Raw genomic sequence first — 57,671 nt, 5'->3', positions numbered from 1 at the left:
GCTATTCTTGCTATCTTCCATTAGCTGTTTTGCGAGTAATGCATCTTCTTCCTGATTGAGTCCTCGTGTCGTCGTACCCGCCAATGCTTCCGTAAATAGCTCCCTCTGACGGCGGCGGAATAGTCGCTCCGGTGTACAGGAGATAAAGGTACGATCTGGGCTAAATTGAAAGCCAAATTGAAAGCTATTTGGGTTTCGACCTTGCCAGCAAGCAAGCAACATCCAAGGATTAATCTCTTCATTGACTTCCAGTTGAGTCAGACGAGATAACACGACCTTAGGGGTCTCCTTGATAAATTTCGGGTGAGTTACCCTATTGACTAATTCTGTCCAATGATAGTGATCCGGCCTATCATTACGACTTAGCAAGCTGACTTTGTTTGGCGGTGGTAGTGGTTTCGGGGCGGCTAAGCTAGCTAAGCTTTCGATTGCCTGTTGGCGCTCCGACTCGAGATCCTGATTTTCACAATTCAAATTTACCAGTAATTTATATTCAGTACCACTGCGTCTTAACTCTATTCTGGGTAAAACAAATCTGGCTCGGCCAAATTCTGGCCAAGGCTCAGTTGTTCTGTCGAAGGCGACACCGCCGTAATAGCGAATGTCTTGATTATTGGTTAGTGCGCGTTGTTTCTGATACGCCATGGCGAGCTGGTTATCGTCTACAGCCTCGTCATAGAAGAAGTCTTTGCAGCTGCCAATAGCGGAGACTTCTTCTTCGGTGTCTCTGCCTTTCCAATAGATCCTAGGATAAATTGGTTGAGCTGATAACCAGGCAATTACAGGTAAAGCTTTTATGTTGACTGACAGTTGAATGATGGGATCGCTAGGGGACTGGAAATTAAATTGCTTTAGCTTATCGGTAAGAGACGAGATAGCCTGTGACAGCATTAGATCAGCCAATAAACACTCCAAACGGATTAGAACAATGAACGGTCATGTAGCGACATGAACTTAGTGATTAAGATCCATAAAAACAATTGGTAATAAGAATCTTTACCACAAAGTAAAGGGCGAGCAGAAAACTGTCAAGTTGTAGACCTTTAAGCTGTGAACTTGGGCTTAAATTCGACAGTGTTTAGCCCTTATGATGAAGATGTTAACTCAATGATATTATATGAAACTAGCTAATGTACTGCCTAAGATGCATGTAGTTCTGGCTTGTTATTGATATTTAAAGTGGTGATTTAACCTTTCTAGGAATAGAATGCTCCTCCCTCATGTCAATAAAAAACAACATGTCGATAAGACAGCTGGCGTACGAGAATAATTATATGAAGATGTATCAAGCAAAGAGCCTAATTTTAATAACCAGGCTCTAGGCCCGTAGGTCATTTGGTGGGATGTGAGCACATGGTCGGTTCGACAGATTCTAAAGCATTAGTTAAATTACCTGTGTCTAAATTGGACATAGGTATGTTTGTGTCTGCCATAGATCAGCGAGGTCAAGTAGCCATAGTCAACGCAGGACAGATCCGTACTCAAAATTCGATGATCAAGCTGAAGAAAAATGGCATCGAATATGTGTGGATAGATATCGAACGTTCGGCGGATAGCTGTGGACTCAAGCGCGCCATCTCACCTAAACCCGTCGTCAAGAAAATCAAGCCAAGCAGAGACAAGTCTCAGCAACAAGCCAGGAAATTGATCGTCGAGGCGAAAGATCTGGTCAAGAAGGTATTGTCAGAAGTCTTCGAGGGCAAAGCCATCGAGGTTGCGCCATTTGAAGCGCTGGTTGACAAGATGATCGAATCTGCACTGCTCGACGATGACGCCCTCAAGTGTGTATTGGCCCTGAGGACTAAAGATGCCTATCTGTTAGAGCACTCGATCAACGTCGCATTTCTGCTGGTGACCTTCGGTAAATACCTCAAGCTGGATAAAGAGATCCTCAGACAGATGGCCGTGGGTGGGATCTTACATGATATCGGTAAGATTAAGGTCGATAATAAGGTGCTGCATAAGCCGGGGAAATTAACTCCTCAAGAGTTCGAACACATGAAGCTGCATCAGGTATTTGCCATAAAGATTATGGCCGAGACCAAAGGATTATCGAACCTGAGTAAAGATATTTGTCTGATGCATCATGAGAAGCTGGATGGTAATGGTTATCCTCGAGGTCTTAAGGGAGATGAAATCCCCCTCCATGGGCGCATGAGCTGTATCGTGGATATATTCGATGCCCTAACAGCAACTCGTTGTTATAAGGAGGCTATGAGCCCGGCAGCGGCCTTTAAAACCCTCCTCAGTTTGACCCCATTTCATCTGGATGAGACATTGGTTTACGAGTTTATCCGCTGTGTGGGAGTCTATCCTGTGGGGTCTTTGGTGGAACTATCGGATGGTCGAATAGGCATAGTCTGGGAGGCAAAAGACAGGGATGCGCTGCACCCCATACTCAAATGCTTCTATTCCATCAAACTTAAACGCTATACCAATGTGACCATGGTCGATCTACTTAAGTCTGATTTGCATATCGAGCGTGGTGTTTCCCCAAGTAGCTTGAATGTCGATCCAGCTCCATTTTACTAGTCTCTGCCTCTCTTTAAAATTAGGCTCTTTTTGATCTGCCTGTTACATCACAGGTATCATTCGGAGTTAACTATCTGCTGAGCACAACATGAAGCGTATATTACCTGCAATCGTTATTTATATTCAGCCTTAGCCGATCTAGTTATTTGTTAGTAAAAACGAGTATTTGGGATTAAATCGCAATTTGATAAATAATGATCACTCCAGATAGATCTGCTGCGCATTTCTATTTATGCCACTTTGTGGCGTTATTAGGGCTATATCCAGAGTCGTTGAGCTCCAGCCCATATTCAATGTCTGTCGGAGGCTAGAGAGTGAAACACTGGTTAATTATCTTATCTTGTGCCGTCTTCGTTATCGCCTCAATGCTCACCAGCGGCCTAATCAGAGCCCTAATCGATCTCGGCGCCTTCGCGTGCTTGTTATGGCTCGTACTCGGATATAAACCCGCTCCGGTGAAGCAGTCTAAGCTTGTCGGTGGGAAATAAAATTAGAGTTGAAAGAAACTAGGTCCTAGGCCCTTCTTTTAAACATACAAAATATACAGCAGCGAACCTGTGCCAACAGACAGCCAGAGTGTTACCCCAAGCATCAAAGGCTTCGCCCCGGCGGCGCGCATCTTACTCACAGTGATCCCCGCCCCTATCAAGAACAGACACAGAACCAATACTCGCTTGGATAGCTCGAAAATGGCCTGATAGGCGCTTTGACCCTGGGGAAACCAGTGAGCGATAGCGATGGCTAAGCAGTAGCAGCCGATAAAATAGGGGATAGCTATTTTTTTCTTGTCACCGCCAAACAGTAGGGCGCTGATAATTGCGATTGGAATGATCCACAATGCACGAGCGAGTTTGATGGTCGTTGCCGTGGTCAGGGCTTCTTCGCCATAGGCCGAGGCTGCTCCCACCACAGAGGATGTATCGTGTATTGCTATTGCACTCCATACACCAAAGTCATATTGGCTCATGGCAAACAGATGACCCAGTGCGGGAAACAGGAATAGGGCGACCGAGTTAAGAATAAACACCGTGGCTAAGGCAATCGCCGATTGCTCACTCTTGGCGTTGATGGCTGGGGCTACTGCTGCGATGGCACTGCCGCCACAGATAGCCGTGCCAGTCGATATCAAGAGTCCCGTCTTGGCATCGAATCCCAGTGCCTTAGTCAATAAGTAACCTAACACTAAAGTAAAAAATATCGAGCCTAATATCAGCGGCAGATTGTCTAAGGTGGCAGATATTGCGGTCTGCAGATGAATACCGAATCCCAAGCCTATGATCGAATATGACAGTAAGCGCTTAGTCAGTGAGGCTATATCTAGGTTGGCAGGCACTAAACCAAGACTCGCTAAGGTAAAACCGAGTATTAAGGCGATAGGCGAGGAGATAATGGGGAGCAGGCATAGGGATGCGATTAAGAAAAAAGGCAGATACTTTTTAATTAAGGGGTATTTTTGCTGCAAAGTTTGTTTGTCGGCTGCCATAGGATCGAGTTGAAGTAAAACGGATAATGATTATAGCCAGAGAGCTAGTGTCAATAAATTCAATTAATTTTAGTTATCGATTCAATAAAATTTAATCTTGGTGAGTGTGTTTGCAGCTCGTTCCTTCATGGTCTTAAGCGTTCCCGCATAGTGTTGGCCTAAAACATGAGTGTATATCTGGGTGGTATTCAGATCATTATGCCCCTTCACTGCCACCCTAATGAAATTGTGACGGTGATGCCGTTGCTGGCAGTAGCAAAGCAACATCTTGTTGGTGTTAATATCGACGAGAGGGATAGAGTGTTTTTAGAAGCCGGAGGTTGGCATGTATCGGCATAAAAGAGCTAGAAAGATGACAATGGCAACGAAATGGCTGTGATGAAGCTCAAGCAATATCAATTAATTAACTGCTAACGATATAAAAAACGACTACCCAGAAAAAGCAAATTCCTATAGCATAAAGCGTACCAAATAACTTAGATTGGGCTGCGGCCAAGTCCAACAAGCGATTTATGCCCTGCAGACAGCGCAACGCATAAATACTAAGACGTTATGTTTTTCTCAAGTGTTGTGGATTAAATGGATTTAGCTAAATATCAAAAAGTAGAAATTGCTGTGTTGGGTTTAATCGCACCATTATTACTACTCATTTACACTATTTTATTGCTGCTCTCCGGTGAGGCTGTTTTTTGGGGACGCAGTACTACCATTCTAACGATGCATATTTTGTTTTAGTCAGCACGCTGCCTTGATCTAATGACCAATCATTTAACTTCTTAATATCAGCCTGCGGTGTAAATCCCTCCTCTTTAGTTAATACATTATCCTTATACTTCCAGCTCATATGTTAGTCCTTAAGGAGCTGTAGCCCTTTAAATATGAGGGGTTATACATTCTCAGACATGAGTTTCTGTTAGTTGTACAAAAAGCGTCTGATTATCTCTTTTAGGATGAGCGCGGCAAGCATACTCACTGAAGTAACGGCACCATTTCCTTAGTGTCTTTTTGATCCTGTATTCACGTCCAGATAACAGTGCTTTTAAAATGTCAGGCAGCCAATCGTTTGCACACCGTGCGACTTTTTGCGTAGATATAGTCACTTGGTGTATTAGGCCGCTCGCCCTCGCGATAAAGCGCTTTAATAGTAAGGTAAGCATGCTCGCCCACACGAGACTTTCGGCAATACTTTTATCTCGAGTATTGAAGGTTTTTAAACCGCTGTATGACTTTAACTCATTGAAGAATAATTCTATTTGCCAGCGCAACCCATATAATTTACTTACTTTATCAGCGCTGAATTGTGCTCGCTTTAGGTTGGTGATGAGGTAACCAATCGCCGATTTATTTCTATCCCAGAAGGCGATTAACCGATGAGTTCCTGGCTTGCTTTTCCACTGAACATCGAGGTCGATTATTTGCTCTCGATGCCATTTAAGTTGCTTTATTTTTTTACCGATTAACCCTTCTATCGCAAGTCCTTGGCTATCAAAAGCCGCTTTTATATCGGGATTAATTTTACCATTGGTTCGCATAATTACATGACCACCGTGTTTGTCTGCTTGATAGCAGTAATCAATATTAAAGTAACCCGCGTCCATGAGCAGCAAGGTGTCCTGTATTTCATAAGCAAAGGGATTATAGTGCCGCTCACTTTCTGAATCGGGAGAAATACCCAGATAATTGTAATGACCAGACATCAAATCCATGGTCACGTGTCACTCCATGGCTGCCGGGTGAGTCTTGGTGAATCGGCCGGGAAACTCTTTAGTTAAACCAATGTGCAATTTGAGGGAGCTAGCATCATGAGCCTCTATCGACTTAAAGGGGTATTCACTCGGTAATACTCTATGCACTAACTCGAGTAGCCACTCGTTAGCGGCTTGTTCGGCAAGAGTTCTAAGTAGTTGAGTTAACTCTGGTTTTTTAGTTTATTATGAAAGGGCTTATAGTTGATCCCGATGTCATGTTGGCTGCATAAATTCTTATGAATATCAGCAAGGTTAATATTGGTTCTGGTTCCCAAAGTATTGAGGATTGCCAGCACCAACTGCATGGGTGAAATGTTGCGCATCCGCTGCATGAAATGACGCTGTTTGGCTAATTGAGTGATGTTGCATGAGTTAAGAACATTTGTCAGTTGCCTAGGAATCGCGTTAAAATTCATCTTGTGCTCTCTCATTTTTGATTAGTGGTTCGCACTTACTATTTGATCATGAGATGAGTACAACTTCCAATTTTTATTAAATAACATTGGTTAATCATGTAGATATTGAGTTTTTGCTTAAGATCCTACGTATGTGGCTAAAGTAAAACCATTTTTATATGAGATGATAAGGAATTCTAATGAATAAGGATAGGCCGCGCGCAGCCGCGTCCTTATCCCAAGTGCTGAACAAGCCCTAACTTGCTCAAGGTGCTACCTTTAATAGACTCTTTATTATGTGAATAGCAGATCGAGAGTTCGATCTATTTGAGGTGAGGATTAGAGTGTAACTTTATTTTAGCCAGCACTATCTATTAGCATCAAAAATACTAAAGTGATTAACGGTGCCAGCCATAGTAAGGATGAAAAATATGGCGCTGAGTCATTCAGCGCCATAAAAGCAGATGATAACTATTTCAGCGTAACGAATTCTTCCGCGCCAGTTGGGTGGATAGCCACAACGGCATCGAAGTCTTTCTTGGTCGCGCCCATCTTCATGGCGACACCGAAGCCCTGCAGGATTTCATCCATGCCGTAGCCTAGGCCATGTATACCAACAACTTTCTCATCCGGTCCGGCACAGACCAGCTTCATCTTACAGGCTTGACGATGAGCTGTGATTGCCGTGTACATGGAGGTGAAGCCTGAGACATAGACGGTGACATTGTCTTCGCCATACTCGGCAATGGCTTCAGGCTCGCTGAGCCCCATGGTACCAATCGCCGGATGACTGAATACGACAGTCGGGATCAGCTTATAATCCATCTTGGCATCGGTCATGCCATTGAACAGACGCTCAGATAATAAACGACCAGCCTTAACGGCAACCGGAGTCAGTTCGACGCCACCTTGGATGATATCACCGACACAGTAAATCCCCGGGTTGGTAGTATTTTGCTGCTCGTCGACGATGACATAGCCTTTATCGTTAAGCTTAACTTGAGTGTTTTCAAGACCTATATTAGCGGTAGAAGGCTTGCGACCAATAGCCCAGATTAGAGTATCAATTTCATAGCTCTCACCATTTTCAAGCTTAAGGGTCAGGCTGCCATCGGTATTTTTCTCTACCGCTTGCGGTGTGCTATTGATGTGCAGGCTAGGGCCATTTGTAGCCATAGACTCCATCAAAGCTTCGCTTAGCATAGGGTCGAAGCTACGCAGTGGCGCGTGTTTACGCACGAATAGATGAGTCTCGCTGCCTAAAGAATGCAGTACACCGGCTAGTTCGACGGCGATATAACCGGCGCCGATAACGGCGACACGCTTAGGTTGCTCTCTGAGCGCGAAGAAACCATCGGAATCGATACCGTGTTCAGCGCCGGGAATATTGGGGATTGTTGGTGAGCCACCCGTGGCGATAAGAATATTATCGGCAGTGTAATGCTCGCCATCGACTTCGATGGTGTGCTGATCGACGAAGCGACCATAGCCACGGACTAAGGTGACCTTGTTGCTTGCCAGGCCGCGGTCATAGGCGCCGTGGATGCGATCGATATAGGCCTCACGGCTGTCGACTAAGGTGCTCCAGTCAAACTTATTTACCGTGACATCGAAGCCATAATCTTTGGCGTACAGATGCAGTGCTTCGGCGACTTGTGCGCCATACCACATCACTTTCTTCGGTACACAGCCCACATTGACACAGGTTCCGCCGAGGGCTTTAGCCTCGATAAGAAGTACTTTAGCGCCGCGCATAGCCGCACGATTCGCCGATGCTATACCACCACTACCTGCGCCAAGGCAGATATAGTCAAAATGTTGGGCCATCTTTATCTCCAAAAAGTCTTTAAAGGTTGCTCGAAAAAAGCATGCCTCATTGTAGAGGGAATTTATGTCTTGAACCAGTGCTGTCTGCAGACCCGAAATACAGAGAAAAAATTGCAATATTATAAGATAGGCAGTTGCAGTTAACGCCGATACTGGCAAGAGTCATGCTCTCTCTGGTTTGGCCCCTCTGCACCACACTTCATGCACAGCCACTCCCTATGTCTTATTTTTAATTCGTCTCGATGAAAACCATAGTTTGTTTGATTGCCTGCGTAAGACAGGCTTCGCTCTAATTTATCCATGCGCTTGTCGAGCCAGCGACAACCTGGAACGTTGGCGACATGGGCTCTACTGGCCAACTTCTGCTTTCTTGACCGGGTGTTGGCACTTTTTTTATGGCCACGTTTAGTGGGTTTGCTTTTTTTTCTCTTGCTTTTTTTAGAGGTGTGGAGCTGTGGCGGCTGATACTCGAGGGCACTTCCCGTGGTGGGCATGGCAATCGGTTTACCTTCACTGTCTAAGGCAACACCTATGCCCAGAGGAGGTGCATCGGCATTGGTGAGTAAGGTGCTGTCGTTAGCTTGGCAAGGAGAGTTAACTAACAAGATCAGCAGTAACCCTATAGGCTTGACTAACCAATGCTGACGCGCAACGTGTTTGTGGATATTGAAGAGTGACATTCCCTGTTCCTCTGTATTACTCACTTCGAGTCTATATTCTGCAAATATAGATTAGGCGAACGGCGTTCCCTGCCATCAGTGCAGATTGGCTGAGATGATGGCTCACCATTCGCTTTTAACCATAAGTTAAGGCTAAATTTAGACGATAAAGAGAGGTTTAACCAAGTTTATCTCTACTCAGTTTTGCTTCACCGTATTCAGCTTAGAAATTCCAAGTCAGATGAATGCCTGCATAGGTCTGATCTAGGCTGGCCTCATTACCTTCGGCTCTGGCCTCTAGTTTGATATCTTGCTGGGCTAAGGTGTGGCTGAAATGGCCCGATAGGGCGAGTCGTTCACTAATGAGAAATTCGGCCTCTACACCGAATTGAAAATGGTTAACCCCCTGATGTTCTTCGGTGACATATTGGAAGTCGAATGCCTGAGTAATGTAGGGAGTAACGGTAAGACCTTGGCTCAATTGCCAAGGGCTATGTATGCTTGCCTCGATGAAATAGCCGCCAGCCTCGGTAGAGTAAGTATAGCTTAGGCTGGGGATTAACCAGGTTTGCGCCTGGTAAGCTAAGCTGGCGAACAACTCATTATCACTGCAGCGCTCATCACCATAAAATTCGAGTCTTTGGTAACCTAAGCTGACCTCGACGGTGTCTGCAAGTGACATGGTGTACTCTAGGCCAAAGTTCCACTCGCTGTAGTCTTGGCTATCGGCGCGTCCGCCGGTTGCATAGATGTTTAGATTACCATGCTGAACGGCAATAGTGCCCCAAGTTATACCACCGCCGTCGAGATTATCACGGCCTTCAGATACGTATTTAGAGTCCCAGCCTAAGTCTACAACTAACTGAGTTTCAGCCTGTTTGTTTGCTGGTAGTCTATTGATGTGATGCGAGTCATCTAAGCTGGAAATATTATCTGCATGGGCGGACAAAGTTGCCATGACCAGAATGGCAACGAGCGGTAACGTAATAATCTTGTGCATAATTCAACTGATTTAGGCGAAGTGTGTTTATGGGAGGATGATATTCCTTACCTTTTAAATGTAAATGAGAACGTGTTTCATTTGTGGGCGGGTTATCAATAGCCAAAGTGTAAGTGATGAGTAAATCAATATTTTGAACCTGATCAATGTTTCCTCGGGTTGCGTCTGCTAGGTAAGCACTTTATACCGGAATTTAGCGATCCTGCTTGAATATGACTCTCTTCGCCCATATCTCTTAGACATACTCGTTAATTTGCTGAGGAATAAATATGAGCAACCCTTTGCTTACCAGCACCAAGTTACCCCTATTTTCGAAGATTAAACCTGAACATATTCAGGTGGCTGTAGAGCAAGGTATCGCCAACTGCCGCAGTGAAATAGATCTAGTGCTAGCCCAGTCGGCTCCCTTTAGCTGGGATAATTTAGTGGCCCCTCTAGAAGAGGTGGACGATGAGCTAGGCAAGATCTGGTCACCAGTGTCTCACATGAATTCTGTTGTCAGTAGTGAAGAGTGGCGCGAGGCCCATGATGCCTGTCTGCCTCTGCTGTCTGAATACGGCACCTTTGTCGGTCAGCATCAGCCACTCTATGAAGCCTACAAGTCATTGAGAGCTTCGAGTGAATTCGAACAGATGAGCCAGGCCAAGAAACAAGTTATCGAACACAGTTTGCGTGACTTCGAGCTGTCAGGTATCGGCCTCAGCGATGAAGACAAACTCAGATATGGTGAGCTGGTCAAGCGTATGTCTGAGCTGACTAGTCGCTTTTCGAATCAGCTGCTCGATGCCACCCAGGCCTGGAGTAAGCTGATCACAGATGAGGGCGACTTAGCCGGTCTTCCCGAGTCTGCGATTGCCGCAGCCAAAGCCATGGCTAAAGCCAAGGAGCTAGAAGGCTGGCTATTTACCTTAGATATTCCATCCTATCTACCCGTGATGACTTACAGTGATAATCGTGACTTACGTGAAGAGTGCTATCGCGCCTTTGTGACTCGTGCATCCGATCAAGGCCCCTTCGCCGGTGAATATGATAACGGCCCCTTGATGGATGAGATAGTCGCTCTGCGCCACGAGCTAGCCCAGTTACTCGGCTTCGAGAGCTTCGCGCATAAGTCGTTGGCCACTAAAATGGCCGAAACGCCTGAGCAAGTGCTGGAATTTCTTAATGAACTTGCGAGCCGCTCTCAAGATCAAGGCAAAACCGAGCTGGAGGAGTTGACTGAATTTGCTCAGCAAGAGTTCGATGTAAGTGAGCTCCAGCCCTGGGACCTAAGCTTCTATGCCGAGAAGCTGAAGCATCACAGATACGAGATCTCTCAAGAGTTACTACGCCCATATTTCCCCGAAGACAAGGTGCTTTCGGGTCTGTTCTATACCGTGTCTCGTCTATTTGGCCTCAGTGTTAAGGAGCAGCAAGAGTTCGATAGCTGGCATAAGGATGTGCGCTTCTTCCATATTAGCGATAGTGACGGTGTACATAGAGGTAGCTTCTATCTAGACCTTTATGCCCGTGAAGGTAAGCGTGGCGGTGCCTGGATGGACGATTGTCGTGGCCGTCGTCAGACCCCTAATGGTTTGCAAGATCCTGTGGCTTATCTGACCTGTAACTTTAACGCTCCAGTGGACGGCAAGCCTGCCTTGTTTACTCACGATGAGGTAACCACCCTGTTTCATGAGTTCGGTCATGGTATTCACCATATGCTCACCAAGATAGATGTTGCCGGCGTTTCTGGTATCAATGGTGTGCCTTGGGATGCGGTAGAACTGCCTAGTCAGTTTATGGAAAACTGGTGTTTTGAGGCGGAGGCGTTAGCCGAGATATCCGGACATCATGAAACCGGTGAGCCATTACCGAAAGCCATGTTAGACAAGATGTTAGCGGCGAAGAACTTCCAATCGGGCATGGTGATGCTGCGTCAACTCGAGCTCTCGCTATTCGATTTTAGACTGCACCTGGAATATAGCTCTGAGCAAGGGGCTAAGATTCAAGCCAAACTGGATGAAGTGCGTAGACAAGTTGCCGTGGTCAAAGCCGTCGACTTTAATCGCTTCCAGCACAGCTTCGCGCATATCTTCGCCGGTGGTTATGCGGCAGGATACTACAGCTACAAGTGGGCCGAGGTGCTTTCAGCCGATGCTTTCTCGCGTTTCGAAGAGGAGGGGATATTTAACTTGGGAACGGGTCGTAGTTTCCTTGAAAATATCTTACAGATGGGCGGTAGTGAAGAGCCGATGATCTTGTTCAAACGCTTCCGTGGCCGTGAGCCTAAGATAGACGCTTTGCTGCGTCACAGTGGTATCGGCGGCGAGTAAAAATCCGATAGCTTGCAAAGTCGAAAGCGCCCCCCTGACTTAGCGCTCTGCATCAGTCATTAAAGTGCCAATCGGTTTTCCGATTGGCACTTTAATTGGCTGCTTTGATTCTATACCATTTCGAGTAAGTATCTGAACTGACCAGATACTTATATGGAATGGTATTATACCTATGGGTATTAAGGCTTGGTTTTACCCTTACATTAGACTCTACATTAGCGACTTGTGATCTGGTATGACCTCTGTTAGCCTTTCTGGCTCTTTTTAAAGGACTGTATTTTAGTCTCGTCTTTTAATGGCCGTTTTTAGAATCGTGTTTTAAGTATTAGTTGTAAGGACTGTGAATGAATCTCTATTTCAGGCTAATTTGGCTCTTTATCTGGCGAGTACGCCATTGTAATTCTATCGGTTTTCTCGACACCAGCCGTATCACCTATCGTGCCTTGCCTTTTGATTGTGATATAAATTTGCATGTGACTAACTCAAGATATCCGGCATTTCTGGATCTGGCCCGTACCTATATGATGGCCGAGATGGGGTTCCTGAAGAAGTTCATCAAGATGAAGTGGATGCCAATCGTCAATGCTGCCGAATTTACTTACATCAGAGACATTAAGCCCTTCACTCAGTTTGAGATAGAAACCAAGCTGGTGGGCTGGGATGAGAAATACTTCTACATCGAACATAGGTTTGTTAGTGCAAAGGCCCTGCATTGCATAGTACATGTACGCGGCGTGTTTGTGTGTCGAGGTAAGCAAGTTCCCATTGAGACTATGATCAAGGAAGTTAACTTCGAAGGTCCGGCTCCTGAACTCCCCCCGGAAGTGGTGAAGTGGAAGCAGTTTTTACAACTGAAGAAAGAGCGAAATATAAAAAAACCTAGCTCCTAGAATCTAGGAGCTTATCCTAAGGAATGGGTCTTCTTCCGCAGAGGACTTCTATTTGTGCCAGGTCGACCTCCTCTGTTACTTGTTGAAATGCACCTCTTAATTGTGCCTGATGCCAGTATCTGTCCAGGTTGTCATATTCAAAAAATTTAAAATGGTCTTGCGCGCAATATAGGCATGGGAAAAGAGCGCAGTCTGCCAGCGTTAAGCTATCGCCACACAGCCAGTGCTTATTTTCTAATAGCGCATCTAAGTATTTGAGGAAACGGTTAATGTCGTTTTCTAAGTGCTTAATTCGCACTTGGTTCTTATCTCCTGACTCGAGTTTTTGATGTTCGAGTTCAAATAATATATTACTGAAATCTTGATCTATTAGGCGATCCTGTAACCGCGTATCCAGAGCAATTCTACGCTCTCTAGGTAGCAATCGAGTGCCGGTGGAGAACTCAGTATCGATATATTCAATGATAATACTCGACTCAGGAATCAGCTCCCCGGTCTTAGTCTTAAGCAGTGGCACCTTTCCTGGAGGATAAAACTGACAGAACTCCTTACGAGAAAAAGGATCGGTGAGTTCTACGATCCTCGGGTAGAAGTTGGCTTGTTTTTCGTAGAGAGCAAGGAGGACTTTCTGTGAGTAGCGGGAAAGTGGATGATAAAACAGCTCCATCAGCGATCGTCCTCAAAGATTAACATAAGCCCTATAGATAACTTTAGTTGCTACAGGTTAGAGCGCAAACCCATCACGGCTAGCGCATTTTAATCCCTGGCTCTAACAGGGTTGAGCGATACTCGTCGTCCAACCCTGCCATCTTCTTTTTAGCCACTATACTCGCGCGTTTTGTCTGGTCTTGCTTGAACAAGGTCATTGCTATTTTTCTCATCACATTAAAAGCAAGCGGACCTCGGCCTTTACGGAACCGTGATTCATCTTCTCTGAATGTCATCTCTAACACCCAATGCATACTTTCTACTTGCCAGTGATTTCGCACAGAAGATAACGCCTGCTCTGCATTTAAATCTAATGAGCTAATGTACCAACGTGTTTCAGTGGTTTCTTTACCTGTCGTTTTTTCATGTACGTCTGATGTCACTTTGATAATGCTTTTTAAGCCAACCCACTGATATTTATTATTTAACCAACTTTTATTAACCAGCACTTGCTGACAACGTCTTGTTTTAATTCACCCGTGACCGCTGTCTATGGTCGTATGTTCATCAAAATTATCGGCTGTAAAACCTTCACGCTGGCACTTGTGCCACCAAGCTTCTAATTCACCCTGTAGACCAGAATGATGACCTTTAAGCGCTAGAATATAATCAGCCTTTTGCTTAACGATTAGCTTTGCTATCTCTTTTTCATCCGCTTTTAATCGGCAGATAACACGGGCAATAGTGTCATGCCGAGGAATACCCGCTTTAAAAGGACGATACTGACGAAGCCAATCAAGCTTTAGATGTCCAAAGTTTTCAATGTCTTCCCATCCTTCAGAGCCTGACATAACCGCACTTATAGCGAGTAAAATAATATCTAATCAGTTATGTTTTTTACAACGCTCAATACGGGGATCCGCAATCGAATCAAATGTTTTAAAAAAGTAGCAGTCATTAACATCACCAAAAAAGAGTATTTGGTGATCTGATCGCTACTTGAGCATAAAGTTCAATTTATAATGATCTTGCCGTGGCAAACCCATAAGCTATGCGAGTGTTAGGTTAAAACCTCTTGTTAATCTGGGTAGACTTGCTTTGCAATTCAGCTTTAGCCGTTTTTCAATTAAGCCTTTAGCTGCTCGATTTTAGTCCAACAGCATTGGAGTCTCTAGGGGAAGTCATTGCTTTCTGTATTATATTTCTTACTATGGACAGATTATTTAGTTAGGAATCGATATTTCAATATGAGTCGACAAGAATCCTTCTCTGCCATCTATCAAAGAGCCAGCGACCGTAAAGGTGGTGATGAAGGTCTGGAGAGCCTGCTAGATAATGCTAATTTGCATCTTAGCGTCGATGAGCTAGGTGAGTATAGCGATGCTCAACTGCTGTCTGAAATGAGTAAGAAGGTATTCCAGTCTGGGTTCGTTTGGCGCATTGTCGAGAATAAATGGCCTGCCTACGAGCAAGCCTTCTTCGGTTTCGAACCTATGAAGGTGCTGATGCTATCGCCTGAGCAGTTACATGATAGGGCCAGTGATGCGACGCTTATCAGGCACATGAAGAAGACCATGGCCATCTATGATAATGCGCTGATGATTCAAGACATTGCCAGAGAGCACGGCAGTTTGGTTGAATATATTGCCAACTGGCCAGGTGAGGATATTACTGGTTTATGGGCACAACTTAAACGCAGGGGCACTCGACTTGGCGGTAACACGGGCCCCTACTTCCTGCGGGCCATGGGCAAGGACACCTTCCTGCTAACCGGTGATGTGCAAGCTTATATGAAGGCGCACAAGCTGGTGGACTTTGGTTTTAGCTCTAAGAGTGGACTCAAACAGGTACAGGCGGTATTCAATGCCTGGCTGCAAGAGTCGGGTCGCAGCCTTGCCGATATTAGCCGTATTCTAGCTTACGGCGTGGGGGATAATAGGATCTAGCTTATGCTACGAGCTACGAGCTACGAGCTACGAGGTGTAAGTTGTAAGTGATAAAAAAAGTCAGCCTGGAGTAGGCTGGCGAAAGTTTGCCCAAGATTAAGCAATATCTTAGAAACCTTTGTTGACGCCGTTACTGAATGCATCATCGGGGGGAGATGTGAATAGAATTGACTGCTTGGATGAATCAAAAGCGAAAATATATAAACCAATATGAATGAGCTAGCTGGCAATAACTCTGGTGTCACTCATGATTTGTTACTCAAACTTAGATACCTAGCAAGGTAAGTGATCGGGAGCTTGAAATGCAGCGAACGTTAACCTATCCGTAACATAAACTGATGATTTTCAGCCTGAATTTGCATAAGCTTACAAATTTATAGTCAGTTCTCCTTGTTGACTTTGTTTAGGTGTGAGATAAAGGCAGGCTCAAATCTTACACAATAATTTATGCTTCCAATTATACCTGTAATAGTCGTTTCTATTGTTCGGAATACCATGTCTGGTCGGTTGCTTTGATAGGAGTTCTCATGCGGCAAATAGTGAAAATTGCCTCTTTTTTAAGTGTGGCGTTATGGATAACAGCTTGTGGGCAGAATGGAGATAGCAAGCAAGGTCGTGGACCTGGAATTGCGGAAGTCGGCGTCATTACGATTAAGACCCAGTCTCAGGATATCCAAATCGAGCTGCCCGGACGGAGTAAGGCATTCCTCGAGGCCGAAGTTAGACCACAGGCCTCAGGCATCATCACCGAGCGGACATTTGTCGAAGGCAGTGATGTTAACAAGGGCCAATCTCTGTATCAGATTGACTCGGCAACCTATAAGGCGGCCGTGATCAGCGCCGAAGCCGAACTGGCCAGTGCTAATGCCGGTCTGGTGTCAGCAAAAGCGAAAGCTGCACGCTTTAAAGAGTTGATTAAGACCAATGCCATCAGTCAGCAAGACTTCGATGAAGCCGATGCCCTGTATAAAGAAGCGCTAGCTAATGTTGTGGTTGCTAAGGCGGCCATCAATACTGCCAAGATCAACTTGGTCTATACGGAAGTTAAGGCACCTATTTCAGGCCGGATCAGTAAGTCTAGCGTCACAGCAGGTGCGTTAGTGACGGCGAATCAGTCACAAATTCTGGCAAAAATTCAACAGTTAGATCCCATCAATGTGGATATCGCTCAGTCCAGCGCTCAACTATTGCGCCTAAAAGCCAAGCTTAGGCAAGGTAAGTTACAGGCTGCCGATAACGCCGATGTGCAGCTTATCCTCGAAGACGGTACGACTTACGCCCATACGGGTGTATTGCGTTTTGCCGAGGTGAGTGTCGATGAGAATACAGGTTCGGTAACCTTGAGAGCCGAGTTCCCTAATCCGGATGGCCTACTATTGCCTGGTATGTATGTGCGCGCAGTACTCAATGCCGGTACCGATCCACAAGCGATTCTGGTGCCACAGAAAGCGATCACTCGTAATACCAAGGGACAGGCCGTTGCTATGTTAGTCAATAGCGAAAATAAGGTCGAATCTCGAGTCGTGATTACTGCTGAGGTGATCGATCATCAATGGCGTATCACTGATGGTCTTGCCGTCGGTGATGTTCTCATTGTCGAAGGATTACAAAAAATTCGTCCTGGCGCTTCAGTTAAATCTGTCGCTGTCACTGCAGATGATTCGGCGAGTACACCTGCCAGTCAGTCGGCTAACCAGAAATAAGAGTGAGGTAGAGTTATGTCACGTTTCTTTATTGATCGCCCTATTTTTGCTTGGGTGATCGCCATTATTGTGATGCTGGCTGGGGTCTTGTCGATCTTTAGACTTCCCGTATCTCAATATCCGAGTATCGCACCGCCATCGGTGGTGATCAGCGCCGTTTATCCTGGAGCATCGGCTAAGACCATGGAAGATTCGGTGACTCAGGTCATCGAGCAGCGGATGACGGGTCTGGATAACCTGCGTTATATTTCATCAACCAGTGATAGTTTCGGTAATGCGCAGATCACCTTAACCTTCAATGCGGAGACGGATCCTGATATCGCTCAGGTACAGGTGCAGAACAAGTTACAGCTTGCTATGCCACTGCTACCTCAGGAAGTACAGGCTCAAGGTGTTAACGTCAGTAAGTCGAGTGCTGGCTTCTTGATGGTATTGGGCTTCGTGTCCCAGGATGGTTCTTTGGATAGGAACGATATTTCGGATTATGTGGCGTCTAACATACAAGATCCCATGAGTCGTGTTGCTGGTGTGGGTACTATCCAGCTATTTGGTGCTCAGTATGCGATGCGTATCTGGCTAGATCCCTTCAAGCTGACGCAATTTAATTTGACTAGCATAGACATCATGGCCTCTATACGTGAGCAGAATGCTCAGGTATCTGCGGGTCAGTTGGGTGGCGTTCCATCAGTTGGTGGTCAGCAGCTTAATGCGACCGTATCGGCACAGAGTCGCCTGCAGACAGTCGATCAGTTCGAGCGGATCATCGTCAAGTCAGATCCCAGCGGTGCCAATGTGTACCTTAAGGATGTGGCTCGAGTTGAACTCGGTGCAGAAAGCTATTCATCAGAATCTTTCTACAATGGTAAGCCAGCGGCGGGTATTGGCATTCAATTGGCAACCGGTGCTAACGCACTGGCAACCGCTGGCGCAATACGGGCTAAGATCGATGAGATGAAGGCCTTCTTCCCTCAGGGGCTTGAAGTGGTTTATCCTTATGATACGACGCCATTCGTAGAGCAATCTATCGAAGGTGTTGTACATACCTTGATTGAAGCCATCGTCTTGGTTTTCTTGATCATGTTCCTGTTTTTGCAAAACTTCAGGGCGACACTCATTCCGACCATCGCCGTGCCTGTGGTGTTATTGGGTACCTTCGCTATTCTGTCGGCGGTGGGTTTCTCTATCAACACCTTGACCATGTTTGCCATGGTGTTGGCCATCGGTTTGCTGGTGGACGATGCCATCGTGGTGGTGGAAAACGTCGAACGTGTGATGCATGAGGAGGGGCTAAGCCCCGTCGAGGCCACTAAGAAATCCATGGATCAAATCACCGGCGCCCTGGTGGGTATCGGTTTGACCCTGTCGGCAGTATTCGTGCCCATGGCATTTATGTCCGGCTCGACTGGTGTCATCTATCGTCAGTTCTCGGTGACGATCGTGTCGGCCATGGGACTCTCGGTGATGGTTGCCTTGATTCTGACTCCGGCTCTGTGTGCCACCATGCTTAAGCCAATGAAGAAAGGTCAGACGCATATTAACACTGGCTTCTTCGGTTGGTTTAACCGCAGCTTCGACAAAATGACATCCCGTTACACCGACACTGTTGCCGCTATGATCAAGCGTACAGGCCGTGTCATGTTGATCTATCTGGTACTAGTCGTCGCCATGGGTTGGATCTTCATGCGTATGCCCACAGCCTTCCTTCCCGATGAAGATCAGGGCATCATGTTTACTCAGGCAATCTTACCGGTGAACTCGACGCTGGAAAGTACTCAGAAGGTGATGGAAGATGTCACAGACTACTTCCTCAACGAAGAAAGTGAAAACGTGGAGTCGGTATTTACTGTATCTGGCTTCAGCTTCGCGGGTAACGGTCAGAACATGGGTATTGCCTTCGTCAGTATGAAGGACTGGTCCGAACGAGAAGGTGCCGGACAGGACATTAAGTCGGTAGCGGCTCGTGCCATGGGTAAGTTTATGCAGATGAAGGAAGCCTTCGTATTTGCATTCGTACCACCGGCGGTGATCGAGCTAGGTACGGCAAACGGTTTTGACTTCTATCTGCAGGACAGAAATGGCCAGGGCCATGATAAGCTGGTTGAAGCTCGTAACATGTTGCTCGGCATGGCAAGGGAAAATCCTAACCTGACAGGCGTACGCCCGAACGGCCAGGAAGATGCGCCTATGTACCAGATACATATTGATCAGGCTAAGATCCGCGCCTTGAGTGTCGATATCAACTCGGTAAACAGCGTGCTGGGTACGGCTTGGGGTGGTTCATACGTGAATGACTTCATCGATCGTGGCCGAGTTAAGAAGGTTTATGTACAAGGCGAAGCCAAGTACCGAATGCAGCCGGAAGATCTCGATTCCTGGTATGTACGTAATACCAAAGGGGAGATGGTACCTTTCTCAGCTTTCGCTACAGGAACTTGGGAATATGCCTCGCCTCGACTGGAGCGATTCAACGGCCTGCCTGCGATGAACATCCAGGGCGGAACTGCACCTGGCTATAGCACAGGTGCTGCGATGCTCGATATCGAAGAGATGGTGAAGAAGTTACCGCCTGGATTCGGTGTCGAGTGGAACGGTCTATCCTATGAGGAACGCCTATCGGGTAACCAGGCTCCGGCTCTGTATGCCCTGTCTATCGTAGTGGTATTCCTGGTGCTGGCGGCGCTCTATGAGAGTTGGTCTGTGCCTTTTTCGGTTATCTTAGTGGTGCCTTTGGGGATTATTGGTGCGCTTATTGCCATGAATGCCCGCGGCTTACCTAATGACGTATTCTTCCAGGTGGCGCTATTGACTACGGTGGGACTGGCGACGAAGAACGCCATTTTGATCGTGGAATTTGCCAAGGAATATTACGACAAAGGGGCGACTCTTGTTGATGCTACCTTGCATGCGGTACGGGTGCGCTTGCGTCCTATTCTGATGACCTCTATGGCCTTCGGCTTAGGAGTGGTACCTCTTGCCATCAGTACCGGTGTAGGCTCAGGTAGCCAGAACGCCATTGGTACGGGTGTACTGGGCGGCATGATGAGTTCAACCTTTATGGGGATCTTCTTCATCCCAATTTTCTTCGTGGTTGTTGAACGACTCTTCAGCAAACGAGAGAAGAAGAAGGCAGTCGAAGCCGAGACCAGTGCTACGCTATAGCATAAGATGATCTCGACTCGATAAGGTCTTAAAGACCCGGTAATGTTATTGCCGGGTTTTTTATTGCCTAAGAGGAAGCAAGAGAAGACGCGAGGATACCAACAAGTTGGCTAGGAGAAGGTTCGCGGGCTCACTTCGAGAGCGGCACCTTGTGCCTGCTAGGAAAAGCAAGAACAAGCTTAGGTTTTACATCTGAGATAATCTTGAAACTCTGCAGAGCTATCTAGATATGATCTTGAAAAGAGCTTGGAAGTGTTTTAGATTCAATTGGTGAGTGTGTACTTGCTATTGTTCAAATTTTCTCCTCCACGGCAGGTTTAATCAAGGTCAACAGCAACAAACTCTCGCTTTCCCCTAAAGCGACGAAGTCGCGCCCTCGTAGGGCTAGCCGGACCTCGTCTTAGCTTTCCTCGTAAAACCTAGTATCTTCTCTAAGGCGTATAATACGTCGCTGCTCCGGGTCCCACCGGCATCTCCAATACGAACACCCAAAGGAAGAAGAACAGTGTCCAACCAATAAAGAACACGATGGAATATGGCAGCATGGTGGCGATAAGGGTGCCTATGCCTAAGTTCTTCTTATACTGGGAAGCAACCGCGAGGATTAGGCCGAAGTAGCTCATCATTGGGCTGATCAAGTTAGTCACAGAATCACCGATCCTATAGGCCGCCTGGATGGTTTCCGGGGCATATCCAATCAGCATCAGCATGGGCACGAAGATGGGAGCCGTTACTGCCCATTGAGCCGAGGCGCTACCTAACATCAGGTTGATGACACCACACATCATGATGAATAGCAGAAATACTAAGGGACTGGTTAGGCCGATGGCACTGAGTGCGTCGGCGCCGGAAACGGCCAGCACTGCGCCTAAGTTGGTCCACTTGAAGAAGGCGACAAACTGCGAGGCGAAGAAGACCAGCACTATGTACATGCCCATGGAACTCATGCTGTGGGACATGGCGTCGATGACATCTTTATCACGCTTCATGGTGCCGACGACTTTACCGTAGACCAGACCTGGTATGGCAAAACAGATAAAGATAAAGGCGACGATCCCTTTAAGGAAAGGGGAGTCAGCCACTAAGCCTGTTTCTGGATTTCTCAGTGGTGCACCTTCCGGTACTATGGTTAGTGCTAGTAATGCAGTAAGTAATAGTATGGCAATTCCCGCGGCTTTGAGGCCACGCTTCTCCAGAGCGTCGACTGAGTCCATCTTCTGATGGCTTAAGTCGACTGCGGCTTCACTGGCATCATATTTACCTAGCTTAGGCTCGACAATCTTCTCGGTGACAAGTGCACCTAAGATGGTAATTAGAAAGGTAGAGACGAACATGAAGTACCAGTTGGATTCCGGCCCAACCGTGTATACCGGATCGATCATCTGAGCGGCTGCCTCTGTGATGCCAGAGAGGAGCGGATCGACTGTGCCTAAGAGTAAGTTGGCACTATAACCACCGGATACCCCAGCGAAAGCCGCGGCAAGCCCCGCAAGTGGATGACGTCCCAGAGAGTGGAAGATCATCGCCGCCATAGGAATGAGGACCACGTAACCTAGCTCTGAAGCGGTATTTGATATGATGCCAGCGAAGACTATGGTCAAGGTAACCAGACGCTTAGAGGTGCCCATTACCAGAGAGCGCATCGCTGCCGAAAGCATGCCTGAGCGCTCGGCAATTCCCACACCTAGCAAGGCTACCAGTACGGTACCCAGCGGGGTGAAACCGGTGAAGTTCGTCACCAGGTTTGAGACGATCATTCTCAAACCTTCGGCGTTCATCAAGCTGACAACATGAATGAGCCCGTCTTCACTGCGTCCCGATGAACCTACTGGACGAGGGTCAGTAATCGAAAGTTCGAAATAACCAGCGATGCCGCTGATAACGATAACAGCCATACAGAACATGGCAAATAGTGTGATGGGATGTGGGAGTAGGTTACCTAATCGCTCGACAATATTGAGAAAACGCACAAAAGCGCCGCTCTGCCCCCCAGATGATCCTGATGATTTGAGAGGCATATCTATGCTCTCATCTTTATTTAAACCCATACCCTTATTCCTTCAATGTTGGCCTCTATGGACCTTTTTCCGCCACTTTGTAGCTGGTTTTTTTTGGTTTTTAGACTCGAGATTTCCGAGTGGACCGGTAAGAGTGTCTTATTAGGTTTAACTGAAGCTTAATTTGAGGCAAAAAAATGGACCCAAGTATGGGTCCAAAAGGGATATTTGATTTGCACTTGCACTAACAATTAAAAATTAGAGAAGTAACAAGCAGTTCGAACATATGGGGGTCATGTCCTCGCTGTTGCTTGACTGCTAATATAGCAAGGTGCTGCTGTACAGAAACTGAATGATAAACTCTGTTTGCTTAACACCTAATCTACTCGATCTTATCTGTATGAATGCTGAATCATGATTAAGAGAGTGCGAAATTGTTATTTCCAAATGTACATCTTTCCATTGATGGGCTATTCCCTGTTTACACGAATTTCCTCATCAAAAGACCGAAAATGTGTCTACCATCAGTAAATGCTTACCTTAATAAGAGTAATTTAGAGTTTGTTGTGCATAAACCCGCGAGTTTTTATGTGGTTTTCTGAGTAACTGTCTATTTTTCACTATGCTTGATATTTTATTTTAGCCAGCTAAATCAATGTCTTTAACGAATTTTATAAATCGTTTAAATTTAAAGACCTATTTATTAGCTTTAACCAATATTTAAGCGGATACCTTGGAGTTTTACTAGGTTTAGTCGATTGAAAGCAGGATAAATATCCAGATTTTCTTAAAATAGTACAATAAGCATCCTCTTTTTCTTTATTAGACCTTTATATAAATGTATGGAAATAATGGAAAAAATAGGTAAGAGTAGAAGGTTAAAGCTTAATCAGAAAATCTGAGTAAATTGTCGCGAAAAAAAATAATAAGGACATGAGATGGAAGGATTGCTGTTAGCTGTGGGATTAGTAGTGATTGTCGCCTACCTTTGGTATGTCAGCCTATTGAAAAAGCGTAATACGGGTCGTGAAGCCTTGTCAGGCATCGATGTGCAGATCAAGAAACGTTCGAATCTGGTGCCTAATATTTTGAAAACAGCTCAAAAATTTATGCAGCATGAGAAGGCTCTGCTCACCGACATCACAAAATTAAGAGCGCAGGCAACCAAGTCATATGACAGCAATGATGTTGCCCAGATAAGGGAGCATCTTGCTGTTGCCGAACAGCTTAATAACAAGATGGGCCAGCTTATGATCAACGTTGAAGCATACCCTGAGCTTAAGTCAGACAATACCATGCTACAGGCTATGCAAACTTATAACGAAGTCGAGGCTCATATTTCGGCTGCGCGTCATTTCTATAATGCCGCAGCCACTGAGCTGAATAATGCAGTTGAGATTTTTCCGGGCTCTATCATAGCCTCTATGGCAAATATCAAAATCATGCCTTTCTATGAAGAAGATGAGGCCTCGAAATCGGCTATGGATGCGACTGATTTTTTTAAATAATCTGATGTAGCGGACTCTCGGGCCGCATTCCTTCCCCTTCGTAACTTTAAATGAATTTAGTCAAATTAATAAAGAGATACAGTGGCTGTTTGCTATGATAGAAGTACTTAAACTCGACGAGTACACAGGACTCTAGATGATTAAATGGTACGAAGACTCAATTGAAGGACAGCAGGGACAGCTGTGTTTGATAACATTTTTCATCTTGAGCCTTATAACAGCCATCTTGCTACCCGTGAGCCAAGTTCAGGCGGAGAATGAGGCTGGATACGAGACCGTACTAGCGTTACTAGCAAAACCTCATTATAAGGCTAGTTACTCTAAAACCGGGCTGGTCGTGACTCAGCAGGCGAGTGAAATAACGAATATCGAAGCTACCGATGCACAGCATTCGGGGCAATGGACGCAAAGTGTTATTTCTGCAGCCGCTAAAAACGGTAAGCCCCATATGCTGGATAACAACAGCCTAATTCAAGTAACAGCGACTCCTATACCCAGCTATTTAAAGCCAAGCACCTCGAAGACTGGGGTAAGCGGGAATGGCAGCGAGCAACTTAAAGTCTACCGGTATGAACAAGCCAGTGGCGTGATGGTTTTTGCAGATCATGCACCGGGTAGCAATGATTATCAGGTGTTGCTTTATGACTGCTATGCCTGCCGTCCTGACTCAGATCTGGATTGGCATAGGATGCCACTGTTTTCCCATGACTATGATGAATTGATTGGCCAAGCGGCTAAGAGACACAAGCTGGATCCGGCGCTTATTCGCGCGGTGATCCACGCAGAATCTGCCTTCAATGTGTTTGCACTTTCCCGTACTGGAGCCATGGGCTTGATGCAGTTGATGCCGGAAACCGCTAAAGAGTTAGGCGTGATTAATGCCTTTAAACCGGATCAGAACATAGATGGTGGCGCAAAATATCTGGCGCAGATGCTAAAGCGCTTCGATGGTGACATTGAGCTTGCCTGCGCCGCCTATAATGCAGGCCCCAGCACGGTTATTCATTACAAGGGGATTCCACCTTACCCAGAGACTCAGGCTTACGTAAAGCGAGTTAAGATCCTTCTACAAAGGTATCGTAAATCCTAGTTCCTAGGTTCTAGACTCTAAGAACTGATTAACCTCGCGATCCTTATCTGCTTTCAGATGATGCCAAACCATAGGCGCGACTATGATAAACATCAGCACATTAGAGATGGGCATGGCGAGCCATACGCCTTTGACACCGAGCCAGGGGGGCAAGAAGTAGAGCAAGGGAAGTTGGATTAACATATTACCAACGGATATTCCTAGCGGCTTCTTTGTTTTAACGTGTTTGGGTTAGCGGGTTATTCGCCGACTTCCCATTTCACTGTGATCTTGCCACCACCTTGATTGAGTAGTGGAGCAAGGTAGTCGAGCATCTCTGTGGCTATCTCATCTAACTGCCAGGGAGGGTTGATGATCCACAGGCCCGCAGCTGTCATGCCAAACTCATCACTGTCGGCTTTCACCGCTTGTTCGATTCTAAGTTGACGTTTGATGCCACTGCCGATGAGTATCTTAAGCATCTCTTCGGTCTGAGCTCGTTTTACTACAGGATACCAGAGCATGTAAACGCCAGTTGAAAAGCGTTTATAGGCTTTGATTAACGCGTTGGGAACATCTTGGTAGTCGGTTTTCATCTCATAACTAGGATCGATCAGTACAACGCCGCGGCGCTCCTGGGGTGGAACAGCGCTTATCAACCCAGCTAAACCATCGCCTTTGATGACGCGCACTTGCTTATCTGCGCCGAGTTGCTCGTCAAGCAGGGCATGATCGGCGCCGTGTAGCTCATGTAATACCATGCGATCTTTCTGGCGCATGTTCATATCGACAAAAGCCGGTGAGCCGGGGTAGAAGCTTAATTCTGCCTTGCCTTGATTGAAGTGTCTAACATCATCGATATATTGTTGTAGTGATTCTGGTAGATCCTCCTTGTCCCAAAGCTTAGCCACACCGTCCAAGTATTCTCCGGTTTTTTGCGAAAACTCATCGGTAAGGGCATAACCACCTGCACCTGCATGGCTATCGATATAGGCCAGTGGCTTATTTTTCTTATGCAGTGATTTCAGCACTTGTAGTAAGAGCGCGTGCTTTAATACGTCGGCATAATTTCCGGCATGATAGCCGTGGCGATAACTGAGCATGAGAGTTCCAAAATTTAGCTTGAACCTAAGGTGAGAGACTTGAAAGATTAGATTCATTCGAGTGATTGTGCGCATTATAGTGGCTTAACCTCCGCAGGTAAATCAGCTTGCCGAGAAGCTCTTGTATTCACTGGGCAGCGCTTTTGGCATAATGGAGAGATAATCGTCCACATTCGAGTTAACGTGATCAAAGACAAGCAAGCCAATCCCACTCTAGGCATTTTCTTCAATGCTCAATATCCATCGCTAGAAGCTATCTGTCAGCGCTGGGGGCTCAGCTTCGATAAAGATGCGGAGTTTGAGCTGGTTTTTGAAAATAACACCTTGATCCTCAACAAGCGTGACGAGCCGAAACTCAAAGGGATAAGTGTCGATTTTGTTTCCGGTGCCGTTGCCCACCGGCGCAAATTTGGTGGTGGACGCGGTCAATCTATTGCTAAGGCCGTAGGCTTGAAGCAAGGAGTTAATCCTAAGGTCGTCGATGGCACTGCGGGTCTTGGACGTGATGCATTCGTGTTGGCAGGCCTGGGCTGCACCGTGACTATGGTGGAGCGTCACCCTGTTGTTGCTGCGCTTCTCGAAGATGGGTTACGTCGTGCTTACGAGGACCCTTATATCGGTGACTGGATGCGTGAGCGCATGATCCTGGTTCACGGATCTAGCCTGGGATCTGTTAGCGAGCTAGGTAACGAGGTCGATGTGGTTTATCTGGATCCCATGTATCCCCATAGAGAAAAATCGGCTCTGGTTAAAAAAGAAATGCGGCTGTTTCAATCCCTGGTTGGTGCCGATATGGATGCAGATGGTTTGCTTGCCCCTGCTCTGGCACTGGCGAGTAAGCGAGTGGTAGTAAAGCGACCCGATTATGCGGAAGACCTAGATGGGGTGAAACCCTCTATGGTGATAGCTACCAAGAAAAATCGCTTCGATGTTTACGTAAAAGCCGCGATGACGGGCTAAATTGATACGGTTTATTTTTTGTCAGAATAACTTTGTCGCTGATACTTATTTAGCTAGTTGCTGGCAAAAATTCATTTGTTATCTATCGCCTACGGTGAGCTATTGTGCCTGTATTCTTAATTTAATCTGTATTAGTTATGCGTGATCTAGCCTAATATTGGATCTATTGCAATAACGAGGAAACATAAGATGATCGAGCAAGGATAAGCATTACCCACAGACGTTATGTTAGGCGAGTTGACCGGTGAAGGCATGGTCACTCACAATGTGGCCGAGCTATTTTCTGGTAAAAAAGTGGTATTATTTGCCGTTCTCGGTGCATTCACACCAACGTGTTTTGAGTCTCATCTCCCTGGCTCCTTGGTTATTGATAGAAATATGTTGGGTGATTAAAAATAGTGAATGTATTCGACTGCCACACGGTATAAGGTGTCTTTGAAACCGAGTAGATCTAACTCATAGTCACGATTTATGTATTGGCTGGTGAAATGCAGCAGGTTGTTTTCATCGGCAAGGGGTATTACCGCGCTAAATGTGAAGCGGTCGACCGTATAGAACTGACCTTTATCATAGGACCCGTTGCCGTCATAGCGGCTGAGTTTTGCCATCAGCTGAACACTGCTATGGGCGAAAGTGTAGGCGTTGCTCCACTCGAAGAAGTAACCAACCCTGCCCGATTAAGCACATCTTCACCATGGCCCATCTCTTCACGGGGCCAATCATCATCTTTTTCCTCTTCGCTATAAGCTAAGCCTAAAGTCAGGCCAAGATCATAGTGGTTGACGTCGGTGAAGCGGGTGTTAAGGGCTAGACCTGTTCTAACTCTTCCAGTTGCTGACTGTTGTAGTGGCCCTCATAGCGCCCATGAAAACTGAGCAGGTATTTTTGTGCTTCACCGAAACTGGCGAAAGGACGTTGATAGTTGAATTTCAGATCTGCGGAGTTTCTGAACCTGTCTTCATCATATTTTTCTGAATCAAGTTCGTAATAATAAGTACCACGGACCCTGAAGTAATTGCTGTCTAGTTGATAAGTATTGTCATAGCGCAAGTCATCCTAAATAAATGACAGTCCGCCGCCCCGTGACATGGAGCTGGATTCAGAGTCTGGATAGGATTCTAACCCAGCTAAAATAGAGACAGCGTATGGGTTTTGTGTCGTATCTTCAGCTGCTAATGCTGGCATTGTGGCCGCCGCGATGGCAAGTCCGGCTAGCAAGTGAGTATGCTTCATCTTCATCCCGAAAAGTGATCAATATCATTGGTTTTAGATATCTTATCATTAGAGTATACAAAATAAACTAGGTAGCCGGAGTCTGTCTTGTCGTCGTGGGTCCTTGCCGATGAGATAGCCTTGAGTCCATTGTGAAAGTCGATAAACCAGAGGAGGCTACTGGCCACGAAAATAAGCTAGGTTATTCGAGTGGTAACCAGACCTGAGCATGCAAACCGCCGACGACTCTATTAGTCAGTACGATTTCGCCTTGATGGCGATCGACAATACGCTTGATGATGGCCAGTCCCAGTCCCGAGCCGACACTGCCTCTGGCGGTATCGCCCTGAGTGAAAGGTTGAAATAGCTTAGGTATCTCAGATTCAGGAATACCCGGACCATCGTCTTCTACGCTAAAGCCTACACGCCGTCCGTCGAAATGAGAGCTTAGCCTGACCCAGCCATTGCCATAACGGAAGGCATTTTCTACCAGGTTACTCAAGATACGTTTAATGGCAATGCTCTGAATCGGGATCTGCGGACACTCGTTGAGTACCACTTCGATCTTGCCCGCCCGATTAGATTCCGCCTGGGCGATATCTTGGATGAGATGATTGATCTGTTCCTGCTCGCGCACACTTTCCAGATCTTGTCTAATATAGGAAATGAACTGACTGATGATGGCATCCATATCTTCGATATCATGGACGATACCATCTTTTAGATATTTATCATCGGCAACCATCATCTCTGAAGCTAGCCGAATGCGGGTCAGAGGTGTGCGTAGGTCATGGGAGATGCCCGCCATCAATAACGATCTATCTTGCTCTAACTGTTTCATGCTGTGGGACATCTGGTTGAAGGCGTTAGTTACTTCGACAATCTCGGTTGAGCCACTCAGAGGTAGCGGCTGTGGATACTCTCCCATAGAGACAGATATTGCCGCCTTTTGCAGTCGTCTGAGCGGCCTGTTCTGCTGTCTGGCAAACCACCATCCTCCGGCGACACTCAAGGCGCCAATCACCATCAGGTAGAGGGTGAGGGGTGATAGATCATAATTGTTGAATCCGGTGAGAGGGATCTTGATCCAAACTGAAGGGGCTTGAGGGGGACGGATCCAGATTTCAAAAAACTCGCCTTGAGCGATTCTTACTTCGGCCTTACCGCCTAAGTGTTCCGACATCTGCGATGAGAGCAGTGCATAATAAGTGGCTTGTTCTATACCAGCCGCACGAGCTTGTTTCTGATTGTAGATATGCATACCATCGTCGGAAACCTTGGCATTGAGTGCGTCGACCATAGTGAGGTGTTCGCGGCCCACATCGACCCCATCGACAAATAGTAATTTCACCTGACGCGCGATCAACTGGTTGATCTGCTGATAGGTGGGCTGAATGAAATAGGCCGCGACCGAGAGGTAGGAAACCAGTTGATTGATCAGCAAGAGGCTGCCAATCAGTACGACTGTTTGGCTAAATGCACTACGGGGTAAAAGTCTTGTCAGCCACTTCATGTAACTGGTTTACCCCTTAGATAAGCAAATCAGTGAGACTAATGACATCAGATATAAGGCTAGCTTAACGACGAGAGGTGCCATCGGGCACGAAAACATAACCGAGTCCCCAAACCGTTTGGATATATCTGGGGGTGGCAGGATCCTTTTCAATTAAGCGCCTCAAGCGGGATACCTGCACATCGATAGAGCGTTCGAGAGCCGAGTAATCTCGTCCTCGGGCTAGATTCATCAACTTATCGCGAGACAGTGGTTCGCGAGGGTGGCTCACGAGTACTTTCAGTACTGCAAACTCGCCACTGGTGAGGGAGATAGCTTCTTCACCATGATACATCTCACGTGTTGCGAGGTTAAGTGTAAACTCGCCGAAAGTGACTTCTTCTTCTTGCTGAGTCGGTGCACCCGGAACATCCTTGCTCTGCCTACGCATCACAGCCTTGATTCTGGCGAGTAATTCACGAGGATTAAAGGGTTTAGGCAGATAGTCGTCGGCACCGAGTTCCAGGCCTATGATGCGGTCGACTTCATCTCCCTTAGCCGTCAACATGATGATAGGTATAGTATTGCCTTGCTGGCGGAGTCTGCGACAGATGGAGAGACCATCTTCGCCGGGCAGCATTAAATCCAACACCAGTAGATGAAAATTTTCACGTTCGAGTAATCTATCCATTTGTTCGGAATTGGCAGCGCTGCGAACCTGATAACCTTGCTCCATAAGATAACGCTCGAGTAATGCTCTTAGCCTCATATCATCATCGACGACGAGAATTTTAGAGGTTTCCTGTCCCATGCTTATTATCCTTATTCTTGGAGCCCGATGGTGGTCGGTAGCCAAATGGCTGATATTGAATATAATTAGACGTACATTTAGTCGCTAATATAGCTGTTTTTTAATCCCTCTTACCAGCGACTCTTTATTCGGATACTGAGGCTAATTTGTTTAGTGTCGACAAAAAAGTAGTAATCCATTGAAAATCAATGTCTATTACTTGTTTTTCAGTATAGCTGTAAAATTGTAACAATTGGAGTTTAAGGCTTTTATCAATCATGATTAAGTATTCTCGAAAATACTCGATCCGCAAACCCAAGATCTGTTTGGTCTGCAGGAGTTGATGGTGAGTGTCGCTCAATGAAGGATTAACTTGTCGCCATATGGCGTTAGATTTATATAAATGGGAAGTTATAGTTTGATGGAAAACTCTCTTATTTCGGTTCGTGACCCGAGTAGTCTTTTCCCATCGAATAAGTGATAATTGGACGCTTATACATCCCTTGATGTTGTTCGAAATATTTAAAAGAGATCGAAAATGAAAGCGTTATTAATCACTCGTAAAGGCTGGCAGGCACTGGACAAGGAACTCAAGTATCTTTGGAAAGAATATCGTCCGCAGATCACCAAGAAGGTACAGGAAGCTGCGGCTCAAGGGGATAGATCAGAGAATGCGGATTACACTTATAACAAGCGTCTTCTGCGGCAGATAGACGGTCGGGTTCGCTATCTGGTGAAGCGGGTCGAAGAGCTGAAAATCGTCGATTATTCGCCCCAGCAGGAGGGTAAGGTATTCTTCGGTGCCTGGATCGAGCTTGAAAATGAGGCCGGTGATGTGGTGCAGTATCGTATCGTAGGTAAGGATGAGCTGGATACTAAGCTGGGTTATATCACCATAGACTCGCCCATGGCTAGAGCGCTTATCGGCAAGCAGGTCGATGATGACATTGTGGTACAAACCCCTTCGGGTTCCAAGGAGTGGTACGTGAACAAGATCCAATATAAGGCATTTATGGATGAATGAGCCTGTGGTATCTTGATGATCATCAGAACCTTTTACTCCAGGCACGACCATACTTTTATGCAAATGACGCGAAATATTGCCCAGATCATTGCTCAGGAACTCAATGTTCGTGAGCAACAAGTCAGTTCGACAATCTCCCTACTCGATGATGGTGCCACAGTGCCTTTCGTCGCTCGTTATCGTAAAGAGGCGACCGGAGGCTTAGATGACACTCAGCTGCGTACACTAAATAGCAGGTTGAGTTATCTGCGTGACTTAAATGATCGACGCGAGGTGATCATCTCCAGTATCGATACTCAAGGTAAGCTGACTCCTGAGCTGCAACGCGCATTATTTGAGGCCGATAGTAAGACGCGTCTGGAAGATCTTTATCTGCCCTATAAGCCGAAACGTCGCACTAAGGGTCGGATAGCCATAGAAGCAGGTATCGAGCCCTTAGCCGATCACTTGCTCAATAACCGCAATGCCGATATCGAACCAGAAGCCGCCAAATATATTAAGGCGGAAGCAGGTTTTGCTGATAGTAAACTCGTGCTCGATGGGGCTCGTTTCATCTTGATGGAGCGTTTCGCCGAAGATGCCGCCCTGTTGCAGAAGGTGAGACAACACCTCAGCCAGAATTCTGTTCTCGAAAGCCGCATGGCTAAGGGAAAAGAGAAGGAAGGGGCTAAATTCCGCGACTATTTCGAACACACTGAGAAACTAAGCAAGATACCTTCTCATCGCGCCTTGGCCATGTTACGTGGGCGCAATGAGGGTATGCTGAGCCTCAGCATGAACGCCGATCCGGGCAACGAGTCTAAGCAAGGCAGTTATTGTGAGGTGATTATCGCCGAGCACTTCAAGCTAAACCTGGGCACCGGTGGTGTCGACTCATGGTTGAAAACCGTAGTCACGGCTAGCTGGCGAATCAAGATTGCACTGCAGATGGAAACTGAGTTTATCGCTAAGATGCGTGAGCATGCAGAGTCTGAGGCGATAAATGTATTTGCCCGCAACCTTGGGGATCTACTGATGGCAGCGCCGGCGGGAGCAAAGGCTACTTTAGGGCTAGATCCTGGACTGAGATCCGGCGTTAAGGTGGCTATCGTTAACAACACCGGCAAACTCGTCGCACACGCGACCATCTTTCCCCATGCGCCACAGAAGCAATGGGATAAGTCGGTACGCACCTTAGCCAATCTTGCCAAGATGCATAAGGTGGAGCTGATTGCCGTGGGCAACGGCACCGCTTCGAGAGAGACGGATAAGCTGGCTGCTGAATTGATTGCAAGTGTCAAAACTGAGCTGCCAAGACTGACTAAAATCATGGTGAGTGAGGCTGGGGCATCTGTCTATTCGGCTTCTGAGCTCGCGGCCAATGAATTCCCCGATCTCGATGTATCTATTCGTGGCGCCGTTTCTATCGCTCGTCGACTACAGGACCCTCTCGCCGAATTAGTCAAGATTGAGCCTAAGTCTATCGGCGTAGGCCAGTATCAGCATGATGTGAGCCAGAGTCAGCTTTCCTTGTCACTGGAAGGTGTAGTGGAAGATTGTGTCAACATTGTCGGTGTCGATCTGAATATGGCATCTGCGCCGTTATTGGCTCAGGTTGCTGGTCTTAATAAGACCTTAGCCCGCAATATCGTCAACTATCGAGATGAAAATGGTCAGTTTACCCAGCGTAAACAGCTATTGAAAGTGGCTCGACTCGGGCCTAAAGCCTATGAGCAAGCCGCAGGCTTCCTGCGTATTTTCTCTGGTGATAACCCATTGGATGCATCTTCGGTTCACCCTGAAGCCTACTCGCTGGTTGAGACGATAGCTAAGGCGAAGGGACTGGCGGTTGCAGCGCTCGTCGGTAATACTGAATTATTGCGTAGCTTGTCGGCGGCAGAGTTTATCACGGACAGATTTGGCCTACCTACTGTGACTGATATCTTAGCCGAGCTGGACAAACCAGGACGGGATCCTCGTGGTGAGTTCAAAACGGCCACATTTATGGAAGGCGTGGAAAAAGTTAACCATCTTAAGCCGGATATGATCCTCGAAGGTGTGGTGACCAATGTGACTAACTTTGGTGCCTTTGTCGATGTCGGTGTTCATCAGGATGGCCTGGTACACATCTCATCTTTGACTGATAAGTTTGTCAGCGATCCCCATACCCTAGTCAAGGCCGGGGATGTGGTTAAGGTGAAGGTGATGGAAATAGATGTGGAACGTAAGCGCATCGCCCTCACTATGCGTCTGGATGAAAAGGCCGCTGATAAACCCGCGCCAAGAGCGGCTCAAAGGCCGAATTTAGCTGGCAATAAGTCGAACCAACAGCGTAAACCTCAGCCTAAGCAAGCTAATGCGGCCATGGGCAACGCGTTTGCCGATGCTTTTTCTAAGCTGAAAAAATAATATGTAAACTGATTTTTATATAAAACCACATTACATCAATGTCGGAAGAGTTTTCTCTTTCGACATTTTTTTGCCCCCCTTCCGCTAATCTACCCTTGGGTCGATACGCTTGTTTCTTTTGTGTTTCTTTTGTGTTTCTTTTGTGTTTCTTTTGTGTTTCACAGTTATTGATTTAAGGTGAACTTTTGTTGATGAGTTCTGTCATAATATTTGGCTATCACTCCACAGAGGGTGAGAACCATCATGGACACTCTAATCTAGAGTAAATCGCGCAGGGACCACTCCATAGTTTTGGATGCAGAGCTTTGGACTTTAATACTAGGTAAATTTTGGGTGCTCTATGGCCTCTCGTCTTTCTTTTTTGGGTCCCTTTAGATCCATTTTAATTTTCTGCTTAATGGCATTAATTATCGTCACCCTGAGTCGTATAGGTTTAGGGCTCTGGCAAATCGAACGTGTTTCGGCCGTGGATGGCTGGTCACATCTCTTGCTTCAGGGCCTAAGGGTGGATCTGGCTACCTTATGCTGGTTGTGGGGTATTGCAGCCCTAGGTACAGCCATTTTTTCCGGTGATCACGCTATTGGTCGTGGTTGGAAGCAGATATTACGTATCTGGCTGACGCTAGGACTCTGGCTGATTCTCTTCCTGGAAGTCTCATCTCCCTCGTTTATTCAAGAATATGGTGTTCGGCCAAACCGTCTCTATGTCGAATATCTTATCTATCCCAAAGAGGTGTTTTCCATGCTCTGGGGGGGGCGTAAGCTTGAGGTGATCTTTGGTTTCCTTGTCAGCGGTGCAACTCTTTTTGGTGGCTGGAAGCTCAGTGGCTACTTGCTGCGAAATCTCACCTATTCGCGCTGGTTCTGGCGTCCGGTTATCGCTGTAGCTGTGATTGTGCTGACCTTGATCGGTGCCCGTTCGAGTTTAGGCCATAGACCGCTTAACCCTGCGCTGGTTGCTTTTGCCGATGATCCTCTGGTTAACTCTCTGGTGGTTAACTCTGCATATTCCCTCTTTTTCGCCATCAATCAAATGGGCAATGAAGCTAATGCCGCTAAAATTTATGGTCACATGGATGAGCAGAAAATCATCGACACCATCAGGCGAGAAAGTGGTCGAGATCTAAGTGCATTTCCGTTAGCGGCAGCGCCTAGTGTTTCTTTTAATCCTGCCAGTTATCAGGGAAAACCTAAGAACTTGGTGATCATCTTGCAGGAAAGTCTGGGCGCTCGCTTCGTGGGGAATCTGGGCGGCCTGCCTTTGACGCCAAATATAGATGCGCTCTCTAAGGAGGGCTGGTCATTTGAGAATCTCTACGCCACAGGGACACGTTCGGTGCGCGGCATCGAAGCCATCACTACTGGTTTTACGCCTACGCCGGCGCGCTCGGTGGTTAAGTTAGGCAAGAGCCAACAGGGTTTCTTCTCTATTGCCGAGCTATTGAAAAACCATGGTTATGAGACTCAGTTTATCTATGGTGGAGAGAGTCATTTCGATAACATGAAAAGTTTCTTCCTTGGAAATGGTTTCAGTAATATTGTCGATGAAGATGATTATGACAATCCCTCTTTTGTGGCTTCCTGGGGGGTATCTGACGAAGACCTTCTGCGCCGGGCAGATCGGGAGTTTAGGAAATTCCATAAACAGGGTAAGCCATTTTTCAGTTTAGTATTTAGCTCTAGCAATCACGAACCCTTCGAGTTTCCTGATGGTAAGATTGAGCTCTATGAGCAGCCAAAACAGACGGTGAATAATGCGGTTAAATATGCGGATTATGCCCTAGGAGAGTTTTTCAAATTAGCTAAGAAGTCAGATTACTGGAAAGATACGCTATTTTTGATCGTGGCCGATCATGATAGCCGTGTCGGTGGTGCCAGCTTGGTACCGATTTCTCGCTTCAGGATCCCCGGAATTATTTTGGGTGATGGCATCGAGCCCAAGAAAGACCAGCGAGTGGTGAGTCAGATCGATATGCCGCCGACACTGTTGTCTTTGATTGGCATATCTGACAGCTACCCCATGTTAGGGCAAGACTTGACTCGAGTCAGGGATGATTGGCCTGGACGCGCCTTGATGCAGTACAACCAGAACATGGCATATATGCGCGGCAATGATGTGGTGGTATTGCAGCCGGAGCGCGAAGCCGCTGGCTTCGAGTATGACTTCGATACTGAGATGCTCAGTGCAAAACCTCAATCGGATGAGATGAAACAAGCGGCTTTATCTTGGGCGTTATGGGGTAGCATGGCTTATCAAAAGGGCTTGTATAGGAGTGCTTCACCGCAAGAGAGACTAGCGTTTAAGCAGGATAAGTATGATGCTAAACAGTAGCTGGCCTTGGAAGATGAGAAAAACAATACGACTAGCCAAGCGAGTGAAGTGTTACTGCGCTAAATAAAAGATGAGATAGCAGGCTCCGTTTTTGGAAGAGCCTGCTGTTGATAGAAGCTGGTTATATGCAGGGAAACCGCCTGATAAAATGCTTTACTCTGACCTACTAGCTCACTCTTTTGAGGCTGGTTTTGTTGGTGGTTACTTGCAGAGTTCGGTTGCTGGGCAATGCGAATATCACGTCTGTTTAGCGCGGGTCTTCCTCTGAGGGGATCTCTGACTATGTTGGCTACTCGAGTCGGATTCTCTGCTTCTTTTTGTTGTTTTTCTTGCTGTTGCTGTCCACCGCCTTGGTGTTTTCCCAGCAGTCGCTCATTGATCCTGGCTTGTATCTCTGGTTGTTCGGCCGTGCGCTCGTGTTGCGGAGTGAAAGGACGTTCTTTGTGGCTCTTGACTAGTTCAGGTGTTGGTACGATAGACGGTCTTTGCTGGCTATCCACGCGCGCGGCATCGGTAGCGGGATTTGTCGTCGCTATTGGTACCTGAGGATAGTTTGTGACCACTAACATAGCTAGCTCCTTAACTTCTATGGTTAAATAATAACCGCTATGAGGTTAAAGATAAAGCTATGTTAGCCTGTTGAGAGTTTAATTTGAAATTTCTTCTATCCAAGTTACAAAACCTGCTAAAAATTCATCTTTGTGAGAGATAAAGGGCGCGTGAGAAGCCTTCGGCAGTATGATATCTTGGTAAATCGTGTCATTCAACGGCATTAGAGGAGGTACGCGTCTGGGGACGAGTCTATCTAACCGACCCCAGATCCTCAGCCAAGGTAAGTTAATTTTATCTAGCTTAGGTCTGAGATCGACACATTCCAGCATATTTAATCCCTGAACCAGAGCGCGGGAGTCTGGAAGTGGCCTTGAGAGCAGCAAGTTTTTAAGTTGCTTGATATCTGCTTTCGCCGTTGTGCTGCCCATTGCCTGAATCGCCAGGAATCGTTCGATCGTCTTACCAAGATCTTTATGCAGGGATTCACCAAATTGAGACAGGACTTGGGGGGGGATCCCCGGCCATTTCTCCTCTTCTCTGGCCATAAAGCAGGGGGATGAAGCTATGGTGACCAGTCCTCTGACTCTGCCCGGATAGTTTAGCGCCGCTAATGTAGCTAAGAGTCCTCCCAGAGACCAACCTACCCAGATTGCCTTATCGGGGAGGCGGGTTATCAGTGCCTCCAGCCAATCGTAAATATCGCCTGCTATGGCTGAGCTATAGCCAAAGCCGGGCAGGTCCACATAGTGCACCCTATACTCAGATAGAGACGGGTGAAGTGGCGTAAAGACTGCGCTGTTCATTCCCCAGCCGTGAAGCATGACAATTTGCGGAGCAGATACCGGGCCTATAGACTCTATATGCAGTTGTGCTTGACTCACTTATCTACCTCTATAGTGGGAAATTGATGAAAACAGCTAAGCTCACTAGACTACAACCTTATGGAGAGAAAACCCTACAGAGGGGGCTTGCATGGGTGAAGCAGTGGCTGGCCGCAAGTTTACCCAATCGTTGTCTTATGTGCCATCAAAGCGTGACTCTTCCACGCACCGGGATCTGTGCTACATGTTTAAATTCTGGTCTCTACCAACAGCCGGTGTGCTTAGGTTGTGGACGCGGTTTACAGTTCCAATCGCGCTATTGTGGAGCATGCCAATCAACTGAGCCCCTGCTGGTTATCTCTCCTTGTAGTTATCATCAAGGTTTAGGCCGCTGGGTCGGTTTAATCAAGTATCGAGCCCAGTTTGCTGGACTGCCCGCCTTATCCGGTGCACTCATCGCGCGTATTTATAAATTAGAAACCGCAGGATTAATCCAACGCCCTCAAGTACTGGTGCCTGTGCCGTTACATAAGAGGCGGCTAAAGGCACGTGGTTTCAATCAGGCCTGGATAATTGCCGATACTCTTAGCAAACTGCTCAATATCCCCATCGAGACTCATGGTCTAGTGAGATGTTTAGACACTCAATCTCAGGCTGGGTTAACCGGCAAGCAGAGACGTAACAATCTTAACAATGCCTTTTATCTTGATGATGATTTTCCCTATCAACGTATCGCCTTGATCGATGATGTGGTGACGACAGGCACCACGGCAAAAGAGATCGCCTCCTTGTTCGAGAGGCGACATATTCATGTGCAGGTATGGTGTTTGGCGAGAGCAGAAGCACCAGGACTCTTAGATTAGGTAAATAATTAGAAATAGAGCAGAACCTAGTTCCTAGGAACTAGGACCTGCTATTAATCCAATGCGGGGACGAAATAGAGGGCATTGGCGTAGATCTTCTCTGAGCCTAGCCAGATGTTGCGGAACATCAGGTTATCGGCGAGTCCGACTATGGCGCCTTTTCCTAGAGTCTCCAGGACTATGGCGGGCTTATTAGAAAAACTTGCCTGATATTCCTTGGCCAGATATCCGCTGAGTAGAGGTTCATCGGCGTATTTAGCCGCGACGGTGAAGGGGGTCGAGCTGGTGGTTAAGCCAATCGCCATATTTTTTAATATGGGGAGTCTGTTGCCTCTAATGCCGAAGCTTATTGGATTACTGGGGTCGAGTTTTAGCTCCACTATGGCGCCGCCTATGGATTGACGGGCGGCTAGCTTCTCCTTATCGCTATAGCTTAAACCTCTGGTATCGAATAACTGTTTATAGAAACGTTTATCCTTGACGTCACTCTTGAGCAGGTTGTTTTTATTTAACCAAGTTAATGCGCCTTTCTGTGCGATCACTGTGCCACCATCTGAGGTGAATTGGCCTAGTTTTCTGGCAAACGTCTTGTTTAAAGAGGAGTAAGTACCATCGACCATGATCACATGTGTGTATTGGTTTAAGTTTACTTTGGAAATATGATCCACATCGACCAAGGTCACAGGTACAGCAAGTTTGCTGTCTAAGTAATTCCACAGCTCGCCGACTTCGGAGGCATCGGTACCTCGACCGGTAATTAACAGAGGTTTTATGGGTTTTATTACCTTGAAACTAGGGCTGCCCATGTCGATGCCAGATATGGCGGCGCTGGTGGTGACTGGATACAAGGTCAGTGGATATTGTTCGCTCAGTTTAACCAGCTTGTTATTGATCTCAACCATCGAAAATCCGGGCTGTTTTAGTGGTATTTGCAAGGAACCAGCAGGAAATGTCTGAGCCTTTCCAGTGACTTCTATGGTAAAGGGTTTCTTAGCAAATTTGACAGTCACATTATCTTGTAATAAGGCTTGTAGCATGGGGGCTGCAAAATCTTGTTGCCAATTGACGAGTACAGCTACGGCTTGTTTACTCATCTGGAAATTGAACTTAGCGGGAGCGTGGCTGGAAAGTACATCGATATCTAACTTGCTGTTGCGTATCATCTGCAGATGATAGGCGTGTTCTAGATTCCAGCTCGAGACATCATAAAATGTTGGGTCTTTAAACTCTGTGCGGTTATCAAACAGGGCTAAAATAAGACTCTTCTGCGGCTGATTTATCGGAATAAACACGCTGCTATCGGCTGTAAATTCCAGACTTCCTTGGCGAACTGTTTTAGTCAGAAAGTAAAATTTGATCTTGTGTTGGGCCAACACTTGGGTGAGATCTTCAATACGCTCTCGGTTAGCGGGAGCACCAAGAAGGAAGCCTGTTTGACGCCCCCGCTGCAGTACCTTGTCTCGCCCCTGATAAAACTCACTCTGGTATTCAATCAGCTCATGTTTTAATGCCAGACTGCCTTTTAGACTCGATATAGAGGTGGCGAGTTGATTATTGATGGCTTGGCTGAGTCTTAGCTCGCCGTTTTGGGTGATTTGTACCTGTCCTCTGGGGCTAGCTTGTTCGAATAAGATGCCAACTGAGCCGTTGATATCCGGATAAGTTGAGCCTTTACCATAGTAAAAGTCGTCAAATGCCTCGCGACTGAAATAGCTCTGCTTTAACTCATCTAGGGCTGCTCTATGGAAGTGAGCCAGCTTCTCCGTCAGAGCCTGATTAGTCTTTGGGATCGCAGGGTTGGTACGCGATGGAGCCCCAGGTTGGAAGAAGTAGCTTCTATCCCGGCCCATCTCATGAAAGTCTCCTACATAGTGAGGTTGCCATTTATGGAACAGGGCTACCCTACCTCGGGTTTCCGGGTGCCTGAGGAACAAGAGATCACGATTAAGATCGGCGAAATAGTGGTTGGTTCTGCCATTGGGCCAATTTTGCCTGTGTTCCTTATGGTTGCTATCACTGACATCGGTCTGGCCGCGGTAGTTATTGGTCCAGGTTGAAAACCTGTCCATGCCATCCGGGTTCTGACTCGGGGTGATCAATACTATGGCTTCATCGAGCAAGTCTTCGACCCATTCATCTCTGCTGGAGGCCAGAAAGTAACTGAGGGCCAAGGCTGCATGGACACCACTGGCCTCATCTCCATGAATCGAATATGCCAGCCAGATCACTAAGGGGCCATCCTGTGCTGCCCCGGATTTAACGGCTCGACGTTGTGTTAAAATCTGGTCCAAATTTTCCTGATTTTTACTCGAGGTGATAACGGCTGTGAGTTGTTGCCTGGCTTCATGGCTCTGCCCCGTATGCTCTATGGATACCTTGGCACTGTCGCGGGCAAGTTGCTGCAGGTAATAATTGACTTGGTCATGACGCAGGTGCCATTGGCCTAACGGGTAGCCTAAGAAGGCGTCCGGCGAGGTGATCTCAGGATCTAAATTCGAATTTGAGATCGAGAGCCCCGTTTGTAGATCTGCAGCTATGACCGGAGAAGTCAGGCTTAGTGAGCAGAATAAGGACAGCAGGAAAAGGCCGGTTTTCAACATATATAGTGATCTTTATACTTGTAATATAAGGTTAAATTATCAGTTGGCGTAGATTATTGCCACAGTTAACGTTAGGTTCTGGTAGAGAAAAAGTCGAATACAACATGACATCCTGCTCAATTTTGCCTCCATTGCACCCTATAAAAGGTCAAAGCAATTTACAAAGGGACTACAAAGCTGACCTGAGTCGGAGTATCATATCTGTATATCTTACTAAAACAGTCAAGTTTTACCAGACGGAGCATGTCTTAATGATCACCATTTCCGATGCAGCTCAGGCTCATTTTGTTACCTTGTTAGCAGATCAGCCTGAAGGAACTCATATTCGTGTATTTGTAATCAGTCCTGGTACTGCTACTGCTGAATGTGGCGTCTCATATTGCCCACCAGATGCTGTCGAAGCCGATGATACTGAGCTAGAGTTTACCGGCTTCAATGCCATGGTCGATGAGAAGAGCGTCCCTTTCCTTGAAGATGCCACTATCGATTTCGTTACCGACCAATTGGGTTCACAACTTACCCTCAAGGCGCCTAATGCCAAGATGCGCAAAGTTAACAGCGATGCCTCACTCAACGAGCGTATCGAATATGTGATTCAGTCCGAAATCAACCCACAACTAGCAAGCCATGGCGGCAACATAATGCTAATGGAAGTGTCTGAAGAAGGCGTGGCTATTCTGCAGTTCGGAGGTGGTTGTAACGGTTGTTCTATGGTCGATGTGACCCTGAAGGATGGAATCGAAAAGCAGTTACTCGAGATGTTCCCAGGTGAACTAACAGGTGTTAAAGACATTACCGAGCACCAGGCTGGCGCGCATTCGTACCAGTAAAGAAAGTTTCTAGATTCGAGGGCTTAGGCCCTAATATCTAGGTTTTAAATAGTAAGAAAAAAGCGAGTAGGCTAATAACCGACTCGCTTTTTTAATGTCTGTGGATAATGCCGAGATGCAGGTTATGCTGGTTATTGCACCCTGCATAACCTGCATCTCCGCCATATATGGCGGTCAGATGGGGCTACGCTGTAGGACCGGCTTTAACCGGGAGGGAATAAATCCATAAACCTCGGGGCTAAAGACCCCTCCTACATCTGCTAGAACTCTGCATCTCTCAATTTATAACGATAATGCAGTGTTAGGGTTATGCTTCTGGCTAGCATGAAGCAGCTCATGGCGGCCCATAGTGCATGGTTGCCATTGTCTTGCAGGAAAAACCATACCGGGAAAAATACGCCAAAGGTCGAGATGATCATGCTATTGCGCATCACCTTGCCCTTAGCTGCCCCGATGTAGACGCCATCGAAGAGATAAGAGCCGAAGGAGAGAATAGGGAGTAACACAATCCAAAATAGATATTCATCGGCGACCGAGCGCACGGCTTCAATGTTGGTCAGCATCTTGATGATACTTTCTCCGCCAAAGGCGAACACTAAGGTGAATAAGAGCGCCGAGATGGCCGACCAGAACCAGGCCAGAGTGACGGTCTCTCGCATCTTAGTCTTATTTTTCTGGCCATAGGCCTTACCCACTTCGGCCTCGGCGTAATAGGCTATACCGTCGAGGGCATAGCTTATTAGTAGTAAGAGATTGAGTAGTATGGCATTGGCTGCGACTGTATTGTCCCCCAGACTGGCACCCTGAAATGTCATAAATGCGAAGGCGATCTGCAAGCAGAGACTACGAACGAATATGTCGGCATTGAGTCTGAGTAATTTATGATAGCTGGCTAAGCTGAGATTGTTACACAGCTTGAAAAAGTCGAAACCACCCGTTTTCTGAACTTGTTTATAGACCATAGTTAAGGCAACCAGGAAGCCTGCAATATCGGCAATCACAGAGGCCAGGGCGGCCCCTTGAACCCCCCAGCCCAGACCGAGGACGAACAGTAGATCCAGGCCAATATTAGCTAAGTTAGCGACGATTAACTGCCACATGGCGGCCTTAGGTTGCTGCCTGCCAAGTAGCCAGCCTAATAGCACCAGATTGAGCAGGGCGAAGGGTGTTGACCAGATCCTTATTTCAAAATATTCCCGGGTATACCTCTGCACCTCGAGACTCGCATCGGTGAGCATAAGGGCTGTATTGAGAATGGGGAGTTGCAGAAGTACCGCGCTTAGTCCTAAAATAAGCGCTAAACTGCCGGCTTGTAGCAGTAATTTATATTGAGCTTGTGTGTCTCCTGCGCCATAAGACTGGGCGACGAGCCCTGTGGTTGCCATGCGCAGAAAGCCCAGCATCCAAAGAATTAGGGTGATAATAGTTGATCCAACGGCGACCCCGCCCAGGTAATAGGCATTGCTTAGGTGGCCCACGACTGCGGTGTCTACTAGGCCAAGCAGAGGCACAGTGATATTGGACAATATCATGGGCAGGGCGAGTGCCAGTAGCTGTCTGTTTTTCTGTTTGTTACGGATCAGTTCGACAGGGGTCATATCATCTCAGAGGTTTTAATTATGTTTAAGAATGTCATGATAACCCTGCTGGTGTTATTCAGTTTATCCTTGCAGGCCTTCACGGCTCGGGCCGCGGTGATCTTACAGTATCACCATGTGTCGGAGGAAACTCCGGCCATCACCAGTGTGACACCTGCTCAGTTCAAGGAACAGATGCAGTACCTGATCGATAATGACTTTATCGTGACGCCCTTGTCTCTGGTTGTGGACGCGATTCGAAATCAAACACCGATAGCGGAAAATACTGTGGTGATCACCTTCGATGATGGCTACAAGAGCATTGCCGAGACGGCACATCCCATCTTAAAGGAATACGGTTTTCCCTACACGCTATTTGTCTCGATTGAGCCTATCAAGGCTAAATACAGTGAGATGATGAGCTGGGAGGAGTTGCTCCAACTGTCGAAAGAGGGAGCCGAGATAGCCAATCATAGCTGGGGGCACGAACATCTTATTCGTCAGTTGCAAGGAGAATCTGAAGCTCAATGGATGTTGCGTATCGAGACGAATATTCTCGAGACCGAAGCCGAAATTAGTAAGGCCACAGGACAAGATCATAAGATGTTGGCTTATCCCTATGGTGAATATAATCAGGCTCTCGAGGATATGCTCAGTCGTAATGGCTTTGTCGGCTTAGGTCAGCAGTCTGGTGCTGCCGGGGCATACTCGTCTCTGACGGCCCTGCCGCGTTTTCCCGTTGCGGGGGTCTATGCCGATCTCGCTAGCCTCAAAGTGAAGATGCACAGTTTGAATATGCCAGTCTTATCGATAATGCCTAGCGATCCTGAGCTTAAAGATGGAAATTGGCGACCCGAGCTCAAGCTCGCTCTGGATATGAGTGATATCTACCCCCACCTGATGATGTGTTTCATTCAGGGCCAAGGTGCTAAGAAGCCGCTCTGGTTGAGTGAAAACGAGTTCTCCATTCGTGCCGAATTTGATCTGCCACCAGGAAGATCAAGATATAATTGCACCGTGCCAAGCAAGACCAAGTCTGGTTACTACTGGTTCTCTCAGGCCTGGGTGCGGCCAAAAGATGATGGTTCATGGAGACAGGAATAGGATTTATGATGCTGCGTTGGTTGTAGGGCCGGCTTTAGCCGGGAGAGGAACATTTTTTGCGCATCGGGGCTAAAGCCCCTCCTACAGAGCCTTACTCGTTTCCGTCTTCAACAGGAATAACAGTTTTTGCGGGATTTTATCCAGATGCATCTGCTCATGGTGGGCGTCCAAATCTACCGAGGCTCCTGGCATACCCCATATTACCGAGCTAGCCTCATCTTGGGCGATAGTGTAAGAGCCATTATTTTTCAGGTTCAGTAATCCTTTGGCACCATCTTTGCCCATCCCTGTCAGAATTATGCCTATGGTAGATTTGGCGGCAGACTCGGCGACACTATTAAACAGCACGTCCACGGAAGGCTTGTGGCGGTTAACGGGGTCGCTGTCGACGAGTCTGGTGAAGAGTAAGCCGCCTTTACGTTCGATGACCATGTGCTTGTTGCCGGGGGCCAGGTAGGCGGTTCCCGGCTTGAGTTGTTCTCCTCCCTGAGCCTCTATCACTTTCATCGCACAATTGTTATTCAGACGCTTGGCAAATGAGGTGCTAAATGCTGCCGGAATATGTTGAGCTATCACTACTGGTGGTGTGTTCGATGGCATTCGCATGAGTACACTCTGGATCGCTTCGGTGCCGCCGGTGGAAGCCCCGATGGCGATGAGTCTATTACTGAGCATTTCACCATTAAGCGGCTTAATCGTCGGAGCCGATAGGGACCTTGGGCGCGCCTTACTCCTGTAGGCGAGGCGAACCTTGTCTATGAGTTCTTGCTTATAGCCTATAAGTTGATGGGTGAGATCAGACTTAGGTTTAGAGATAAAGTCGACAGCGCCTATCGACAGCGCCTCTAAAGTAACTGCTGCCCCCTTGGCCGTTAGGGTCGATACCATGATCACGGGCATCGGCCTGAGCTTCATGATATTCTTTAAAAAGGCGATACCGTCCATTTTGGGCATTTCGATATCTAAGGTCAGCACATCTGGATTGAATTTCTTGATTAGATCGCGCGCCTCATAGGGATCTTCTGCGGTGGCGACCACCTTGATATCGTCGGCATCGTTTAACAGATGGCTGAGCAATTGCCTTACCAGTGGGGAGTCATCGATCACTAACACGCTAATCATAGTTTAATCCTTGTGGTCTAATCTGCATCCTGGTTTGGGTCATCTTTTTATCGCCATAATCTTGCTAGTCTTACCCCGTAAGGGCTTTTTTTCTTTCGCCAGAAACCTTGGCATGACCGCCTCGCAGTGGCTGATATATTGTTTGTCCTATAAGCTCGAATTCATCTGATAAATTTGTCAGAGTCTCGCTGTGTCCGATGAAGAGTAGTCCGTCCGGAGCGAGCAGTTTTCTAAATTTAGCGATAATCTTGGCCTTGGTTTCATTATCGAAATAGATGAGCACATTACGACAAAAAATCACATCGAAGAGACCTGCCATGGGCCACTTTTGTAACAGGTTGAGTTGTTTGAAGTGGATCTTCTTCTGGATACTCTGTTTCATCTGGATGCCATCTGGGGACGTTTTTATATACTTTTTACGATATCGAGCCGGTAGATCTGTAATGCTGTCCTCGGAATAGCACCCTTTAGCGGCCTTGTTAAGCACGTTAGTATCGAGATCCGTGGCCAGTATTTTTAGATCCCACTCGGCTCCGGAAAAATGTTCTGCCAGAGTCATGGCGATACTGTAAGGTTCTTCGCCAGTTGAGCAGGCTGAAGACCAGATCCGTAAACGTTTATTTCGTCGTTTTCTCCATAGTGGTGCTATCTCTTTATCCAGGTAGTTGAAATGGTGTTCCTCTCTGAAGAAGGCGGTCAAGTTAGTGGTCAATGCGTTGACAAAATTCATTAATTCATCAGGATCGCTCTGCACATGGTCACAATATTGATTGAAGTTTTCCAAGCCCAAATGACGCAGGCGTCTGCTTAATCTGGAATAGACCATATGCTTCTTTCTTTCCGGGAGAAGGATACCCGTCTCTTCATAAGCAAGGCTCTGAATAAAATCGAAGTTTTGTTTTGTCATAGAAAATTCCTTTTCGTCTATGATCTCCAATGTCGATACCTCCTTTGTTGTAATGTCTGAATTAAATCACCTGCAGTCATAGAAGATAGACAGACCTTGCATGAAAACAAGGCCTGTCTATGTATCAACTCTTAGCAGCTATGAAACTCACTTGTTAAAACTCGTTCCACTCCTCTTTGCTTATGCTGAGATTACCGTGGGTGTCTCCCGAGACTAGGGCCAGTGGTGCGGATGCCATACCTGAGCTTGTACTTCCATTGGTCTGGAAGAAGCCAAGCTGGGTCTTCATGTTCCTGGCTTGGTCTGCCATGGTTTCACCTGCTGCCGAGACCTGCTCCACCAGTGCGGCGTTCTGCTGGGTCATCTCATCCATCTGTGAGATAGCCTTATTGACCTCTTGAATACCAGCAGACTGCTGATCCGAGGCGATACTTATCTGGCTTATCATGTCGGCGACTTTAGTGACCGCCTGCACGATATCTTCCAGGGTTTCACCTGACTGGTTCACTAATTGGGTACCGTCGGTTACCTTGTCCACACTGTCGCGAATTAGCTCCTTGATCTCCTTGGCGGCGCCAGCACTTCGTTGAGCAAGATTACGCACCTCGCCAGCCACAACGGCGAAGCCGCGTCCCTGCTCGCCCGCTCGTGCAGCCTCTACGGCGGCGTTAAGTGCGAGTAGGTTGGTCTGGAAGGCTATCTCATCGATAACCCCGATAATATCGGAGATCCGTTTACTAGAGGCGTTGATGGCTTCCATAGCAGCGACGGCCTGCTCGACCACCTTGCCGCCATGTTTGGCCTTGGAGTTGGCTTCCTGGGCCAGCTCATTAGCCAAGGTGGCATTCTGAGCACTCTGGGTGACTGTCGCCGTCATCTCTTCCATGCTGGACGCTGTCTCTTCCAGAGACGCGGCCTGCTCTTCGGTTCGTTGACTCAAGTCTGCGTTGCCCTGAGCTATCTCTTCTGCGCCAGAGGTTACTGTATTGGCTGACTCGTTGATACCGCCTAAGACCTCGGTGAGTCTCGCTACTGTCGCGTTGGCATCTGTCTGTAGTTTAGCGAATTGACCTTCGTATTCGCCGTTGATCTGACGGGTCAGATCCCCCTTGGCTAAGCCGTCAAACATGTTGACCACATCCGAGATGACATTATCTGCGATACCCACTAAGCGGTTTAGGCCGTTAGAGAGGTTGAGGAAGAAGCCGTCCTTACCTTCGGTGGTGACCCTATGACTCAAGTCACCAGCCGCTGCCGATGAGATGATGGTATCGATCTCATGTTCGATGGCTACTTCTGCGGTGCGATCGGTCCACTCGACGACTGTGCCTATGCGTTCGCCATTGTCATCCTTGATGGGGTTAGCCACCACCTTGAAGGTGCGCCCGCCAATTAATATCTGGCTCGAGTAGGTGGATGTGAGTCCACCTAGCAGACCTCGTTGATGGGCCGGATTCTTATGGAAGTCATCGATATTGACCCCCATAAGGTTATTGGCATCGAAGTTAGGCAGATCTTTTACTATGTCGGATTGTGCATTTCTGAACATGTTACCCACGGCATTGTTCATATAGATGATGTTAAGATCGGCATCTGCCACCATGGTATTGGCGGAGACATTGTCCAGTGCCTGCTTGATGCGGGCATTTTCTGCTGCTAACTGCTGTTCTTCGGCTTCTCGTGCTAGCTTGGCGGTCAAATCTTGCCACTCGACAACTGTGCCGGTGCGCTTGCCATTATCAAACACTGGGGTGGCGATCAGACTGAAAGTGAGATCCGACACCTCTATTTTGGTCTCGAATGTTTCCGTGAGCCTATCCAGCATGCCGCGCTGGTGAGCCGGATTCTGATGGAAGATATCGATATTAGTACCCAATAGTGTTTTCATATCGAAGCTTCTCAGCTCCTGCTGTAGCGTCTTCTCGTTCTTGCCGAACATTTCGTTGAGTGATTCGTTGAGGTAGATGATGTTGTAGTCTGCGTCTGTCATCATCACGTTGGCTTGACACACATCCAAGGCTTGTTTAATTCGTAGGTTCTCACCCGATGTTTTTGCAGTGGTGACTTGCTGTTTTTGAACCGTATCCATCAACTGATTGGCGGCTGATTTTATTTTCTGGAGATCCCCTTTTAAATTAGTGGTAATCCTTTGATCTTGATCTCCGCTAGAAAAGGCACCCATTGTTTCATTAATTGAATTTAGTGCATTTTGTGTCTCATTCATCAAGGCATCAAAGGATTTTGCAGCTTGACCAAATTCCTCAGTTGATTTCACATTTAAACGAATAGAGAAATCACTGTCCTGTTCAACACGACTCATGCCTTCGATTAAATTATTAATCGGTTTAGTCACGGACCTTGTAGTAATAAAGGCGGCAATAGAGCCTAAAATAACGGCTAAAACACTGCCAAAAATGGTCACGAAATCGGTGAAGCTTGCGGTGGATTCTTGCTCCTCTGCACGTACCAAGATTAAAGCAGACTCCTCGGCAATAAAGTCATTTAAAATGGAGCGCATTTCATCCATGTATTGTTTGCCAATTCCTCTTTTAACAAACTCAGTGATTTCACCTTGGTAAGAGTTTTCTCTTAAATCGATGGCTACTAGGACATGATGCTGTAACCATTGACGCTCAATTTTTTCTACTGCGGTAATTCTAGCTACTTGAGTGGGATTATCTGACACCATCTGTTTCGCTTGCTTGGTTAATTCAGCAAAGTCATTTTTACCTTGATCGAATGGTTCTAAAAATTCTTTTTCACCTACAACAAGGTAGCCTCGAACCCCTGTTTCCATATTAACCAAAGACGCGGTAATTGAATTACCAATATCAATGGCCTTATAAGTATGAGTTACCAATTTACTGGTAACCAAAAGCTTAGCTAAACTTCCGTGAACTACGGCAGCAATGGTTAGTATTAATGCTAACGGAATTGCAAACCCTATGGTCAATTTCCATTTCAACTTTAAATTATCAAACATGTGGTTCTCACTTTATATTATCCGTTGACGACCTGTTTATCGGCATCAAGATTATGCATTAACTGCGAAAGTTGCTCTGCTTCAGGTAAGACTTCACTACCGAGTAATCTATTGATATCAAGTAAAATAACCATCTTTTCACCGGCATTGGTCAAGCCTTTGATGAAAGATAGATCTGTGTCTTCACCGAAATTGGGTACGTCACGTACATCGTCATTATTGACGCTGAATACATCGGATACTGCATCGACGACTATGCCTATGACCTTATGTTCGCTAGCTATGGCAACTTTGACCACGATAACCACAGTTGTGGTACCATAATCTAAGACCTCGATGCCGAAGCGTTGGCGGAGATCTATGATGGGGACTATGGTGCCCCGCAAATTAATCACTCCCTTCACATGACTCGGTGCGTTGGGGATCACTGTGGTAGATTCCCAGCCCCGGATCTCCTGTACCGATAGTATTTCGACTCCGTATTCTTCGTTGGCCATGATAAAGGTCAGGTACTGCTGACTGTCTTCATCGTTATCTTGCTTCTGGGGCTGCATATTTTGAATTTGCTCTGTCATCTCGTCAGGCTCCATCTTCCTTAATCTGTTATCTTTAGCGCTATCTAGCGTGTTAATTCTGAGTTTTATTTCATATTGGCAATTAGCTAGTGTGTTAATTCTGAGCCTAGTTAGGCTGCGTGTTCTTTCATATTGGTAATGCCGGCAAGGCTGACTAATCCGGTAACATCTATGATGAGTGCGACCGTGCCATCACCCAGAATCGTGGCGCCAGATACACCAGGGACCTGGCTGTAGTTATCTTCCAGGCTCTTGATGACCACCTGTTGCTGTGACAAGAGTTCATCGACTAGTAGTCCTATCTTCTCGTTATTAGAGTCGACCACCATGACTAGGCCGTCTTTGATCTCTTTGGCATCTGCGGTGTGACAAAACTCTTGGTACACCTTTATCACTGGCAGGTATTCGTTTCTGAGCTGTATCAGTTCATGGCCGTCGCTGAGACGGTTGATTTTGTTAGGCTCGACCTGCAGTGATTCATGAATTGAAACCAGAGGCACCACATAGATATGCCTGCCAACCCTGACAAGCTGGCCATCGAGTATGGCGAGTGTCAGGGGTAACCTGATGGTGAAACGGCTGCCCTTATCTTGGGTGGATTTAAGCTCTATGCTGCCATTGAGTTCATTGATATTTTGCCTGACCACATCCATACCCACACCGCGTCCCGAGAGATCTGAGACAGCATCTACGGTGGAAAAACCTGGCTTGAAGATCAACTTATGGATCGCCTCAGTGCTGAGTTCTTCATCCTGGCCGACGATCCCTTTTTCCCTAGCCTTGCTAAGAATTTTATCGGTATCCAGACCTGCTCCGTCGTCGATGATCTCTATGATGATGCTACCTCCCTGATGAAAGGCGTTGAGTGTGATGGTGCCGACTTCTGATTTGCCTTTGGCGAGGCGTTCTTCCGGTGTTTCCAAACCATGATCTAGTGAGTTACGCACCAGATGCACCATAGGGTCGACGATCTTTTCCATTACAGTCTTGTCCAGTTCGGTATCTTCCCCTTTCAGCACTAAATTAACTTTCTTTCCTAGCTGCTGACCGATATCACGCACGAGCCTAGGGAAACGGTTGAAGGCGAAGCTGATGGGAAGCATGCGGATTTGCATGACGCTCTCTTGCAGATCCCGGGTATGGGTGGCGAGTTGTTCAAGTCCTTGCTTGAGTGATTCGAATGACTCTTCGTTTATCTCATCCTGTTGGCCTATTTGACCAAGCATAGCCTGGGTGATAACGAGTTCACCGACCATATTTATCAGCAGGTCTATCTTGTCTATGCTGACTCGAATCGAGCCGGTCTCAGGGAGCTTAGCCTTTGAGGCTGCCTTAGGTTTTGGCTCTTGGTTAGATGTCTTGGCCTCATCTAATCGTTTACCCCCTACATCATTTTGGACTGTTTCACTCCCTTGCTGCTCCTGAGGAATAGCAACTTCGGTCGATTCTATATTAGATGGTCCACTGTCAGGATTAGCATTTCCATTCATGACTGGGCTGGAGGAATAATTGATGATGCACTCATCTTCGACCCATTCGAATACCTCTTTTAGTCGCTCTAAGGGCTGATCTGTGACGAGTTCGAGTTGCCAGTTGAGGTAACAAGCCTCAGGGTCTATATCATTAAACTCGGGTGACGAATGCTTGGCCAGGTTGACGCTGAGCTCTCCCAATTGCCTGAGCTCGTTGAACATGAGGTAAGGGTCATTACCACAGCGCAGGATATCGATACCCGCCTGAAAATCAATGGCCCAATGTAAGAGACCGGTCGCCTCTTGTTCTACCAATGTGTCGTTACTCGAATCTGACTCTTCAGGAGCCGCTCCTTTAGTACCTTTGGCTATTTCGATAGTAAATTGCTTCTCGAGCTGAGCGAGCAGGGGGTCGTCGAAGTCGATTTTTCGCATCAAGGCATCGAACATGTTTCGCAGCAGATCGACGGAGAGCAGCAGCATGTCTTGATGCTCGTTGGTCATCTGTCTGCGCCCATCACGGATCTCATCGAGCAAGGTCTCCAACAGATGAGTGTAATTAGCAACCTGACTGAAACCGAAAGTGGCACTACCTCCCTTGATGGAATGAGCCGCACGGAAAATAGTGTTGATGGTTTCTTCGTCGGGGTTATTGACGTCGAGATTAAGCAGTTCAGACTCCATGGCGTCTAAGCCTTCTAGACTCTCCTCGAAGAATACCTGACTGAATTGACTGAGATCGATTTCCATATTAAATGTCCGTTAGATCCATCTGATGATTTGGATATTGTTAACCAAGCACCTTACGCACTGTTGCCAGTAGTTGATCCGGGTTGAAGGGCTTAACTATCCAGCCAGTTGCACCTGCGGAGCGGCCTTCTTGTTTCTTCTCTGTACCTGATTCAGTTGTCAGCATTAGCAAGGGGGTAAATTTATAGTTCGGCAAGGTGAGTAGATTACGAATTAGGGTGAGACCATCCATGATTGGCATATTCACATCTGAGATGACCAGATCGTATTCGCTTTGTTGGGCTGCTTTTAAGGCCTCGTCTCCATTACAGGCCTCTGTGACATCGAAGCCCGCCGTTTTTAGGGTGAAACAGACCATCTGACGCATGGAAGCCGAGTCATCTACCGCGAGTATTTGTTTCATCGTTACTTTTCCTCATCCAGTTCGGCTTTTAGCTCTGGGATGGCTATTTCTGGAATGTTAATACCCAGATTGTCTAAATTGATTTGAAGTTCTGGCTGACAGTTTAGCCAGTCGACTCTTAATGAGCGTGATGCACATGTTTGGGAAAATAGATAGAGGAGCTGGGCCCCGGCAGTATCGACCCTGGTCAACAGGCTTGCATCTATATGCAACTCTTTGTCATGGGTTAATAGTTCTGATAGTTGTGCGAAAATGGGCTGAATATTTCGAATAGTTAATTCAGAATCCAATTTAATTGTTTGTTGCGACATTTAATTTTCCTTTGGATCGCTTTCTTCATCCCTGCAAGATCAAAAGATAGTCGGCAAACTTGAGTATTTCCTCTTTTATTGGTGTTTTTTTGATTATTTAGCCGAGAAATAGAATAGAGAGACGGGTAAGTAAATGCCATTCAAGTTAGATAGTCGTAGGTATGTGTTTTGTCAAATATATAGTTATCACTATGTATTAAAATGTTTTTATTCTTGATCTTAAGTATTTTTTGAAGAGAGAATATCGAGACTAACATGCCAGTAAGGTCGACATCTTTAGTTACAAACTGGCACAATTAGTCGATAGTTATTAGGTCTCAGTCCTGAAAATTCGGCTCTCTAGCTGCTAGGGTCTGCTTTATAATTGGCTATTAGGGTTCGAATATCGGCAATCAGATTTTTATTGGAGATCAGTGGTAATTTTCCGGGAACTGAGGATTTAGGCTTTATTATGGCCACCTTGTTTCCATCCGGTGATATCAGCGCCATAGATGCACTGTGGTCGACCAGATAGTCTTCTTCCTCGCCGATCATGGCATAGACGAAGCCGAGATCTCGCGTGAGCGGGAAGAGTTGGGCGTGCTCCCCTGTGATGGCGATAAATTCAGGGTTGAAGAAATTCATATAGCTTAATAGCTTAGCTTGAGTGTCTCTCTGAGGATCTACGGAGAGGAAAATCACTTGTAGATCCGCATTTTCTAGTAATTTAGGGTAAGCCGCGGTGAGTTTCCCCATAGTCGTAGGGCACACATCCGGGCAAGAGGTGTAGCCGATGAAGAATAGGCTCCATTTATCGTTTAGCTGGCTATTAGTAAACGCATTGCCATATTGATCCGTGAGGGAGAAAGGTGCTAATGGCTTAGCTATTGGAAACACGAAGCTGCTGACAAGCTCCAACTCAGTATCCTGAATGGAGGTGATGATAGTATTTGTCTGTTGGCTCTTTTGCAGCTGAACTGCGGTAACACCGCCGAGGCCGAGTAAGACTAAGCCTGATAGCGCTACGGCTATTAGCTGAAGTTTTTTTTCCATCTAATAATCCCCCTTGCAATCACTGAACTGTGAAGTAGCAATAAACGAATATCTTATGATCACCAGTTTATACCCAGAGGTAATGATCGACTAAGAGCACAATAAATAAGATCATCAGATGATAGATGGAGAAGCGAAACACCTGCATTGCCAGGCCGGGTTTGTCATCATATTTAAGCTCCCATGCCTTATAGATAAAGCCGCAACTCAGAATTGTCGATCCTACCAGATAGATGGGGCCGCACATCCCTACGATAACAGGTAGCAGGCAGGCGATAGCGAGCAGCAAGGTATAGAGCAATATACAAGTTTTAGTGAACTCGACACCATGGGTCACAGGCAACATAGGGATATCCACCTTGGCATATTCATCTTTCCGGTGAATGGCCAGTGCCCAGAAATGTGGCGGGGTCCAAGTGAAAATAATAATAACTAATAGCAGCGCATTACCGTGAAACTCTCCGGTTATCGCCGTCCAGCCAAGGAGTGGCGGCATGGCTCCTGCGAGTCCGCCGACGACTATATTTTGTGGGGTGGCACGCTTGAGGTATGCGGTATAGATGATGGCATAGCCCACAAGACTGGCAAAGGTAAGCCAGGCGGTGAGTTCATTGACTAAGGTGTAGAGCAAGGTGAAGCCCAGTAGAGCTAGGCTGATAGAGAAGGTGAGAGCCTTAGTGATAGAGATACGTCCCTTAGGCAGGGGGCGATTATAGGTACGAGCCATCAGGCCATCTATGCGTCGGTCTATTAGGTGGTTAAAGGCGGCGGCAGCCCCTGCCATCATACCTATACCCAGCATGCCAATAATTAAGGCCTGCAGAGGCACAGCCCCTGGAACCGCCAGACACATACCGACTAACACCGTGAGTAACATGAGTGCGACCACCTTAGGCTTGGTCATCTCATAATATGCGCGCCACTGAAGCGCTCCGCTATCTGTCTTAGGTTCAGTTGTTGCAATTGAAAGTGGTTTTGCCATGGCCTTTCCCTCGTTGAGGCTTTACGCCGTTAAAATTATTATTCTGCTTAAAACTTAAAACTTAAAACTTAAAACATTAGCTGTTAGTTTTTCGCCACAGGGCGTAATTGATAAACACTAATGTCAGTAGCAAGATGGCTGCTCCGGCATTATGAGAAACGGCTATGCCTAAGGGTAGGTGCAGTACAACATTGCTGATCCCCAGTGCTACTTGCAGTATGACTAAACCGGTCAAGACCAGTGATGCTCGCCGTAACAGTGCCGCTTGAGACTGAGTAAAAAGCCGATAGGCAAGCCAGAGCAAGATACCTGTGGTCAATATTGCGCCAAATCTATGGGCTACGTGTATGGTCATACGTGAATAATAGTCGAGTACGCCAAATTCATAAGTCTCATGCTCGCCTTGAAATGGATTAAAAGCCTGAGCTGGCTGTAAATTCTGGTACCAGTTACCTTCGCATATAGGCAGTGAAGTACAGGCCAGCGCCGCGTAATTAGATGAAGTCCAGCCGCCGAGCATGATTTGCAAAATTAACACCCCCATGCCTGTTAAGGCTAATGGGGCCAGTCTTCTGGCGACAAGATCCCCTGCTGGGATCCTCAGTGGCTGAGTCCTGAGATAGAGCAGGAGTAGCAGAGAGATTAAGGTGAAGCCGCCGATGAGATGAGACATGACCACAAGTGGCATGAGTTTCAGGGTCACGGTCCACATCCCCAAGGCGGCTTGAAATAGGATCAAGATGGCGATAAATGTCGCTAGCTTCTTGGGGGCATCGGGCTTTGTTATACAAAGAATGAAGATCGCCAGCACCAGTAATCCCAGGGCTCCGGCGATATATCTGTGGATCATCTCTAGCCAGGCTTTCTTGGGCTCTACTTCATGTCCAGGGAAGGCATCCTGTGCCTGCATAAGCTCATGGTGTTGGCTGGGGACTTTCATCATGCCATAACAACCGGGCCAATCGGGACAACCTAGGCCAGCATCGGATAATCGGGTATATGCCCCCATTAAAATGACGCAGAGAGTGAAGGCAAGGGTAACTCTGAGTAGGTTTTGGATCGCCATCAGCCAACTCGCGATAGTTTCAGCATCTTTCTTAAATCAGCGACCAATGATTTCCCCTGCATGATCTGCTTGTCCATGCCGTTCACCGCAGGATATCGCATGACTAAGCTTCCCAGTGGATCGACGATTATCATCTGCTGGTGATCGAGCATTTTTATCATGGCGTCATTGGCCTTCGCAGTCTCGAAGCTATATGAAGCAAGGGCATGAGTATCGCTATCTTGGCTGAGTAAAATTAAGCTGTGGACTCTGTCTTGATCCCGGCCCAGGGCGATATGGCTCTGGTGCAGGATATAGAGATGGTCCAGGCATTGCTGGTTACATTTGTTGGGTAGCAGGTAGAGGAGTTGCCACTCCCTAGGCTTAGGATTGTCCATCTTAAGGCTCTGGTAGCTAGTGCCGAGGGGGAGTAGCTCTCCATTGTTGGTTGCACCGCCTTGATAGAGATCTAAGCTGAGCACGATTTTAGCCGCAGCCACAGGCAGAATGAAGACTAAGAAAAGTAAGATTAAAGGTTTAGCGCCGCTCTTTTTGGGGGAGTTCATACTCTCTCCTAAGAAAGCCCATATGAATGCCGGTGCAGGCATTCATGTGAGTCATACTCATCCTGTTTCCCGAGACGGCTAGGAAACGCCTATTTGATTGCCACTTCTTATGTGGCTGAAGTTTTTACTGCTTAATCTCTAACCTACTTGGTCTTGTTTACATTGGCAACTGTCATTTCATCGATAGTGGTCCGATGAGAATTATTATTATTTATTGATTCATCTTGTTGTTTTGTTGTAGTTTTAACTCTTCTGCTATAGATGGAATATAACATAAGCAAGGCAAAAGCCAGTGCCATGGAAAACCATTGTAGGGCATAGCCTCTGTGTTTCTGTGAAGACAGGGGTATCGGTGTCCAGGGATGAGGTAAGTTAATGCCATCGAGGCGATCCGGCTGCAACACGGCAGGAGCTAAGGGCTTGCCCAGCAGCTGGCTAATTGCGCTGAGATTTAGGTTTTGGATACGCTTGGGCCAACCGGGTTCAGGCATCAACGCCGAACTCATAGGGTTAGCTTGTTTCTGATACAAGCGACCATTCAAGTTGACCTCAGCTGTGATGACATCTACATCGGGCAGTATTAGTCTATCTAAGCCAGCAGCAATGAAACCAAGTTCTACTAGCATCCAAGGACCCTCTTGGGCTATCTGCATGGGCTGTAATGCCAAATAACCCACCCTGCCGTTAAACACCTGGTTATCTAACAGGAATATATGACTCGAGGCCGGAGATGCCAGCACTGAGAGACGGTAACCTGTGACCTGCTCAGCAGCGGGAAATGAAATCAGCTGTGCATACGTTAGCGGTGCAGATGATTGGCGATGGGTCAATTCTGTTTGCCACTTCTCTTTCATTTCTGCACGATCGAGTTGCCAAAACCCCAGTTTCACTAAGATGAGAAACATAGCTAGCGAGCATAAAGCCAATGCTGCTCTGGTGGCCCATAAATATGTGTTTCTGCGTCGAGAGAGGCGAGTCATTATCTAGGCTCCATTATAT

The 57,671-nt window shown here is 46.9% G+C and carries 51 protein-coding genes and 2 pseudogenes (1 of these 53 only partly in view); 19 read left to right on the top strand and 34 right to left on the bottom strand.

Features of this window, described 5'->3' with window-relative positions; genetic code table 11:
• Window positions 1-891, bottom strand: the 5' portion of a protein-coding gene (locus tag KT99_RS02015; protein WP_005496495.1) for an isochorismate synthase. It extends 456 nt beyond the left edge of the window; the window shows 891 of its 1,347 coding nt (coding positions 1-891); the start codon lies at window positions 889-891; the stop codon falls past the left edge of the window.
• A gap of 462 nt (window positions 892-1,353) precedes the next feature.
• On the opposite strand from KT99_RS02015, the gene KT99_RS02010 reads away from it, so the two are divergent.
• Together KT99_RS02010 and KT99_RS22165 are read left to right on the top strand one after the other, a co-directional pair.
• Entirely contained in the window at window positions 1,354-2,532 is a 1,179-nt protein-coding gene (locus KT99_RS02010; protein ID WP_005496493.1) for an HD-GYP domain-containing protein, read from the top strand.
• Window positions 2,533-2,846: 314 nt separating this feature from the next.
• Window positions 2,847-3,020 (top strand): hypothetical protein, encoded by a 174-nt coding sequence (locus KT99_RS22165; RefSeq protein ID WP_005496491.1) that lies wholly within the window; start codon window positions 2,847-2,849, stop codon window positions 3,018-3,020.
• A 38-nt stretch (window positions 3,021-3,058) separates the two neighbouring features.
• Here the strand turns inward: KT99_RS22165 and KT99_RS02005 are convergent, their stop codons facing one another.
• A complete protein-coding gene (locus tag KT99_RS02005) occupies window positions 3,059-4,015 on the bottom strand; it encodes a YeiH family protein (RefSeq protein WP_005496490.1) in 957 nt (318 codons plus the stop codon).
• 165 nt (window positions 4,016-4,180) lie between these two features.
• Here KT99_RS02005 and KT99_RS22160 point away from each other — a divergent pair, with 165 nt between their 5' ends.
• Both KT99_RS22160 and KT99_RS22155 read left to right on the top strand, forming a co-directional pair.
• Window positions 4,181-4,354 carry a hypothetical protein gene (locus KT99_RS22160; RefSeq protein ID WP_005496487.1) on the top strand — a complete coding sequence of 58 codons (174 nt, stop codon included), beginning with the start codon at window positions 4,181-4,183 and terminating at the stop codon, window positions 4,352-4,354.
• Window positions 4,355-4,594: 240 nt separating this feature from the next.
• Window positions 4,595-4,750 carry a hypothetical protein gene (locus tag KT99_RS22155; protein ID WP_198401985.1) on the top strand — a complete coding sequence of 52 codons (156 nt, stop codon included), beginning with the start codon at window positions 4,595-4,597 and terminating at the stop codon, window positions 4,748-4,750.
• 161 nt (window positions 4,751-4,911) lie between these two features.
• Here the strand turns inward: KT99_RS22155 and KT99_RS02000 are convergent, their stop codons facing one another.
• From KT99_RS02000 to KT99_RS01980, 6 genes are all read right to left on the bottom strand, one after another.
• Window positions 4,912-5,721, bottom strand: coding sequence for an IS4 family transposase (locus KT99_RS02000; RefSeq protein WP_005496482.1), 810 nt, complete (start codon window positions 5,719-5,721; stop codon window positions 4,912-4,914).
• Window positions 5,722-5,730: 9 nt separating this feature from the next.
• A complete protein-coding gene (locus KT99_RS21880; RefSeq protein WP_005496481.1) occupies window positions 5,731-5,868 on the bottom strand; it encodes a hypothetical protein in 138 nt (45 codons plus the stop codon).
• Window positions 5,869-5,924: 56 nt separating this feature from the next.
• On the bottom strand, window positions 5,925-6,179 hold the full coding sequence (locus tag KT99_RS01995; RefSeq protein WP_005496480.1) for a hypothetical protein: 255 nt from the start codon (window positions 6,177-6,179) through the stop codon (window positions 5,925-5,927).
• Window positions 6,180-6,629: 450 nt separating this feature from the next.
• On the bottom strand, window positions 6,630-7,985 hold the full coding sequence (gorA, locus tag KT99_RS01990; protein ID WP_005496479.1) for a glutathione-disulfide reductase: 1,356 nt from the start codon (window positions 7,983-7,985) through the stop codon (window positions 6,630-6,632).
• Window positions 7,986-8,125: 140 nt separating this feature from the next.
• The gene (locus tag KT99_RS01985; RefSeq protein WP_005496478.1) at window positions 8,126-8,665 is read right to left on the bottom strand and encodes a hypothetical protein; all 540 of its coding nucleotides are present in this window, start codon (window positions 8,663-8,665) and stop codon (window positions 8,126-8,128) included.
• Window positions 8,666-8,867: 202 nt separating this feature from the next.
• Window positions 8,868-9,644, bottom strand: a complete 777-nt coding sequence (locus KT99_RS01980) for a hypothetical protein (RefSeq protein WP_005496477.1) — start codon at window positions 9,642-9,644, stop codon at window positions 8,868-8,870.
• 269 nt (window positions 9,645-9,913) lie between these two features.
• Between KT99_RS01980 and prlC the strand changes: the two genes are divergently transcribed.
• Window positions 9,914-11,956: an oligopeptidase A gene (gene prlC, locus KT99_RS01975; protein ID WP_005496476.1), complete on the top strand. Its 2,043-nt coding sequence runs from the start codon at window positions 9,914-9,916 to the stop codon at window positions 11,954-11,956.
• Between the two features lie 344 nt (window positions 11,957-12,300).
• Window positions 12,301-12,846 (top strand): thioesterase family protein, encoded by a 546-nt coding sequence (locus tag KT99_RS01970; RefSeq protein WP_005496475.1) that lies wholly within the window; start codon window positions 12,301-12,303, stop codon window positions 12,844-12,846.
• Between the two features lie 16 nt (window positions 12,847-12,862).
• Here the strand turns inward: KT99_RS01970 and KT99_RS01965 are convergent, their stop codons facing one another.
• Window positions 12,863-13,513, bottom strand: coding sequence for a glutathione S-transferase family protein (locus KT99_RS01965; protein WP_005496467.1), 651 nt, complete (start codon window positions 13,511-13,513; stop codon window positions 12,863-12,865).
• 79 nt (window positions 13,514-13,592) lie between these two features.
• Window positions 13,593-14,420 (bottom strand): annotated as a pseudogene (locus tag KT99_RS20355) (ISAs1 family transposase).
• 321 nt (window positions 14,421-14,741) lie between these two features.
• Here KT99_RS20355 and KT99_RS01950 point away from each other — a divergent pair.
• From KT99_RS01950 to KT99_RS01940, 3 genes are all read left to right on the top strand, one after another.
• The gene (locus KT99_RS01950) at window positions 14,742-15,440 is read left to right on the top strand and encodes a DNA-3-methyladenine glycosylase I (RefSeq protein WP_005496462.1); all 699 of its coding nucleotides are present in this window, start codon (window positions 14,742-14,744) and stop codon (window positions 15,438-15,440) included.
• Between the two features lie 527 nt (window positions 15,441-15,967).
• On the top strand, window positions 15,968-17,143 hold the full coding sequence (locus tag KT99_RS01945) for an efflux RND transporter periplasmic adaptor subunit (RefSeq protein ID WP_005496460.1): 1,176 nt from the start codon (window positions 15,968-15,970) through the stop codon (window positions 17,141-17,143).
• 15 nt (window positions 17,144-17,158) lie between these two features.
• On the top strand, window positions 17,159-20,302 hold the full coding sequence (locus tag KT99_RS01940) for an efflux RND transporter permease subunit (RefSeq protein WP_005496459.1): 3,144 nt from the start codon (window positions 17,159-17,161) through the stop codon (window positions 20,300-20,302).
• Between the two features lie 431 nt (window positions 20,303-20,733).
• Here KT99_RS01940 and KT99_RS01935 read toward each other — a convergent pair whose 3' ends face one another.
• Window positions 20,734-22,320, bottom strand: coding sequence for an AbgT family transporter (locus KT99_RS01935; RefSeq protein WP_198401986.1), 1,587 nt, complete (start codon window positions 22,318-22,320; stop codon window positions 20,734-20,736).
• A 917-nt stretch (window positions 22,321-23,237) separates the two neighbouring features.
• Here KT99_RS01935 and KT99_RS01930 point away from each other — a divergent pair.
• Entirely contained in the window at window positions 23,238-23,807 is a 570-nt protein-coding gene (locus tag KT99_RS01930; RefSeq protein WP_005496449.1) for a LemA family protein, read from the top strand.
• A 187-nt stretch (window positions 23,808-23,994) separates the two neighbouring features.
• A complete protein-coding gene (locus tag KT99_RS01925) occupies window positions 23,995-24,897 on the top strand; it encodes a lytic transglycosylase domain-containing protein (RefSeq protein WP_040571504.1) in 903 nt (300 codons plus the stop codon).
• A gap of 3 nt (window positions 24,898-24,900) precedes the next feature.
• Here KT99_RS01925 and KT99_RS01920 read toward each other — a convergent pair whose 3' ends face one another.
• Window positions 24,901-25,080: a hypothetical protein gene (locus KT99_RS01920; RefSeq protein WP_005496445.1), complete on the bottom strand. Its 180-nt coding sequence runs from the start codon at window positions 25,078-25,080 to the stop codon at window positions 24,901-24,903.
• 56 nt (window positions 25,081-25,136) lie between these two features.
• Window positions 25,137-25,979, bottom strand: coding sequence for a 23S rRNA (adenine(2030)-N(6))-methyltransferase RlmJ (locus KT99_RS01915; protein ID WP_040571481.1), 843 nt, complete (start codon window positions 25,977-25,979; stop codon window positions 25,137-25,139).
• A 183-nt stretch (window positions 25,980-26,162) separates the two neighbouring features.
• Between KT99_RS01915 and KT99_RS01910 the strand changes: the two genes are divergently transcribed.
• Both KT99_RS01910 and KT99_RS21875 read left to right on the top strand, forming a co-directional pair.
• Window positions 26,163-26,939, top strand: a complete 777-nt coding sequence (locus KT99_RS01910) for a class I SAM-dependent methyltransferase (protein WP_005496443.1) — start codon at window positions 26,163-26,165, stop codon at window positions 26,937-26,939.
• 225 nt (window positions 26,940-27,164) lie between these two features.
• Window positions 27,165-27,308 (top strand): annotated as a pseudogene (locus KT99_RS21875) (redoxin family protein); the annotation flags it as partial.
• Window positions 27,309-27,328: 20 nt separating this feature from the next.
• Here KT99_RS21875 and KT99_RS22500 read toward each other — a convergent pair.
• The 5 genes from KT99_RS22500 to ompR form a co-directional block, all read right to left on the bottom strand.
• Window positions 27,329-27,547 carry a hypothetical protein gene (locus KT99_RS22500; protein WP_005496435.1) on the bottom strand — a complete coding sequence of 73 codons (219 nt, stop codon included), beginning with the start codon at window positions 27,545-27,547 and terminating at the stop codon, window positions 27,329-27,331.
• A 199-nt stretch (window positions 27,548-27,746) separates the two neighbouring features.
• The gene (locus KT99_RS22495; protein ID WP_005496432.1) at window positions 27,747-27,989 is read right to left on the bottom strand and encodes a hypothetical protein; all 243 of its coding nucleotides are present in this window, start codon (window positions 27,987-27,989) and stop codon (window positions 27,747-27,749) included.
• 6 nt (window positions 27,990-27,995) lie between these two features.
• Entirely contained in the window at window positions 27,996-28,172 is a 177-nt protein-coding gene (locus KT99_RS22490) for a hypothetical protein (RefSeq protein ID WP_232504226.1), read from the bottom strand.
• A 181-nt stretch (window positions 28,173-28,353) separates the two neighbouring features.
• On the bottom strand, window positions 28,354-29,664 hold the full coding sequence (envZ, locus tag KT99_RS01895; protein ID WP_005496428.1) for a two-component system sensor histidine kinase EnvZ: 1,311 nt from the start codon (window positions 29,662-29,664) through the stop codon (window positions 28,354-28,356).
• Between the two features lie 64 nt (window positions 29,665-29,728).
• A complete protein-coding gene (gene ompR / locus KT99_RS01890; protein ID WP_005496427.1) occupies window positions 29,729-30,454 on the bottom strand; it encodes an osmolarity response regulator transcription factor OmpR in 726 nt (241 codons plus the stop codon).
• A 517-nt stretch (window positions 30,455-30,971) separates the two neighbouring features.
• On the opposite strand from ompR, the gene greB reads away from it, so the two are divergent.
• The 3 genes from greB to KT99_RS01875 all read left to right on the top strand — a co-directional run bounded on the left by greB (window position 30,972) and on the right by KT99_RS01875 (window position 36,177).
• Window positions 30,972-31,457: a transcription elongation factor GreB gene (gene greB / locus KT99_RS01885; RefSeq protein ID WP_005496426.1), complete on the top strand. Its 486-nt coding sequence runs from the start codon at window positions 30,972-30,974 to the stop codon at window positions 31,455-31,457.
• Window positions 31,458-31,472: 15 nt separating this feature from the next.
• The gene (locus KT99_RS01880; protein ID WP_005496425.1) at window positions 31,473-33,845 is read left to right on the top strand and encodes a Tex family protein; all 2,373 of its coding nucleotides are present in this window, start codon (window positions 31,473-31,475) and stop codon (window positions 33,843-33,845) included.
• Between the two features lie 340 nt (window positions 33,846-34,185).
• Window positions 34,186-36,177, top strand: a complete 1,992-nt coding sequence (locus tag KT99_RS01875) for an LTA synthase family protein (RefSeq protein ID WP_050774297.1) — start codon at window positions 34,186-34,188, stop codon at window positions 36,175-36,177.
• 59 nt (window positions 36,178-36,236) lie between these two features.
• On the opposite strand, the gene KT99_RS01870 is transcribed toward KT99_RS01875, so the two are convergent.
• Both KT99_RS01870 and bioH read right to left on the bottom strand, forming a co-directional pair.
• A complete protein-coding gene (locus KT99_RS01870; protein ID WP_005496420.1) occupies window positions 36,237-36,746 on the bottom strand; it encodes a hypothetical protein in 510 nt (169 codons plus the stop codon).
• 78 nt (window positions 36,747-36,824) lie between these two features.
• On the bottom strand, window positions 36,825-37,610 hold the full coding sequence (gene bioH / locus KT99_RS01865; protein ID WP_040571480.1) for a pimeloyl-ACP methyl ester esterase BioH: 786 nt from the start codon (window positions 37,608-37,610) through the stop codon (window positions 36,825-36,827).
• Between the two features lie 26 nt (window positions 37,611-37,636).
• On the opposite strand from bioH, the gene KT99_RS01860 reads away from it, so the two are divergent.
• Window positions 37,637-38,413 (top strand): ComF family protein, encoded by a 777-nt coding sequence (locus KT99_RS01860; protein WP_005496418.1) that lies wholly within the window; start codon window positions 37,637-37,639, stop codon window positions 38,411-38,413.
• A 53-nt stretch (window positions 38,414-38,466) separates the two neighbouring features.
• Here KT99_RS01860 and KT99_RS01855 read toward each other — a convergent pair whose 3' ends face one another.
• Window positions 38,467-41,013: a M14 family zinc carboxypeptidase gene (locus KT99_RS01855; RefSeq protein ID WP_005496416.1), complete on the bottom strand. Its 2,547-nt coding sequence runs from the start codon at window positions 41,011-41,013 to the stop codon at window positions 38,467-38,469.
• A gap of 251 nt (window positions 41,014-41,264) precedes the next feature.
• Between KT99_RS01855 and nfuA the strand changes: the two genes are divergently transcribed.
• Window positions 41,265-41,843: a Fe-S biogenesis protein NfuA gene (gene nfuA / locus KT99_RS01850; RefSeq protein ID WP_005496415.1), complete on the top strand. Its 579-nt coding sequence runs from the start codon at window positions 41,265-41,267 to the stop codon at window positions 41,841-41,843.
• 260 nt (window positions 41,844-42,103) lie between these two features.
• Here nfuA and KT99_RS01845 read toward each other — a convergent pair whose 3' ends face one another.
• Window positions 42,104-43,441 carry an MATE family efflux transporter gene (locus tag KT99_RS01845; RefSeq protein ID WP_005496413.1) on the bottom strand — a complete coding sequence of 446 codons (1,338 nt, stop codon included), beginning with the start codon at window positions 43,439-43,441 and terminating at the stop codon, window positions 42,104-42,106.
• A 21-nt stretch (window positions 43,442-43,462) separates the two neighbouring features.
• On the opposite strand from KT99_RS01845, the gene KT99_RS01840 reads away from it, so the two are divergent.
• Window positions 43,463-44,524 (top strand): polysaccharide deacetylase family protein, encoded by a 1,062-nt coding sequence (locus KT99_RS01840; RefSeq protein WP_005496412.1) that lies wholly within the window; start codon window positions 43,463-43,465, stop codon window positions 44,522-44,524.
• Window positions 44,525-44,605: 81 nt separating this feature from the next.
• Here KT99_RS01840 and KT99_RS01835 read toward each other — a convergent pair whose 3' ends face one another.
• From KT99_RS01835 to KT99_RS01780, 12 genes are all read right to left on the bottom strand, one after another.
• A complete protein-coding gene (locus KT99_RS01835) occupies window positions 44,606-45,646 on the bottom strand; it encodes a protein-glutamate methylesterase/protein-glutamine glutaminase (RefSeq protein ID WP_005496411.1) in 1,041 nt (346 codons plus the stop codon).
• Window positions 45,647-45,716: 70 nt separating this feature from the next.
• Complete coding sequence (locus tag KT99_RS01830) at window positions 45,717-46,553, bottom strand: CheR family methyltransferase (protein WP_005496410.1); 837 nt, start codon at window positions 46,551-46,553, stop codon at window positions 45,717-45,719.
• 154 nt (window positions 46,554-46,707) lie between these two features.
• Window positions 46,708-49,536: a methyl-accepting chemotaxis protein gene (locus tag KT99_RS01825; protein WP_005496408.1), complete on the bottom strand. Its 2,829-nt coding sequence runs from the start codon at window positions 49,534-49,536 to the stop codon at window positions 46,708-46,710.
• A gap of 17 nt (window positions 49,537-49,553) precedes the next feature.
• Window positions 49,554-50,111: a chemotaxis protein CheW gene (locus KT99_RS01820; RefSeq protein WP_040571496.1), complete on the bottom strand. Its 558-nt coding sequence runs from the start codon at window positions 50,109-50,111 to the stop codon at window positions 49,554-49,556.
• Window positions 50,112-50,221: 110 nt separating this feature from the next.
• Complete coding sequence (locus KT99_RS01815; protein WP_005496404.1) at window positions 50,222-52,333, bottom strand: chemotaxis protein CheA; 2,112 nt, start codon at window positions 52,331-52,333, stop codon at window positions 50,222-50,224.
• Between the two features lie 40 nt (window positions 52,334-52,373).
• Window positions 52,374-52,736 (bottom strand): response regulator, encoded by a 363-nt coding sequence (locus KT99_RS01810; RefSeq protein WP_005496403.1) that lies wholly within the window; start codon window positions 52,734-52,736, stop codon window positions 52,374-52,376.
• A 2-nt stretch (window positions 52,737-52,738) separates the two neighbouring features.
• Window positions 52,739-53,047: an STAS domain-containing protein gene (locus KT99_RS01805; RefSeq protein ID WP_005496402.1), complete on the bottom strand. Its 309-nt coding sequence runs from the start codon at window positions 53,045-53,047 to the stop codon at window positions 52,739-52,741.
• Between the two features lie 339 nt (window positions 53,048-53,386).
• Window positions 53,387-54,079, bottom strand: coding sequence for an SCO family protein (locus KT99_RS01800; protein WP_005496400.1), 693 nt, complete (start codon window positions 54,077-54,079; stop codon window positions 53,387-53,389).
• Between the two features lie 67 nt (window positions 54,080-54,146).
• Complete coding sequence (gene cyoE / locus KT99_RS01795; RefSeq protein WP_005496399.1) at window positions 54,147-55,061, bottom strand: heme o synthase; 915 nt, start codon at window positions 55,059-55,061, stop codon at window positions 54,147-54,149.
• A gap of 76 nt (window positions 55,062-55,137) precedes the next feature.
• Window positions 55,138-56,127 (bottom strand): COX15/CtaA family protein, encoded by a 990-nt coding sequence (locus tag KT99_RS01790; RefSeq protein WP_005496398.1) that lies wholly within the window; start codon window positions 56,125-56,127, stop codon window positions 55,138-55,140.
• Complete coding sequence (locus tag KT99_RS01785) at window positions 56,127-56,672, bottom strand: hypothetical protein (RefSeq protein WP_040571478.1); 546 nt, start codon at window positions 56,670-56,672, stop codon at window positions 56,127-56,129. Before KT99_RS01785 ends, KT99_RS01790 begins: the two co-directional genes overlap by 1 nt.
• 143 nt (window positions 56,673-56,815) lie before the next feature.
• Complete coding sequence (locus KT99_RS01780) at window positions 56,816-57,652, bottom strand: SURF1 family protein (RefSeq protein WP_005496395.1); 837 nt, start codon at window positions 57,650-57,652, stop codon at window positions 56,816-56,818.
• Window positions 57,653-57,671: the final 19 nt, after the last annotated feature.

The sequence above is a fragment of the Shewanella benthica KT99 genome (assembly GCF_000172075.1).
GTDB lineage: Bacteria > Pseudomonadota > Gammaproteobacteria > Enterobacterales > Shewanellaceae > Shewanella > Shewanella benthica_A.
This window is presented reverse-complemented; position numbering and strand designations above follow the sequence as displayed.

Excerpts from the sequence above, each read along its gene's own strand:
- KT99_RS01785 (WP_040571478.1), bottom strand. The coding sequence starts at position 56,672 with ATGAACTCCCCCAAAAAGAGCGGCGCTAAACCTTTAATCTTACTTTTC.
- cyoE (WP_005496399.1), bottom strand. The coding sequence starts at position 55,061 with ATGGCAAAACCACTTTCAATTGCAACAACTGAACCTAAGACAGATAGC.
- prlC (WP_005496476.1), top strand. The coding sequence starts at position 9,914 with ATGAGCAACCCTTTGCTTACCAGCACCAAGTTACCCCTATTTTCGAAG.
- KT99_RS01830 (WP_005496410.1), bottom strand. The coding sequence starts at position 46,553 with ATGACAAAACAAAACTTCGATTTTATTCAGAGCCTTGCTTATGAAGAG.
- KT99_RS02005 (WP_005496490.1), bottom strand. The coding sequence starts at position 4,015 with ATGGCAGCCGACAAACAAACTTTGCAGCAAAAATACCCCTTAATTAAA.
- KT99_RS01980 (WP_005496477.1), bottom strand. The coding sequence starts at position 9,644 with ATGCACAAGATTATTACGTTACCGCTCGTTGCCATTCTGGTCATGGCA.
- KT99_RS01780 (WP_005496395.1), bottom strand. The coding sequence starts at position 57,652 with ATGACTCGCCTCTCTCGACGCAGAAACACATATTTATGGGCCACCAGA.
- KT99_RS01800 (WP_005496400.1), bottom strand. The coding sequence starts at position 54,079 with ATGGAAAAAAAACTTCAGCTAATAGCCGTAGCGCTATCAGGCTTAGTC.
- KT99_RS01880 (WP_005496425.1), top strand. The coding sequence starts at position 31,473 with ATGATCATCAGAACCTTTTACTCCAGGCACGACCATACTTTTATGCAA.
- KT99_RS22490 (WP_232504226.1), bottom strand. The coding sequence starts at position 28,172 with ATGAAGCATACTCACTTGCTAGCCGGACTTGCCATCGCGGCGGCCACA.
- envZ (WP_005496428.1), bottom strand. The coding sequence starts at position 29,664 with ATGAAGTGGCTGACAAGACTTTTACCCCGTAGTGCATTTAGCCAAACA.
- KT99_RS01870 (WP_005496420.1), bottom strand. The coding sequence starts at position 36,746 with ATGTTAGTGGTCACAAACTATCCTCAGGTACCAATAGCGACGACAAAT.
- KT99_RS22160 (WP_005496487.1), top strand. The coding sequence starts at position 4,181 with ATGAGTGTATATCTGGGTGGTATTCAGATCATTATGCCCCTTCACTGC.
- KT99_RS01995 (WP_005496480.1), bottom strand. The coding sequence starts at position 6,179 with ATGAATTTTAACGCGATTCCTAGGCAACTGACAAATGTTCTTAACTCA.
- nfuA (WP_005496415.1), top strand. The coding sequence starts at position 41,265 with ATGATCACCATTTCCGATGCAGCTCAGGCTCATTTTGTTACCTTGTTA.
- KT99_RS01920 (WP_005496445.1), bottom strand. The coding sequence starts at position 25,080 with ATGTTAATCCAACTTCCCTTGCTCTACTTCTTGCCCCCCTGGCTCGGT.
- KT99_RS22500 (WP_005496435.1), bottom strand. The coding sequence starts at position 27,547 with ATGGCAAAACTCAGCCGCTATGACGGCAACGGGTCCTATGATAAAGGT.
- KT99_RS01915 (WP_040571481.1), bottom strand. The coding sequence starts at position 25,979 with ATGCTCAGTTATCGCCACGGCTATCATGCCGGAAATTATGCCGACGTA.
- KT99_RS01940 (WP_005496459.1), top strand. The coding sequence starts at position 17,159 with ATGTCACGTTTCTTTATTGATCGCCCTATTTTTGCTTGGGTGATCGCC.
- KT99_RS01840 (WP_005496412.1), top strand. The coding sequence starts at position 43,463 with ATGTTTAAGAATGTCATGATAACCCTGCTGGTGTTATTCAGTTTATCC.
- KT99_RS01835 (WP_005496411.1), bottom strand. The coding sequence starts at position 45,646 with ATGATTAGCGTGTTAGTGATCGATGACTCCCCACTGGTAAGGCAATTG.
- KT99_RS01860 (WP_005496418.1), top strand. The coding sequence starts at position 37,637 with ATGAAAACAGCTAAGCTCACTAGACTACAACCTTATGGAGAGAAAACC.
- KT99_RS01875 (WP_050774297.1), top strand. The coding sequence starts at position 34,186 with ATGGCCTCTCGTCTTTCTTTTTTGGGTCCCTTTAGATCCATTTTAATT.
- ompR (WP_005496427.1), bottom strand. The coding sequence starts at position 30,454 with ATGGGACAGGAAACCTCTAAAATTCTCGTCGTCGATGATGATATGAGG.
- KT99_RS02010 (WP_005496493.1), top strand. The coding sequence starts at position 1,354 with ATGGTCGGTTCGACAGATTCTAAAGCATTAGTTAAATTACCTGTGTCT.
- KT99_RS01950 (WP_005496462.1), top strand. The coding sequence starts at position 14,742 with ATGAGTCGACAAGAATCCTTCTCTGCCATCTATCAAAGAGCCAGCGAC.
- KT99_RS01930 (WP_005496449.1), top strand. The coding sequence starts at position 23,238 with ATGGAAGGATTGCTGTTAGCTGTGGGATTAGTAGTGATTGTCGCCTAC.
- KT99_RS01945 (WP_005496460.1), top strand. The coding sequence starts at position 15,968 with ATGCGGCAAATAGTGAAAATTGCCTCTTTTTTAAGTGTGGCGTTATGG.
- KT99_RS01845 (WP_005496413.1), bottom strand. The coding sequence starts at position 43,441 with ATGACCCCTGTCGAACTGATCCGTAACAAACAGAAAAACAGACAGCTA.
- KT99_RS01790 (WP_005496398.1), bottom strand. The coding sequence starts at position 56,127 with ATGGCGATCCAAAACCTACTCAGAGTTACCCTTGCCTTCACTCTCTGC.
- greB (WP_005496426.1), top strand. The coding sequence starts at position 30,972 with ATGAAAGCGTTATTAATCACTCGTAAAGGCTGGCAGGCACTGGACAAG.
- KT99_RS01970 (WP_005496475.1), top strand. The coding sequence starts at position 12,301 with ATGAATCTCTATTTCAGGCTAATTTGGCTCTTTATCTGGCGAGTACGC.
- KT99_RS01820 (WP_040571496.1), bottom strand. The coding sequence starts at position 50,111 with ATGACAGAGCAAATTCAAAATATGCAGCCCCAGAAGCAAGATAACGAT.
- KT99_RS01825 (WP_005496408.1), bottom strand. The coding sequence starts at position 49,536 with ATGTTTGATAATTTAAAGTTGAAATGGAAATTGACCATAGGGTTTGCA.
- KT99_RS01815 (WP_005496404.1), bottom strand. The coding sequence starts at position 52,333 with ATGGAAATCGATCTCAGTCAATTCAGTCAGGTATTCTTCGAGGAGAGT.
- KT99_RS01935 (WP_198401986.1), bottom strand. The coding sequence starts at position 22,320 with ATGCCTCTCAAATCATCAGGATCATCTGGGGGGCAGAGCGGCGCTTTT.
- KT99_RS01810 (WP_005496403.1), bottom strand. The coding sequence starts at position 52,736 with ATGAAACAAATACTCGCGGTAGATGACTCGGCTTCCATGCGTCAGATG.
- KT99_RS22155 (WP_198401985.1), top strand. The coding sequence starts at position 4,595 with ATGGATTTAGCTAAATATCAAAAAGTAGAAATTGCTGTGTTGGGTTTA.
- KT99_RS01855 (WP_005496416.1), bottom strand. The coding sequence starts at position 41,013 with ATGTTGAAAACCGGCCTTTTCCTGCTGTCCTTATTCTGCTCACTAAGC.
- KT99_RS01985 (WP_005496478.1), bottom strand. The coding sequence starts at position 8,665 with ATGTCACTCTTCAATATCCACAAACACGTTGCGCGTCAGCATTGGTTA.
- gorA (WP_005496479.1), bottom strand. The coding sequence starts at position 7,985 with ATGGCCCAACATTTTGACTATATCTGCCTTGGCGCAGGTAGTGGTGGT.
- KT99_RS02000 (WP_005496482.1), bottom strand. The coding sequence starts at position 5,721 with ATGGATTTGATGTCTGGTCATTACAATTATCTGGGTATTTCTCCCGAT.
- KT99_RS01805 (WP_005496402.1), bottom strand. The coding sequence starts at position 53,047 with ATGTCGCAACAAACAATTAAATTGGATTCTGAATTAACTATTCGAAAT.
- KT99_RS01965 (WP_005496467.1), bottom strand. The coding sequence starts at position 13,513 with ATGGAGCTGTTTTATCATCCACTTTCCCGCTACTCACAGAAAGTCCTC.